Annotated in this window: 52 protein-coding genes and 1 riboswitch (2 of these 53 running past the window's edge); of the genes, 18 read left to right on the top strand and 34 right to left on the bottom strand. The window is 70.2% G+C overall.

The features are described 5' to 3' along the window. A protein-coding gene (locus ABKA17_RS41990; protein WP_353697682.1) for a M28 family metallopeptidase crosses the window boundary here: on the top strand, positions 1-168 show its end. 783 nt of this gene lie to the left of the window's left edge; only the last 168 of its 951 coding nucleotides appear in the window; its start codon lies off the left edge, out of view; its stop codon occupies positions 166-168. On the opposite strand, the gene ABKA17_RS41985 is transcribed toward ABKA17_RS41990, so the two are convergent. Further along, positions 165-1,820: a tetratricopeptide repeat protein gene (locus ABKA17_RS41985; RefSeq protein ID WP_353697681.1), complete on the bottom strand. Its 1,656-nt coding sequence runs from the start codon at positions 1,818-1,820 to the stop codon at positions 165-167. The two genes, ABKA17_RS41990 and ABKA17_RS41985, sit on opposite strands and share 4 nt — an antisense overlap. Before the next feature lie 220 nt (positions 1,821-2,040). Here ABKA17_RS41985 and ABKA17_RS41980 point away from each other — a divergent pair, with 220 nt between their 5' ends. The 3 genes from ABKA17_RS41980 to ABKA17_RS41970 all read left to right on the top strand — a co-directional run bounded on the left by ABKA17_RS41980 (position 2,041) and on the right by ABKA17_RS41970 (position 4,442). After that, the gene (locus ABKA17_RS41980) at positions 2,041-2,544 is read left to right on the top strand and encodes a DUF6668 family protein (RefSeq protein WP_353697680.1); all 504 of its coding nucleotides are present in this window, start codon (positions 2,041-2,043) and stop codon (positions 2,542-2,544) included. A 41-nt stretch (positions 2,545-2,585) separates the two neighbouring features. Then, positions 2,586-3,785, top strand: coding sequence for an amidase (locus ABKA17_RS41975; protein WP_353697679.1), 1,200 nt, complete (start codon positions 2,586-2,588; stop codon positions 3,783-3,785). A 72-nt stretch (positions 3,786-3,857) separates the two neighbouring features. Beyond that, entirely contained in the window at positions 3,858-4,442 is a 585-nt protein-coding gene (locus ABKA17_RS41970) for a flavodoxin family protein (protein WP_353697678.1), read from the top strand. A gap of 23 nt (positions 4,443-4,465) precedes the next feature. Here ABKA17_RS41970 and ABKA17_RS41965 read toward each other — a convergent pair whose 3' ends face one another. From ABKA17_RS41965 to ABKA17_RS41945, 5 genes are all read right to left on the bottom strand, one after another. After that, positions 4,466-5,389 (bottom strand): ABC transporter permease, encoded by a 924-nt coding sequence (locus ABKA17_RS41965; protein WP_353697677.1) that lies wholly within the window; start codon positions 5,387-5,389, stop codon positions 4,466-4,468. Continuing rightward, positions 5,376-6,404 carry an ABC transporter ATP-binding protein gene (locus ABKA17_RS41960; protein WP_353697676.1) on the bottom strand — a complete coding sequence of 343 codons (1,029 nt, stop codon included), beginning with the start codon at positions 6,402-6,404 and terminating at the stop codon, positions 5,376-5,378. Before ABKA17_RS41960 ends, ABKA17_RS41965 begins: the two co-directional genes overlap by 14 nt. 33 nt (positions 6,405-6,437) lie before the next feature. Further along, positions 6,438-7,652, bottom strand: a complete 1,215-nt coding sequence (locus ABKA17_RS41955) for a LolA family protein (protein ID WP_353697675.1) — start codon at positions 7,650-7,652, stop codon at positions 6,438-6,440. A gap of 232 nt (positions 7,653-7,884) precedes the next feature. Then, positions 7,885-8,805, bottom strand: coding sequence for a CHRD domain-containing protein (locus ABKA17_RS41950; RefSeq protein WP_353697674.1), 921 nt, complete (start codon positions 8,803-8,805; stop codon positions 7,885-7,887). 224 nt (positions 8,806-9,029) lie between these two features. Next, a complete protein-coding gene (locus ABKA17_RS41945) occupies positions 9,030-10,040 on the bottom strand; it encodes a polyprenyl synthetase family protein (RefSeq protein WP_353697673.1) in 1,011 nt (336 codons plus the stop codon). A gap of 228 nt (positions 10,041-10,268) precedes the next feature. Here ABKA17_RS41945 and ABKA17_RS41940 point away from each other — a divergent pair, with 228 nt between their 5' ends. The 3 genes from ABKA17_RS41940 (at position 10,269) to ABKA17_RS41930 (ending at position 14,623) form a co-directional block, all read left to right on the top strand. Beyond that, on the top strand, positions 10,269-11,750 hold the full coding sequence (locus tag ABKA17_RS41940; protein ID WP_502994531.1) for a peptide MFS transporter: 1,482 nt from the start codon (positions 10,269-10,271) through the stop codon (positions 11,748-11,750). Between the two features lie 34 nt (positions 11,751-11,784). Next, positions 11,785-13,782, top strand: coding sequence for a CocE/NonD family hydrolase (locus ABKA17_RS41935; RefSeq protein ID WP_353697703.1), 1,998 nt, complete (start codon positions 11,785-11,787; stop codon positions 13,780-13,782). Positions 13,783-13,987: 205 nt separating this feature from the next. Then, positions 13,988-14,173: riboswitch (cyclic di-AMP (ydaO/yuaA leader) on the top strand. A 3-nt stretch (positions 14,174-14,176) separates the two neighbouring features. Further along, the gene (locus ABKA17_RS41930) at positions 14,177-14,623 is read left to right on the top strand and encodes a transglycosylase SLT domain-containing protein (RefSeq protein WP_353697671.1); all 447 of its coding nucleotides are present in this window, start codon (positions 14,177-14,179) and stop codon (positions 14,621-14,623) included. Here the strand turns inward: ABKA17_RS41930 and ABKA17_RS41925 are convergent. Together ABKA17_RS41925 and ABKA17_RS41920 are read right to left on the bottom strand one after the other, a co-directional pair. Beyond that, a complete protein-coding gene (locus ABKA17_RS41925) occupies positions 14,620-14,877 on the bottom strand; it encodes a hypothetical protein (RefSeq protein ID WP_353697670.1) in 258 nt (85 codons plus the stop codon). The two genes, ABKA17_RS41930 and ABKA17_RS41925, sit on opposite strands and share 4 nt — an antisense overlap. Beyond that, positions 14,874-15,707 (bottom strand): HAD family hydrolase, encoded by an 834-nt coding sequence (locus tag ABKA17_RS41920; RefSeq protein ID WP_353697669.1) that lies wholly within the window; start codon positions 15,705-15,707, stop codon positions 14,874-14,876. Before ABKA17_RS41920 ends, ABKA17_RS41925 begins: the two co-directional genes overlap by 4 nt. Positions 15,708-16,045: 338 nt before the next feature. Between ABKA17_RS41920 and ABKA17_RS41915 the strand changes: the two genes are divergently transcribed. Continuing rightward, complete coding sequence (locus ABKA17_RS41915) at positions 16,046-17,197, top strand: glycoside hydrolase family 53 protein (RefSeq protein WP_353697668.1); 1,152 nt, start codon at positions 16,046-16,048, stop codon at positions 17,195-17,197. A gap of 104 nt (positions 17,198-17,301) precedes the next feature. Then, a complete protein-coding gene (locus ABKA17_RS41910) occupies positions 17,302-17,907 on the top strand; it encodes a hypothetical protein (protein WP_353697667.1) in 606 nt (201 codons plus the stop codon). A gap of 7 nt (positions 17,908-17,914) precedes the next feature. Here ABKA17_RS41910 and ABKA17_RS41905 read toward each other — a convergent pair whose 3' ends face one another. Further along, positions 17,915-19,120 (bottom strand): NAD(P)-binding domain-containing protein, encoded by a 1,206-nt coding sequence (locus tag ABKA17_RS41905; protein WP_353697666.1) that lies wholly within the window; start codon positions 19,118-19,120, stop codon positions 17,915-17,917. 79 nt (positions 19,121-19,199) lie between these two features. Next, a complete protein-coding gene (locus ABKA17_RS41900) occupies positions 19,200-20,438 on the bottom strand; it encodes a carboxylate--amine ligase (RefSeq protein ID WP_353697665.1) in 1,239 nt (412 codons plus the stop codon). 248 nt (positions 20,439-20,686) lie between these two features. On the opposite strand from ABKA17_RS41900, the gene fahA reads away from it, so the two are divergent. The 3 genes from fahA (at position 20,687) to ABKA17_RS41885 (ending at position 23,200) form a co-directional block, all read left to right on the top strand. Further along, complete coding sequence (gene fahA, locus ABKA17_RS41895) at positions 20,687-21,907, top strand: fumarylacetoacetase (protein WP_353697664.1); 1,221 nt, start codon at positions 20,687-20,689, stop codon at positions 21,905-21,907. A gap of 112 nt (positions 21,908-22,019) precedes the next feature. Continuing rightward, positions 22,020-22,823 carry a hypothetical protein gene (locus ABKA17_RS41890; protein ID WP_353697663.1) on the top strand — a complete coding sequence of 268 codons (804 nt, stop codon included), beginning with the start codon at positions 22,020-22,022 and terminating at the stop codon, positions 22,821-22,823. Next, entirely contained in the window at positions 22,820-23,200 is a 381-nt protein-coding gene (locus tag ABKA17_RS41885) for a GntR family transcriptional regulator (RefSeq protein ID WP_353697662.1), read from the top strand. Before ABKA17_RS41890 ends, ABKA17_RS41885 begins: the two co-directional genes overlap by 4 nt. Before the next feature lie 23 nt (positions 23,201-23,223). Here ABKA17_RS41885 and ABKA17_RS41880 read toward each other — a convergent pair whose 3' ends face one another. Beyond that, the gene (locus ABKA17_RS41880; RefSeq protein WP_353697661.1) at positions 23,224-24,165 is read right to left on the bottom strand and encodes a M56 family metallopeptidase; all 942 of its coding nucleotides are present in this window, start codon (positions 24,163-24,165) and stop codon (positions 23,224-23,226) included. 213 nt (positions 24,166-24,378) lie between these two features. Next, a complete protein-coding gene (gene recQ / locus ABKA17_RS41875; RefSeq protein ID WP_353697660.1) occupies positions 24,379-26,409 on the bottom strand; it encodes a DNA helicase RecQ in 2,031 nt (676 codons plus the stop codon). 242 nt (positions 26,410-26,651) lie between these two features. Here recQ and ABKA17_RS41870 point away from each other — a divergent pair, with 242 nt between their 5' ends. Then, positions 26,652-27,158, top strand: a complete 507-nt coding sequence (locus tag ABKA17_RS41870; RefSeq protein ID WP_353697659.1) for a hypothetical protein — start codon at positions 26,652-26,654, stop codon at positions 27,156-27,158. Positions 27,159-27,224: 66 nt separating this feature from the next. Here ABKA17_RS41870 and nuoN read toward each other — a convergent pair whose 3' ends face one another. Genes nuoN through ABKA17_RS41800 form a run of 14 tightly spaced genes read right to left on the bottom strand, consistent with a single transcriptional unit; the run spans position 27,225 to position 43,268 of the window. Continuing rightward, positions 27,225-28,874: an NADH-quinone oxidoreductase subunit NuoN gene (gene nuoN, locus ABKA17_RS41865; RefSeq protein WP_353697658.1), complete on the bottom strand. Its 1,650-nt coding sequence runs from the start codon at positions 28,872-28,874 to the stop codon at positions 27,225-27,227. Beyond that, the gene (locus ABKA17_RS41860) at positions 28,871-30,442 is read right to left on the bottom strand and encodes an NADH-quinone oxidoreductase subunit M (protein WP_353697657.1); all 1,572 of its coding nucleotides are present in this window, start codon (positions 30,440-30,442) and stop codon (positions 28,871-28,873) included. The genes nuoN and ABKA17_RS41860 overlap by 4 nt, the downstream gene beginning before the upstream one ends. 5 nt (positions 30,443-30,447) lie before the next feature. After that, positions 30,448-32,412: an NADH-quinone oxidoreductase subunit L gene (gene nuoL / locus ABKA17_RS41855; RefSeq protein ID WP_353697656.1), complete on the bottom strand. Its 1,965-nt coding sequence runs from the start codon at positions 32,410-32,412 to the stop codon at positions 30,448-30,450. Between the two features lie 14 nt (positions 32,413-32,426). Further along, the gene (gene nuoK, locus ABKA17_RS41850; protein WP_004927567.1) at positions 32,427-32,726 is read right to left on the bottom strand and encodes an NADH-quinone oxidoreductase subunit NuoK; all 300 of its coding nucleotides are present in this window, start codon (positions 32,724-32,726) and stop codon (positions 32,427-32,429) included. Then, positions 32,723-33,571, bottom strand: a complete 849-nt coding sequence (locus ABKA17_RS41845; protein WP_353697655.1) for an NADH-quinone oxidoreductase subunit J — start codon at positions 33,569-33,571, stop codon at positions 32,723-32,725. The genes nuoK and ABKA17_RS41845 overlap by 4 nt, the downstream gene beginning before the upstream one ends. Next, a complete protein-coding gene (nuoI, locus tag ABKA17_RS41840; protein WP_353697654.1) occupies positions 33,568-34,209 on the bottom strand; it encodes an NADH-quinone oxidoreductase subunit NuoI in 642 nt (213 codons plus the stop codon). Before nuoI ends, ABKA17_RS41845 begins: the two co-directional genes overlap by 4 nt. Further along, positions 34,202-35,557 (bottom strand): NADH-quinone oxidoreductase subunit NuoH, encoded by a 1,356-nt coding sequence (nuoH, locus tag ABKA17_RS41835; RefSeq protein WP_353697653.1) that lies wholly within the window; start codon positions 35,555-35,557, stop codon positions 34,202-34,204. Before nuoH ends, nuoI begins: the two co-directional genes overlap by 8 nt. After that, on the bottom strand, positions 35,554-38,058 hold the full coding sequence (locus ABKA17_RS41830; RefSeq protein ID WP_353697652.1) for an NADH-quinone oxidoreductase subunit G: 2,505 nt from the start codon (positions 38,056-38,058) through the stop codon (positions 35,554-35,556). The genes nuoH and ABKA17_RS41830 overlap by 4 nt, the downstream gene beginning before the upstream one ends. Beyond that, positions 38,055-39,404, bottom strand: a complete 1,350-nt coding sequence (nuoF, locus tag ABKA17_RS41825; protein ID WP_353697651.1) for an NADH-quinone oxidoreductase subunit NuoF — start codon at positions 39,402-39,404, stop codon at positions 38,055-38,057. The genes ABKA17_RS41830 and nuoF overlap by 4 nt, the downstream gene beginning before the upstream one ends. Then, a complete protein-coding gene (gene nuoE, locus ABKA17_RS41820; protein WP_353697650.1) occupies positions 39,404-40,264 on the bottom strand; it encodes an NADH-quinone oxidoreductase subunit NuoE in 861 nt (286 codons plus the stop codon). Before nuoE ends, nuoF begins: the two co-directional genes overlap by 1 nt. Next, a complete protein-coding gene (locus tag ABKA17_RS41815; RefSeq protein WP_353697649.1) occupies positions 40,261-41,592 on the bottom strand; it encodes an NADH-quinone oxidoreductase subunit D in 1,332 nt (443 codons plus the stop codon). The genes nuoE and ABKA17_RS41815 overlap by 4 nt, the downstream gene beginning before the upstream one ends. Continuing rightward, entirely contained in the window at positions 41,589-42,344 is a 756-nt protein-coding gene (locus ABKA17_RS41810) for an NADH-quinone oxidoreductase subunit C (RefSeq protein WP_353697648.1), read from the bottom strand. Before ABKA17_RS41810 ends, ABKA17_RS41815 begins: the two co-directional genes overlap by 4 nt. Continuing rightward, on the bottom strand, positions 42,341-42,895 hold the full coding sequence (locus ABKA17_RS41805) for a NuoB/complex I 20 kDa subunit family protein (protein ID WP_030494814.1): 555 nt from the start codon (positions 42,893-42,895) through the stop codon (positions 42,341-42,343). The genes ABKA17_RS41810 and ABKA17_RS41805 overlap by 4 nt, the downstream gene beginning before the upstream one ends. A gap of 13 nt (positions 42,896-42,908) precedes the next feature. Next, on the bottom strand, positions 42,909-43,268 hold the full coding sequence (locus ABKA17_RS41800) for an NADH-quinone oxidoreductase subunit A (RefSeq protein ID WP_007383963.1): 360 nt from the start codon (positions 43,266-43,268) through the stop codon (positions 42,909-42,911). A 714-nt stretch (positions 43,269-43,982) separates the two neighbouring features. Between ABKA17_RS41800 and ABKA17_RS41795 the strand changes: the two genes are divergently transcribed. Next, positions 43,983-44,801, top strand: coding sequence for a C40 family peptidase (locus tag ABKA17_RS41795; RefSeq protein ID WP_353697647.1), 819 nt, complete (start codon positions 43,983-43,985; stop codon positions 44,799-44,801). Positions 44,802-44,901: 100 nt separating this feature from the next. On the opposite strand, the gene ABKA17_RS41790 is transcribed toward ABKA17_RS41795, so the two are convergent. Further along, on the bottom strand, positions 44,902-46,704 hold the full coding sequence (locus ABKA17_RS41790) for a hydroxysqualene dehydroxylase (protein WP_353697646.1): 1,803 nt from the start codon (positions 46,702-46,704) through the stop codon (positions 44,902-44,904). Positions 46,705-46,793: 89 nt separating this feature from the next. Between ABKA17_RS41790 and def the strand changes: the two genes are divergently transcribed. After that, a complete protein-coding gene (gene def, locus ABKA17_RS41785) occupies positions 46,794-47,420 on the top strand; it encodes a peptide deformylase (RefSeq protein WP_353697645.1) in 627 nt (208 codons plus the stop codon). 1 nt (position 47,421) lies between these two features. Here the strand turns inward: def and ABKA17_RS41780 are convergent, their stop codons facing one another. Next, positions 47,422-48,711, bottom strand: a complete 1,290-nt coding sequence (locus ABKA17_RS41780) for a geranylgeranyl reductase family protein (protein WP_353697644.1) — start codon at positions 48,709-48,711, stop codon at positions 47,422-47,424. 97 nt (positions 48,712-48,808) lie between these two features. On the opposite strand from ABKA17_RS41780, the gene ABKA17_RS41775 reads away from it, so the two are divergent. Next, positions 48,809-49,315 carry a GNAT family N-acetyltransferase gene (locus tag ABKA17_RS41775; RefSeq protein WP_353697643.1) on the top strand — a complete coding sequence of 169 codons (507 nt, stop codon included), beginning with the start codon at positions 48,809-48,811 and terminating at the stop codon, positions 49,313-49,315. 120 nt (positions 49,316-49,435) lie between these two features. Beyond that, positions 49,436-49,750, top strand: a complete 315-nt coding sequence (locus ABKA17_RS41770) for a PASTA domain-containing protein (RefSeq protein WP_353697642.1) — start codon at positions 49,436-49,438, stop codon at positions 49,748-49,750. A gap of 4 nt (positions 49,751-49,754) precedes the next feature. On the opposite strand, the gene ABKA17_RS41765 is transcribed toward ABKA17_RS41770, so the two are convergent. The 4 genes from ABKA17_RS41765 to ABKA17_RS41750 are packed head-to-tail and all read right to left on the bottom strand — an operon-like array spanning position 49,755 to position 54,311. Further along, on the bottom strand, positions 49,755-50,450 hold the full coding sequence (locus ABKA17_RS41765) for a demethylmenaquinone methyltransferase (RefSeq protein WP_353697641.1): 696 nt from the start codon (positions 50,448-50,450) through the stop codon (positions 49,755-49,757). 46 nt (positions 50,451-50,496) lie between these two features. Next, positions 50,497-51,639, bottom strand: a complete 1,143-nt coding sequence (locus ABKA17_RS41760; protein ID WP_353697640.1) for an acyltransferase family protein — start codon at positions 51,637-51,639, stop codon at positions 50,497-50,499. Position 51,640: 1 nt separating this feature from the next. Further along, on the bottom strand, positions 51,641-53,899 hold the full coding sequence (locus tag ABKA17_RS41755; protein ID WP_353697639.1) for a bifunctional polysaccharide deacetylase/glycosyltransferase family 2 protein: 2,259 nt from the start codon (positions 53,897-53,899) through the stop codon (positions 51,641-51,643). Between the two features lie 19 nt (positions 53,900-53,918). Next, positions 53,919-54,311 (bottom strand): hypothetical protein, encoded by a 393-nt coding sequence (locus tag ABKA17_RS41750; RefSeq protein ID WP_353697638.1) that lies wholly within the window; start codon positions 54,309-54,311, stop codon positions 53,919-53,921. Positions 54,312-54,618: 307 nt separating this feature from the next. On the opposite strand from ABKA17_RS41750, the gene ABKA17_RS41745 reads away from it, so the two are divergent. Further along, the gene (locus ABKA17_RS41745) at positions 54,619-55,626 is read left to right on the top strand and encodes a chitinase (RefSeq protein WP_353697637.1); all 1,008 of its coding nucleotides are present in this window, start codon (positions 54,619-54,621) and stop codon (positions 55,624-55,626) included. A gap of 7 nt (positions 55,627-55,633) precedes the next feature. Here ABKA17_RS41745 and ABKA17_RS41740 read toward each other — a convergent pair whose 3' ends face one another. Both ABKA17_RS41740 and mqnC read right to left on the bottom strand, forming a co-directional pair. Further along, positions 55,634-56,080, bottom strand: a complete 447-nt coding sequence (locus tag ABKA17_RS41740; protein WP_353697636.1) for an imidazolonepropionase-like domain-containing protein — start codon at positions 56,078-56,080, stop codon at positions 55,634-55,636. 7 nt (positions 56,081-56,087) lie between these two features. Then, on the bottom strand, positions 56,088-56,560 hold the 3' portion of the coding sequence (gene mqnC / locus ABKA17_RS41735; RefSeq protein ID WP_353697635.1) for a cyclic dehypoxanthinyl futalosine synthase. Its footprint extends 727 nt past the window's final position; only the last 473 of its 1,200 coding nucleotides appear in the window; its start codon lies beyond the right edge, outside the window; it ends in the stop codon at positions 56,088-56,090.

Raw genomic sequence — 56,560 nt, 5'->3', positions numbered from 1 at the left:
AGCCGTACGAAGACGGCGGCGCAGGTGGCCAAGTGGGGCGGCACGTCGGGGCAGGCCTTCGACCGCTGCTACCACTCCTCCTGCGACACGACGTCGAACATCAACGACACGGCCCTGAACCGGAACAGTGACGCGCTGGCGTACGCGGTCTGGGAGCTCTCCTCCTAGGAGTCGAGTTTCCGGGCCCGCTCGGCGAGGCGGGCCATACGGGCGCGGGCGGAGTCCAGTTCCTCGATGTCCTCGACGGCCGTACCGTCCTGCCTCGTCAGCTCGGTCCACAGACCGATCAGCTCGACTCCCATGCGCAGCCCCTGCTCCGGGTCGCGTACGGCACGCCAGGCGGTCGCCGCGCTCTGGACGTTGCCGTACGCGGCCTCCGTGTTCCTCGCGTGGTGCCGGGTGCGGGCCAGGTCGAGGGAGAGACCGAAGGCACGGACCGGGTCACCGGCCAAGTAGGCGATGTACGCGGTCAGTTCGAGCAGCCGCTGCACCTCGGGGTGTTCCTGGCCGAGCGTGCGGGACGCTTCGGCCACCGTCTGCTCGGCGAGCCGCGCGGCCTCCTCGATCCGCCCCGCCTTCACCGCCTCGTTGATCCGCACCATCGGCCCGGCGAGGAAGGCGGTGCCACCGCCGTCGTACGCCACCACCGGATCGTCCCCGAGCACGGCCTCGGCCACGGCATCGAACCCGCGGGGCGGGGTGGGCTTGGGGTCGGGGTCGTCGAGGGGGGCGGGCGGCAGGCCGAGGATGGACCTGGGGGCGGGGGCGGGGACGGGCGTGGACCCCGGGGCCGGCGTGAGACCGGAGGTCGGCTGGGGGCCGGTCGCGGGACGGGGGTCGGTGGCGGGACGGGCGTCGGTTGTCTGATGGAGGTCGGCTGCCGGCTTGGGCCCGGACGTCGGCTCAGGCTCTGCCGCCGGTTCGGGGCCGGAGGCCGGTTCGGGCCACGGGGTGGGTTCCGGCCTGGCGTCCGCCGGTGGGGCGTCGGTCGGGGTTACGTCCGTGGCGGGCGGTGTGTCCATGACCGGGGGTGGCCCGAACTGGCCGGTCGGGGGCGCGACCGTACCCGGCGCCGCGTCCGCCACCCACTCGGGCACGGCCCGCAACCGGAAGGTCGGCACGGCGTCCCGGGGTTCCCGCGCGTCGGGGTCCGGCAAGGCCCGGATCGGGAAGGTCGGGGGTTCGGGCGTCCGGTGCAGGAGGTGGGTGGGCTTGTCGCGGTGCGGCGGGGCTTCGGGAGTGGCGTGCTCGGCGGGCTCGGGGGACTCAGCGGATGCGGTGCCGGCAGGCTCGGGCGGCGACGCGGGGTGCGCGGCGGAGGCTCCGGACGCGACCTCGGTCGGCGCGGCGGGCGGCGCGGGCGGCGCCGTGGGCCGGGACACCGGCCCCGACTCCCCGGGCAAGCCCACACCCGGCACTCCCGCCGACACCCCACCCGGCGCCGTCCCCAGACCTGTCCCCGGCGCCCCGACCGACTGCCCCGACTCCGCGCCCGGCGTCCCCGGCGTCCTCTCCGCCCCCGTCGACACCGGCTCCGCCGTGAACTGACTGGAGCCGTCCGCGTCGATGCGCAGGGCGACGACGTAGCCGATGCGGTCGTCGTGGACCGTGGCGTGGACGGGGTGGCCGGTGGCGAGGGCGATGCGGTGGAGGTGGTTCAGGACGGTGTGGTGGATCTCCTCGCCGGGGATCGGCGCCACCGGTACGCCTCCCACCGCCGCACCGCCCGCACCGACGACGACGTCGATCGACGGCGCCGCGAGCACCGCCGGCTGTCCGGCGCCCTGCTGTTCCCGCTTCTCGCGGCTGAGTCGCGACATCGTTCCCTCACTCGGATCCGTCGGGGCGTGGCGGACGGCGTGTTCGGATTCCATGGTGCTCCCTCCGCCCGTCGGGCCCGCCCCCGGCGTCAAGAGCCGGTCGTACACATACTGTTGAGTAGTCTCTCCGCTCGCTCCTGGTACTCACGTCACCGTGACGTCACAGGCTCGTCCCAGGCCGACCGGGGGAAACGCCGGCATCTCGGGAAGGAGAGCGTACGTGCAGCAGGGACCGGAGATCTGGGTCCGCGGACCGGTGGCCGTACCGGAGGGACCGCCGGGGCCCGGCGCCCACGCCACCGCCTCGGGGCGCCGTTTCTCCTTCGTCGGCACGCACGGCGGGGCCGGCGTCTCCACGCTCGCCGCGGTCTACGGCGGTCACGACTGCGGGCGGGACTGGCCCGGCCCCGACGCTCCCCCGTCCGTGCTGCTCGTCGCCCGTACGCACGCGACGGGGCTGGCCGCCGTCCTGCGCACCGTGGATGTCTTCCGGCGCGGAACGGCCCCGTACGGTCTCGACCTCGACGCCGTGGTGCTCGTCGCGGATGCCCCGGGCCGGCTGCCGAAGCCGTTGGCCCATCAGGTCAGGGTGATCGAGTCGCTGATCGACGTCTACCGCGTGCCGTGGGTGGCCGACTGGCGCCTCGGCGATCTCAGCGGCCGCCCGCCACGCGAGAGCGAGCCGCTGGCCCGGCTGATGGGCGTGTCCGGACGGTCGCGCTGACGCCGCTGACGCCGCTGACCGCCGAGGAGATCGCCGCGGCGGTGCGGGCCCGGTCCCTGTCCGCCGTCGAGATCGTCGCGCGGGCCCTGGAGCGGATCCGCCGGGCCGAGCCCACGTTGAACGCCTTCGCCGAGGTGTGGGGCGAGGAGGCGCTGCGGTGCGCCGCGGAGGTGGACGCGCGCGTCGCCGCCGGTGCGCGGCTGCCGCTGGCCGGTGTGCCGATCGGGGTGAAGGGGCACAGCGGGCTGCGCCGGGCGGCCCCGCTGCTCGCGGCCGGGTGCGTGGCCGTCGGCGCCACGGCCTTGCCGGGGCCGGGGACCCCCTGGCAGACCTGGGGGCTCGGCGCGGGCGGCCGTACCGTCAACCCGTGGCGCGCCGACCGTACCCCGGGCGGTTCCTCGGCCGGTTCCGCGGCGGCGGTGGCCGCGGGGCTGGTGCCGCTGGCGACCGGGAGCGACGGGGCGGGGTCGGTACGGATCCCGGCGGCCTGGTGCGGGGTCGTCGGGCTGAAGGTGACCAACGGCCGATTGCCGTCGCCGGACCGCACGGGGCTCGCGGCGGACGGGGTGCTCGCGGGCTGCGCGGGAGACGCGGCGGCCTACTGGCGGGTGATGACGGGAAGCGACCCGGACCTCCCCCCGACCGCCCGCCCCTCGACGGACGTCCCACCGACGGACGTCCCACCGACGGACATCCCGCCGACGGCCGTCCCGCCTATGGCTGTCCCGCCGACGGCCGTCCCCTCCGCTCTCTGGTCCCCCGACCTCGGCTACGACACCCCCGACCCCGGCATCGTCGCCGTAGCGCACGCCGCGGCCCTGCGGCTCGCCCGAGCCGGTGCCGTACGGCTCACGCGACCCGGGACCCGGTTCCGCCTCCTCGATCCCGCCCCCGCCTGGATCGCCCTGCGCACCCCCGGCGCCGACCCGGTCGCGGCCACCCGGGTCCGGGACGAGAACGACCGGCTGCTGGCCGCCCTCTTCGCCGGCACGGACCTGCTGCTGACCCCGACGACACCCACCGCCCCGCACGGCCACGACGGCCCCGGCGAGCGCTACTCCACCTCCCTCACCTGGGCGTTCAACCTGAGCGGGAACCCGGCGATCAGCCTCCCGGCGGGCCTCGGTCCGGACGGCTGCCCGGTCGGGCTCCAGCTCGTGGCCCGGCGCGGTGCGGAGGCGCTGCTGCTCCGGGTGGCCCGGGCGGTCGCCCCCTGGACAACTGAATGCATGCGCATATAATCTCCGTGCATACATCGCCTGTCGCCGTTCGTCCATCACCTGTCGCCGTACGTCCAACACCTGGGGGATTCCATGACGCGCCGCTTCCTGTTCGTGCTCGGCAGCAGCCGCACCGACGGCAACACCGAGCTGCTGGCACGCAAGGCGGCAGAGCAGCTGCCCGGTGACGTCGAGCAGCAGTGGATCGACCTGAACGACCATCCGCTGCCCGACTTCGAGGACCTGCGGCACGACAGCGACCATCGGCGCCCCACGGAGGGCAGTGTCGGGCTGCTGTTCGACGCCACGCTCGCGGCGACGGACATCGTGATCGCGTCCCCGCTGTACTGGTACTCGCTGTCGGGCCAGGCCAAGCGCTACCTCGACTACTGGTCCGGCTGGCTGCGCATCCCCGGCGCCGACTTCAAGGGCACCCTCGAAGGCCGCACCCTCTGGGGCGTCACGGCGCTCGCGCACGAGGAGTTCGAGGTCGCCGAGCCGCTGACCGGCACCCTCAACCACTCGGCCGCGTACATGGGGATGCGGTTCGGCGGGGTGCTGCTCGGCAACGGCAGCAAGCCGGGCGACGTCCTGAACGACACGGGGGCTCTGGCCCGCGCGAAGACGTTCTTCGCCCAGGAGCCGCCGCTCGCCCGCTTCCCGTACGACAACGCCTAGGGACGAGGACAAGGCCGGGTCGCCTACGCCGTGATGTCCTTCGTCGTGAACCTCGCCCAGGCCGCCGAGCCGAACACCGCCACGTACAGGGACTGGAGGCCGAGGTTCTTCACCAGGTCGTCCCAGTAGACGGGTTCGCGCATCAGGTCGGCGAAGGACAGCCAGTAGTGGGAGAAGAAGTACGGCTGGAGCGCGTGGAGTTGGGGTATCTGGTCGAGGATCTGGACGGTGATGAGCAGGCCGACCGTGGTCGCCATCGCCGCGATCCCGCTGCCGGTCATGGTCGACACGAACAGGCCGAGCGCGGCCACGCCGGTCAGTGAGGCGGCGACGACCAGGGCGATCAGGAAGGCCCGGCCAAGCCCCTCGGTGAAGCTGATCTGCGTTCCGGAGATCGTCGTCAGGTCTCCCAGCGGGAACAGCAGGGCGCCGACCGTGAGCGCCGAGACCGCCACGACGAGGGTGGCGACCAGACAGAAGGCCATCACCGTCGCGTACTTGGTCAGGAGCAGGCGGGTGCGGCCGGCCGGGGCGACCAGGAGGTAGCGCAGGGTGCCGGCGTTCGCCTCGCCGGCGATGGCGTCGCCCGCGACCACGCCGATGGCCATCGGGAGGAAGAAGGGCAGGGTCGCGGCGAGGGCGGTGAAGACCAGGAACAGGCCGTTGTTGGTGATCTGCGAGATGAACGCGGGACCGCCACCGCCGTCGGGGCCGCCCGGCCCCACGCCGCCGCCGTCACTGGTCTCGATCTTGACCGCGATGCCGACGAGGATCGGCACGGCCGCGAGGACGCCGAGCAGGGCAAGGGTGCGCCAGCGGCGGAAGGTGGTGAGCAGTTCGTTGCGGAGGAGGGTGCCGTAGAAGGTTGTACGGCGGCTTGCGGCCAGTGAGGGCTTGTCGTGCAGTTCCGCGCGCCCCTGAAAGGCGATCTCCTCAGCCTGCGACATCGAAGCCCTCCCCTGTCAGTGCCACGAAGGCGTCCTCCAGGGAGGCCCTCTCCACTCCGAAGCCGCGCACCCTCACCCCCGCCGCCACCAAGGCCGCGTTGATGTCCGCCAGTTCACTGTCGGGCGGGTCGGCGGTGACCCGGTCCTCGGCCACGACCACATCGGCGGCCCCCTGTTCCTTCAGGACCCTCGCCGCCTCCCCCGTGTCCGGCGTCGTCACCACCAACCGGCCCCTCGCCCCCGCCGCAAGGTCGGCCACCGGCCCCTGTGTGATGAGTCGCCCCTGCGCCATCACCGCCGCGTGGGTGCAGACCTGCTCGATCTCGTCGAGGAGGTGGGAGGAAAGGAAGACCGTCGTGCCGTCGGAGGCCAACTCCCGTACCAGGGAACGGATCTCGCGCATGCCCTGCGGGTCGAGGCCGTTGGTCGGTTCGTCGAGGACCAGCAGCTCGCGGGGCTGGAGGAGTGCCGCCGCGAGTCCCAGGCGCTGCTTCATGCCCAGGGAGTACGCCTTGGCCTTCTTGCCGGCGGCGGCCGCCAGGCCCACCCGGTCCAGGGCCGCGGCGACGCGGGTACGCCGGGTGCGGGGGTCGGCGGTCGGGTCGGCGGCGTCGTAGCGCATCAGGTTGTCGCGGCCGGAGAGGAAGCCGTAGAGGGCGGGGCCCTCGATGAGCGCGCCCACGTGCGGGAGTACGGCGCGGGAGGAGCGCGGCATGGGACGGCCCAGCACCCGGGCCGACCCGGAGGTCGGCTCGATGAGGCCCATCAGCATGCGGATGGTGGTGGTCTTGCCGGAGCCGTTCGGACCGAGGAAGCCGAAGACGCTGCCCGCCGGGACGGTCAGGTCGAGACCGTCGACGGCGAGCTGCCCGCCGCGGTAGCGCTTGGTGAGCGCGCGGGTGTGGATGACGCTGTCACCCGCGTCGGCATGATCACTCACGTCGGTGGGGTCACCCACGTCGGCGTGATCGCCGTCGCCCTCCGGATGCGGCTCCGTGGCGGGCGGCTGGTCCATCGGCTCCCTCGATTCGTCGTGCTCCTACGGCGGTTACCTGGCTTCGTCCGCCGCCTTCACCAGCGCGTCCTTGGTCACCGCGCCGACGTAGACCTTGCCGTCGTCGGTGATGAGCGCGTTGATCAGGCGGGTCTTGAAGACCGTGCCCTCGCCGAACTTGCCGCTCGCCTTGTCGCCGAGCGAGCCGAGGAAGCCGCCGAACGCGCCGCCGGCCTCGGAGCCGGACGGGATGCCCTCGCCGCCGGTGTCGAAGGCGGCGATGGAGGTCCAGCCCTCACCGATGACGTTGAGCCCGTCGAGGCCGCCGCCCTGGGCGACGTCCGGGTTGAAGTGCCCGTCGCGACCCTGGGACGAGCGCTCGGGCGCCTTGGTGGCGTCCTCCTCGGTGACCTTCGCGCCCTTGGGAGGCGTGAAGTCGAAGGTGGAGGCGGCCGGCTCGGCGTAGCTGATCTGGGTGAAGCCCGCGTCGACGACTGCGGCGCCGCCGCTCGCCGGGGTCAGGGTGAACTTCAGGGGCAGCCCGGTCTTCGCGTCCACGGCCACGGTGATCTGGCCGACGGTGGACCCGGAGTCCTTGGGCTTGATGACGAGCCGGTAGGCGTCGCGGCCCGCCACCTGCGCGGTGCCCTCGACGGTCACGGAGGTCGTGTCGTCGACCGCCTTGAGGGCGTCCTCGGTGAGGTCCTTGGGCGTGGCCGGGAGTTCCTCCTGCTTGCCCTGCTCACCCTTCTTGCCGTCGCTGTCGTCGGCGGTGGCGTGGAAGACCTCGTTGGACGCGCTGTCGTAGCCCCAGACGTCCTTGCCGTTGTGGATGAGGCTGTATTCGGCGGCGTTCTCCAGCAGCGAGATCTTCTGCTTGTCCTCGCCGTCGGCGGCGACACGCAAGGTGTGGGAGCCGGAGGCGAGTTCGGTGAGCTTGGAGGTCGGGTCGGCCGACGAGCCGTCACCCGAGCCGCCCCGGCCGCCCGTCAGGCTGCTCTCCAGACCGCCGAAGTCCGGCAGCCCCAGGTCGGTGTTGATCTTCACGGTGCCGGTCAGCTGCTCGACGTCCGACGCGGCGATCTTCTCGATGAGTTGCTGCGCGCTGATTTTCGGCAGGTCCGGGTCGCCGGAGTCCGCGAGCGCCGGGACGAGCCCGATGGTCGCCGCGGCCACCCCCACGACCGCGACCGGGACGACGTACCGCGCGGCCTTGCGACGCCGTGACCCCAGGTCCTCGGTGCTGTCGTCGGATTCGTACGGTGCCATGTTGTGCCCTACCTCCGTCATAGGCGGCGGCCAGTTCGTCAAGCACACTCGTCCACCCCGTGCCGCCATTCTCACCCGAATCGGTGAGGAGTGGTGTTTTCCGTGGTGTCCATCTGACCAAATCGGCCGACTCGAAGCGTCAGCCCAAGGGGCCAACTCCGCGTACAACTGGGGTATGACAGGACACGCCGGCGCCCCCTACGACCCGTAGGGGGCGCCGTCTGTCACAGGGTCAGCCGCGCAGGAACACGTAGTCCGCCTGGTAGGGCACTGCGACGATCGCGCCCGGCGTGCAGGAGCCGGTCGGGGCGACGCCGCCGACGGTGTTCAGCCGCAGGATCTCGGTGGCGTCGGCGAGCAGGCCGTGGTGCTTGCCGGACTGCGTGGCCTTCAGGTCCAGCTCCGGGATGTTCCCGGTGCCGTTCGGGGTCCGGGACAGGACGGAGCCGGTGACCGCGCTGCCGTCCCGGGCGATCCACTGCGGGGTACCGGAGTTGGGCTGCACGAAGGAGTGCGCGATGCGGCCCGCCAGTACGGCGCTGACGTCCCGCTGCGCGAAGGCGTACCCGCCGCCCTCGGCCGGCTTGCACTCGTAGATCTGCTCGCCCTTGACGACGGGCGCCTGGAAGTTCCGCAGCGCGTCCCGGAACACGAAGCCGGCGACGGTGACCTTGTGCAGCTGACCGCGGACGGCTCCGCCGGGGAACTCGGTGGTGTGCAGGTTGGCGTAGAACGCGCCCGGGTCGTTCTTCAGGGCGTCGAGCAGCGCGGCGTCCTTCACCTTCACGGTGCCGGTGACACTGTGCCCCTTCGCCTTGCCGAGCAGCTTGCCGAAGTCGACCTTGACGCCACCGTTGGTGCCCTTGGCGCCCTGGTGGATGTGGAGCGCGGTCGGCCTACCGGTACCGCGCCAGGTCACGGCTACGGACACCTTGTCGCCCTTGACCTTGACGAACTCCAGGGCGGCACCGTCCTTGTCACCCACGGCGGGCCCGCCGTCGACAGGCACCTCGTTGGCACCACGCAGGCTGGTCGCGAGAACGACCCCGGGATCCTCGGTGGCGGAAGCCGGAGCCCCCGCACCCCCGACGGCGACCATCGCGACAGCGGCGACCGCCAGACTCGTACGACGCTTGGAGAACAACACGTCCATGCCCATGATTCTTTTGTCTCCCCGTAGAGCAGCCGACACCCCCTGCGCCGACTTCCACGCATGACTACGGTGCCGATCTCAAGCTGGACTCAGTCCAGCTTTGTGATACGGGTCACAGGGGCGCGCCCAGGGGCGCGGGGCTGTATCGATTTGCGGCTCCGCCGCGTGGGCGCGACCAGCCCAAACGGCGCCGCACCCGGCATCAAACAGCAACCAGGCAGTACCTACCCCGCCCGATGCACCACCGCATCGCACAACTCCACAAGCGCCGCCTTCGCATCACACTCCGGCAGCGGAGCAAGCGCAGCCCGCGCATCCTCCGCGTACCGCACGGTGTCCCGCCGAGCCTGCTCGAGAGCCGGATGCACCCGCAGCGCGGCCAACGCCTCCGCAAGCCGCACGTCGTCGTTCAGGTCGGAGTCGAGCAGCTCGCAGAGCGCCCTGTCCTCGGCCAATCCCAACCGCTCCGCCCGCTCCCGCAACCGCAGCACCGGCAGCGTCGGGATGCCTTCGCGCAGATCCGTGCCCGGCGTCTTCCCGGACTCGTGCGAGTCCGAGGCGATGTCCAGGACGTCGTCCGCGAGCTGGAAGGCGACGCCGAGCCGCTCGCCGTACTGCGTCAGCACATCGATGACCGACTCGTCGGCGCCGGACATCATCGAGCCGAACCGGCAGGCGACGGCGATCAGCGAACCGGTCTTGCCGGCGAGCACGTCCAGGTAGTGCTCGACCGGATCCCGACCGTCCACCGGCCCGGCGGTCTCCAGGATCTGTCCGGTCACGAGCCGTTCGAACGCCTCGGCCTGGATCCGGACCGCCTCGGGACCGAGGTCGGCGAGGATCTGTGAGGCGCGGGCGAACAGGAAGTCACCCGTGAGGACGGCGACGGAGTTGCCCCAGCGGGCGTTCGCGGCGTCCACTCCGCGCCGCACGGCCGCCTCGTCCATCACGTCGTCGTGGTACAGCGTCGCCAGGTGGGTCAGCTCCACCACCACGGCCGACGGCACGACCCCCGGCGCATACGGGTCGCCGAACTGGGCAGAGAGCATCACGAGCAGCGGGCGGAAGCGCTTGCCACCCGCCCGTACGAGGTGCTGCGCGGCCTCCGTGATGAAGGGGACCTCGCTCTTGGTGGCTTCGAGCAAACCCTCCTCGACGGCCGCCAACCCGGCCTGGACATCGGCTTCCAGAGCCTGGTCCCGCACGCTCAGCCCGAACGGCCCGACGACGGTCACGAGGGGTCTCCTGTCTGCTGGTGTCTACTGGCGATTACACGGTTTGTCGATAGGTCGCTGCCATCACTCAAGTCAGCGTATCCGGTCACCTTTCGATCACCGATGCCGCCCACCCGCGCAGCACGGGCGGTATCGGATCACGACCGGTATGTTTTTGATCACCTGAAAAGAACGGATATCTGTCGACTTAGACGGAAGTAGTAGAGCGTGTCTCGAACAACCGTTGACGTGGATCCCGGAAAGCAGCCCCCGCCCGAGGACGACACCGCCTTCTTCGGCCAGCCCAAGGGCCTGCTCACCCTCTCCGGGCTGGAGGTCTGGGAGCGCTTCTCGTTCCTGGGCATGCAGGCCATCCTCGTCCTGTACTTCGCCGACACCGTGGCCCACGGAGGCATGGGCATGTCGGCCGGAACGGCCGCTTCCGTGTCGGCGGCCTACGGCACCCTCGTCTACCTCGTCTCGGTCGCCGGCGGCTGGCTCGCCGACCGCATGCTCGGCTCGTACCGCGCGGTGCTGTGGGGCGGCATCCTGATCGCCTGCGGGCACTACTCGATGGCCGTGCCGACCAACGCCATGACCTGGGTGGGACTCGGGCTCATCAGCGCCGGTACCGGACTGCTCAAGCCCAACGTGGCCACCATGGTCGGCAAGCTCTACGCCACCGCCGACGAGCGCCGGGACGCCGGGTTCGCGCTCTACTACATGGCGATCAACATCGGCGCCTTCGCGGGCCCCCTGATCACCGCCTGGCTCGGCGACCACAAGGGCTGGCACTGGGGCTTCTCGGCCGCCGCGATCGGCATGACCTTCGGGCTGGTCCAGTACGTCATGGGCCGCCGTCACCTGGCCGGGCGCAAGCACTCCGCCGAGTTCGCGCTCGCGCCGGAGGCGATGCGCCGGGCGGTGCGCCTGATCGTGGTGGGCCTCGTCGTCACGGCTGTGCTCGCCGGCCTGCTGGGCGCCGTCGGCTGGCTGACCATGGACCGCTTCGTCGACCTGCTCACCCTGATCTCGGTGATCGCCCCGGTCGTCTACTTCACGGTGATGTTCAGGAGCCCGCGGGTCACGGCCGAGGAGCGCGGCCGCCTCAGGCCGTACATCGTCCTCTTCCTGGCCTCGACCGTCTTCAACTTCATCCTCTTCCAGGCCTACTCCACGATGATGCTGCTGGCCTCCACCAACGCCGAGACGACGATCCTCGGCTTCGACTTCCCGGCCGGCTGGTACGCCTCCGCGCTCGGCGCCTTCGAGGTCGGCCTCGCGCCCTTCGTCGCCGCGCTCTGGGTCCGGATGGGCCGCGGCCAGCCGCACGCCTCCAACAAGATCGCGATCGGGGTCGTACTCGGCGGCCTGTCGTTCCTGCTGATGGTCCTGCCGACGTCCGGGCACGACAGCGACGACTACCTGATGTCCGCCTGGTGGATCGTCGGCTCCTACTTCCTGCTGGGCCTCGGCGACATCCTGCTGGAGACCTCCGGCATGTCGGCCACCACCAAGCTCGCCCCGGTGGCCTTCTCCAGCCAGACCATGTCCCTGTGGTTCCTGTCCCTCGCCCTCGCCAACGGCATCCAGGCCCAGACGGTGAAGCTCTACGACGACGTCTCCAAACCGGCCTACTTCGGCGTCAACGGCGCGATCGCGGTGGCCGCGGGCCTGGCCGTGATGGCGGCCGCCCCCTGGTTGCGCCGCACCATGCACCCCGTCCACTGAGGCACGCGAGAGCCCCGAGGTCACAGCGATGAGCATGCGCATCCGTACGTCCTTCCCCTACGAGACGACCCATGAGGACCTCCGCATCCCGCTGCCGGACGGGACGAGGCTCTACGCGCGCGTGTGGCGGCCGCTGACCGACGAGCCCGTACCGGCACTCCTGGAGTACCTCCCGTACCGGCTTTCAGACTGGACCGCGCCCCGCGACTTCCAGCGCCACCCCTGGTACGCGGGCCACGGATACGCCTCGGTGCGGGTCGACGTCCGGGGGCACGGCAACAGCGAGGGCATGCCGACGGACGAGTATTCGGCGACGGAGCTGGCCGACGGGGTCGAGGTGGTGAACTGGCTGGCGGCGCAGCCCTGGTGCAACGGCCGGGTGGGCATGTTCGGCATCTCCTGGGGTGGCTTCAACTCCCTCCAGATCGCGGCCCTCGCCCCCGAGCCGCTCAAGGCGGTCGTCACGGTGTGCTCCACGGACGACCGCTATGACAACGACGTGCACTACATGGGAGGTTCCGTCCTCGCGGTGGACATGCACGCCTGGGCCGCGACCATGCTCGCCTTCGTCTCGCGCCCGCCGGACCCGCTCTACGCCGGCGAGGCGTGGCGGGACATGTGGCTCAAGCGCCTGGAGGCCGTCGATCCCTTCATCCACACCTGGCTGGCCCACCAGACCCGCGACGACTACTGGCGGCACGGCAGCGTCTGCGAGGACTACGGCGCGATCGACGCGGCCGTCCTGGCGGTGGGCGGCTGGCACGACCCGTACCGCGACACGGTCCTGCGCCTGGTCGAGCACCTGCCGCCGGATCGCGTACGCGGGCTCATCGGCCCCTGGTCCCACCAGTACCCCGACCGCGGTCTGCCGCCGGGCCCGGCGATCGGCTTCCTCCAGGAGACCCTGCGCTGGTGGGACCAGCACCTGAAGGGCGTGGACACCGGGATCATGCGCGAGCCGCTGCTGCGGTCCTACGTCAGCGACTCGCACCGCCCGGCCACGGTGTACGACAGCCTCCCCGGCCGCTGGGTCGGCGAGCCGGCCTGGCCCTCCCCCCACGTCACGACGGTCTCCTACGGCCTCCAGGGCGCCCCCGTGCTCGTCCGGTCCCCGCAGCACACCGGCGTCGACGCCGGCCGCTTCTTCCCGTTCGGCAACGACGCCGACCTGCCGCCGGACCAGCGGGAGGAGGACGCGCGCTCGGCCTGCTTCGAGTTCGCAGTGGGAGAGGAGACGTGGGTGCTCGGGCGACCGCGGGTGCGGCTGCGGGTGACCTCGGAGGTGCCGCGCGGGCAGATCGTCGCCCGGCTCTGCGACGTGGCGCCGGACGGCTCGTCGACGCTGGTCACGCGCGGTGTGCTGAACCTGTCGGCGCGGCTGGGGCGGGACCGTGCGGTGCCGTGGGAGCCGGGGGCCACGCAGGAGGTGGCCTTCGAGCTGAACGGCATCGGGCACGTCTTCCCGCCCGGCCACCGCATCCGGCTCGCCGTCTCCTCCGCGTACTGGCCGTGGATCTGGCCGCAGCCCGACTCGGCGGCCGGCTTCTCCCTGGACCCGGCGGGCAGCTTCCTCGACCTGCCGGTACGCGCGCGTGCGGCGTCCTCGGACATCACCTTCGATGAACCCGAGCAGTCCGAGCCGCTCGGTGTGAACTTCCCCGCCACCCTCGACGAACCCCGCCCCGAGCGGCTGGTCGTGCGTGATGTCGCCAAGGGCGAGTGGCGCCTCGAGGTCGACCCGCGGTACGGCGGCACGCGCGTGTACCCCGACGGGCTCGAGTTCACCGAGGACGCGCTGGAGACGTACACGATCCAGGAGGACGATCCCCTGTCGGCGCGCACCCGCTCGGACTGGTCGATCCGGCTGCACCGCCCCGAACTGGCGTGGGACACGACCGTGCGGACGCGCTCGGAGATCGCCTGCGACGGGGCGGACCACTTCCTGACCACCAACGAGGTGATCTGCGCGGAGGGCGGCGAGGTGGTCTTCCACCGGACGTGGGAGAAGCGGATCCCACGGGCCGCCGGTTAACTGCCAGTTGGGCATCATTGCCCGTTTTGCCGTTCTTGCGCTCGCGCGTGAGTTGACTCACGTCGGCCCACCCGTCACCCCCGGAATTCAGGGGCCGACAAAGCACGCACCAAGGTCAACAGGTGCGATCTGTGAATCCGGTACTTGTTTCGGGCATGTGCACTCGCATACGTTCCGGGCCCGGGCGGACGCCGAATCCTGCCGCCGCCCGAGACCGCTCACTCACGAGAACACGTACGGCAGGAGCGGGGGACCCAGGTAAGTCGCCGGACCCGGACGTCTTATGACAGACGAGGACGGCTCGGGGTGAAGTCATGCCTTCTTCCGGCATGGCCGGGCAGCTCCCGCCCGAACCCGACAGCTCACCTCGCAGGCGCCGGAGAGGAACTTCGTCATGCGTCTGCCCCGCAAGCTCGCGATCGCCGGCACCGGCCTCGCCCTGCTCACCCTCCCGCTCGTCGGCGCGACCAGCGCCTCCGCGGCCACCCCGACCGTCGCCACGGCCACCTCGCTCGGCTACTCCGACACCCTCGACGGCTGGATCCGGGCCTCCCTCCAGGTCATGGCCCAGAACGGGATCCCCGGCAGCTACGACGGCATCTACCGCAACATCATCCGCGAGTCCTCGGGCAACCCGTGGGCCATCAACAACTGGGACTCCAACGCGGCCGCGGGCACCCCGTCCAAGGGCCTGCTCCAGGTCATCGACCCGACGTTCCAGGCGTACCACGTGGCCGGCACCTCGTGGAACTCGTACGACCCGGTCGCCAACATCACCGCCGCCTGCAACTACGCGGCGCAGCGGTACGGGTCGATCGACAACGTGTGGGGCGCGTACTAGGACGAGTGACCGCTGGGTGACTCGCCGAAGTCACCCAGCTCGCCGATCAACCGTCGGCGGGCCGCTTCCAGTTGCTCGCCGTACGAGGCATCGAAGATCGACGGCAACTGCGTCTCCAGCGACCCGCTGATACGAAGCAGCGGGGACCAGACGGCCCGGTCGTCGACGACCGCCGAGAACTCCGTCCGGTGCATGACCCGATCGAGCCAGTCGGCCAGGACGAGCGCCTGATCGTCCGTCAGCTCGACCTTCACCGGACCCCGTTCACGAGCAGGTTCCCCTGGAACAGCCTCTCGAGGACGACGGCGATGCCGTCGTCCTCGTTCGAGAGGGTGGTCTCGTCGGCGACCGCCTTGAGTTCGGGGTGGGCGTTCGCCATCGCGACGCCGTGGGCCGCCCAGTCGAACATGGGGATGTCGTTGGGCATGTCCCCGAAGGCGATGGTCTGTTGAGGGCCGAGGCCGAGGTGCTCGGCGGCCAGCGCCAGGCCCGTCGCCTTGGTGATGCCGCATGGCTGGAGTTCGACGGTGCCGGGGCCCGACATCGTCACCGTCGCGAGGGAACCGACGACTCCGCGCGCGGTCGCCGCCAACTCGTCGTCGGACAGCGACGGATGGCGTAGCAGCACCTTGCTGATCGGCTCGCACCACAGGTCGTCACGGCGGTCGACCCGGACCGCGGGCAGGGTCGGGTGCGGCATCAGATAGCCGGGCTCGATGAGGGTGAGCCCGTCGACGCCGTCCTGGTCGACGGCGGCGTACACCTGCCCCACCTCGGCCTCGATCTTGCCGAGCGCGGTCTCGGCCAACTCCCGGTCCAGGGTGACCGACCAGAGCAGACGGTCCGCGCCGGCGTCGTAGACCTGCGCACCCTGTCCGCACACCGCGAGCCCGGTGCTGCCCAGGTCGTCGAGGAGCGGCCGCACTCTCGGGGCGGGCCGGCCTGTCACCACCAGATGCCGGGCCCCGGCCTCCGCCACCCGTGCGAGCGCGGCGAGCGACCGGTCGGAGAGCGTGTCGTCGCCCCGGAGCAGGGTCCCGTCCAGGTCAGTGGCGATGAGTGAATATGCGGTGGGTGCGGCCATGATCAGAGAATACGGATGGAAACCCCCAGCGACTCGACGGGAACCGGACGGGCGCAGCCTTCACATGCGTTGACCACCGCTCCGGTTCCCGGCGTTGACGCTCTCAAGTGCTCTCCAGTGGAGTCCCGCACCACCGGCCCCTGACCACGGGACTGTGCAGCGCTGTGCGCGGAGCTGTGAGCGTGCACAGAAGAGAAGCGTTTCAACCTCTTGTCATTGACGAGAGTGTCGGGTTACCTACATGTTGCTCACGAGATCAGCTGCGGTTCCAACTGTGCACGCTCACAGAATGCCTGGAGCCGATCTTCCTGTGACTGCCAGTTGAAGGGACCCGAGAGATGCGCAGACGCAGTGTTCTCACCGCTGCCGGAGCCGCCGCGCTGGCCGTGCCCGTACTGGGGGCGGCACCCGCGGTCGCCACCCCGTCCGGTGGGCGCCGGCGCCTGGAGATCCGCGCCATGGACATCTCCTCGCTCCCCAAGAACGAGGCCCACGGCGCCGTTTACCGCACCGCCGACGGCCACCGCGAGGACCCGGTCCGGCTCCTGGCCCGGGCGGGAATCACCCACGCCCGGCTGAAGGTGTGGGTGAACCCGGTCGACGGCTACAACGACAAGGCGCGTGTCCTGCCGCTCGCCCGCCGCCTGAGACGAGCCGGCATCGGCATCTGGATCGACTTCCACTACTCCGACACCTGGGCCGACCCGGCGCACCAGACCAAGCCGGCCGCCTGGGCGGACCTGGACGCCACCGGACTCACCCGGGCCGTGTACGACCACACGGCCGATGTGCTCGGCGCCCTGCGGCGACAGGGCACGCCGGCCGACCTCGTCCAGGTCGGCAACGAGATCAACGGCGGCCTGCTCTGGCCCGAGGGCAAGAACTGGGGTGCCGACAGCGGTGGTTGGGGCAACCTCACCGCGCTGCTCAAGGCGGGGCTGAGCGCGGCCCGCGACACCACGCCCCGCGTCCGCACGATGCTGCACATCGCCGCCGGCGGCGACAACGGCACGTCCCGCTGGTGGTTCGACAACGTGGTGTCCTACGGCGTCGACTTCGACATCATCGCCCAGTCGTACTACCCGTTCTGGCACGGCGGCCTGGAGACGGCGGCCGCCAACTTCGCCGATCTCACGGCCCGTTACGGCAAGCCCGTCGTCATCGCCGAGACCGCGTACCCCTTCACGCTGGGCAGCGAGGACGACATCAACGACATCCTCAACAGCCCCTCACAGCTCACCCCCGGCTTCCCCGCCACCCCCGAGGGCCAGGCCGCCTGGCTGCGCGCGGTGGCCGACCTCGCCGCCGCCGTCCCCGACGGACAGGGCCTCGGCTACTGCTACTGGGAAGGCGCGTGGACCTACCGCGCCGGCAGCGGCTGGGACCCGCAGGACCCGGGCTCGGGCAACGCCTGGGAGAACCTGGCGCTGTTCGACTTCGACGACCGCGCGCTGCCGGGTCTGAGGACGCTGGGCCGCTACCGGTCGTAGGGCCCTCTCCAGTCGTAGGGCCCTGTCCGTTCGTAGGGCCCCGTCCGGCCGTAGGCCCTGCCGGCTCGTGACCGTCGGTGGTCGCCGGGTGAGATGCTCGCGGGGTGACGGACGAACCGGAGACCTTCCTGGCCCATCTGCGCGGGGCCGCGGTCGGTGTGCTGGAGCGCGTGCCCGAGGAGTTGAGGGCCGAGATCTACACCCTGGCCTTCAACATCTGGCGCGTCGACGGCGACGACCGTCACCCGTACGTCGACATCGGCTACAACACGGAGAGCCGGTACGAGCTGGAGCTGCGGTCGGAGGACCCCGGCGAGGCCCGCTGGAACTACGCCTGCTGGATCCTGGAGGGCTTCGAGAAGCTCGGGAACGTCCCCGAGGATCCGGCCGGCGGCCCGGTGTACATCGAGGAGGTCAAACGGCTCGGCGCCTGGTACGAGGGCGAGTTCGACCTGGACCGGGTACTGGACGACGAGGACATCCGCGCCAGGGCCCGCCTGCTCCGGCTCCACTTCTACGACGCCGTGATCGACCTCGCCCGGCACCTGCACGCCGACGGCGTCATCGAGAGGACCTTCGGGCGCCCGCTCCCCGTGGTCGTGTTCGACATGGACCGCCCCGGCTGGGAGCTGCACGCCACCGAGGCCGCCAACCCGCCCGAGCTGATCGAGGAGTTCATGGCGTGGCAGGCGCCGGAGGACGAGCGGTAGGGGCGTCCTAGGAGTGCGCGGCGGCCAGGTGCCTCACCAGCCTCGGCGACGCGAACTCCGTGCCGCACACGAAGCGCATCACGGGACCGTACGACGCCGCCGCCGGAAGCCCCGTGAAGTACAGGCCCGGTACCGACGACACATATCCGGCGCCGAGCTTGGGCGCACCGCGGCTCACGGCCAGTCGCGTACGCAGTTCATGGCCGAGGAAGTCCATCGCGGCGAGGTCGACGCGGTAGCCGGTCGCGGCGATGACGTGGTCGGCCGACAGGTGTTCCGTGGCGCCGGCGTGGGTGAGGACGGTCAGGGTCGGGTGGCCGTCGGCGGTGTCCGTGCGCAGGACTCGCTGGACCTCGCTGACCTGGACCTTGCCCTCGAAGCGGTCGCGCAGCCACCAGGCGCCGAGTGGTCCGAGGACGCGGCGGACCAGGTAGTGGCGGGCCTGGGCCGGGAGCCTGCGGTAGGGGTGGGGGTAGTAGGTGAGGGCCCACAGGGACCAGGCGCGGCCGAACGGAGACTCGGGGCGCAGCCGCGGCTGGTTCCAGGGGGGCGAACCGAAGGCGACCCGGCCCCGGCCGCGTGAGACGACCCGTACCTGCGCGCCCGCCTCGGCCGCGAGGACCGCCGTCTCCAGCGCGGACTGGCCCGCGCCGACGACGATCAGTTCCTTGCCGGCGAACCGGGTCAGGTCGTGGTGCTGGGAGCTGTGGGAGACCGGGCCCGTGGGGGTGGGTCCGTCCACCGCGCCCAGCTCGCGGGGCAGATGGGCGAGGCCCGACAGTCCCGTGGCCACGACGACCGCGCGCGCGGTGAACAACTCCCCCGAGTCCAGCTTGAGTTCGAAGCCGCCGCCGGTGCTCCGGTCCACCGACACCACCCGCACCCGCTCCAGTTCGGGCACCAGCTTCTGCTGGAACCACTCGCCGTACGCGATGAAGGTCTCCACCGGGACGATGTCCTCGTCGGTCACCAGCCGCGGTATGCCCGCCGCGTCGCAGTAGTCGACAAGGGTGTGGCCCCGCTGGGGCGCGTCGAGGTCGGAGGCGGCCGGGGTCGACTTGAGGAGCATGCCCGCGGGCATGTGGTCGCGCCAGCTGACCATGGGTGCGCCGAAGACCCGGACGGGAATGCCGCGGGCCCGTAGATGGGCGGCGGTGGACAGACCGAAGGGGCCTGCACCGATGACTGCTACCGGTCGGATCGTTCGGGTCACGAAGTCCCTCCCCAGGAACGTGTCTACTTCGTGTGGTGCGGCTTTCGTGGTGGTGCGGTTTTCGTGGTGACGCCGCCGGCTATCGCACGGCGCCGCCGCGGCGGTTGGCCCGCCACAGCTGGTACAGATGCTTCGCGCCCGGTCGCACGAAGCGGGCGAGCATCGTGAGGAACGGCAGCGGGTCGTCACCCGCCAACCAGGCCAGTTCGGTCCCGCTCGCCCGGGCCGGCGCGTGCGGCGTCGTATAGCCGCTGCGGCGGTAGGCGAGGAGGGCGGCCAGGTCGATGTTCTCCACGATGTACCGGTGGCCGGCCCGCTGCTCGCCCTCCGGGACGCGGCGGCCGGTCAGATCCAGGTGCAGGGCGCGGACGACGTCCACCCCCGACTCGTTCTCGAAGAGCCGGAACTGGGCGCCCATGCGGGGGTTGAAGTCGAGGAGTTTGTACAGCCCGTCGCGCCGGTCGAAGCGCAGATCGAGGTCGATGACTCCGCTGAAGCCGATCTCCTTGATGAAACGCGCGGCGAGGTCCGCGAGTTCCGGGTTGTCGACGACGTAGGCGTTCGCCGTCATGCCCGCGTGCGGCGGCCAGGAGCGGACCTTCACTCCGGTGAACATCGCCAGCGGTGTCGAGTCCGCGTCGAAGTAGGCGTGCACGATCCAGTCCTCGGCCTCCTCCCTCGGCAGGTACTCCTGGAGGATCACCCCGGGCCGTTCGCCCCAGCCGCGGGCGAGGGCGAGCAGCGCCGAGCGGCTGGCAATCCGGGTCGTGCCGTTCACGGCCGGCCGGGTACGCCGTACGAACGCCTCGCGGTTCTTGGCCACCACCGGGAACAGCGCCTTGTCGGCGAAGGCGACGACGTCGTCGTACGACTGCGGGAAGGCGGCCGTGGGGCTCGGGATGCCGTGGGCCACGCAGAGTTGGTGCAGGCCCTGTTTGCTGGCGAGGCGGCGCGGCAGTCCGCGTTCGACGCGCGGGACGAGGAAGCGGCCGCCGAGTTCGTCGCGGTGCTCGGCGATCAGTACGGCGGCCTCCTCGTCCGTGGGGACGAGGACCGTCGGGCGGCCGATGGCCCGTCCGATCCGCAGCAGGCCCTCGACGAGCCGGCCGGGTTCCTCGGTGCCCGTCGTCGGCCAGACGAAGGCCTTCCTCAGGTAACGGGAGGCGGCCGCGGGCGTGTAGCGGTCCTCCGTGATCGCGTACATCGGCACGCCGAGGCGGCCCAGGCTGCGGATCGCGCCGACCCCGCCGTGGTGCAGCGGATAGTCGCCGAACTTCACGATGAGGCCCGGCACCTCACGGTCGGCCTCGAAAGGCACACGTATCTCTGCACTCCTGGCCACGGGTCCCCCCACGTGTCCCGGCTGCGGAACGGCCCCACCCCGCCCGTAGTCCCCAAAGGACGCTAAGCCGGAATGGAAGCCTCCAACATCCCCTTAGCAGAGCATTACGGACTCTTTAGCCCCTCTCGGTCAGCCCTTTAAGCCCTCCCACGACAGGCGACTCGGACGTAACGTGTGGCGCGACCGCATGGCACACGCAGCGATTGAGAGCGAGGCAGTACCCCATGCCCCCCTTCGATCTCCCCGAGGGCGACCCCTTCGGCCCGCACAACCTTCCGTACGGCGTCTTCTCCGTGGGAGAGTCCGCCGACCGGACCGTCGGCGTCCGGCTCGGCGACCACGTCCTCGACGCGGGCGCGGCGGCCCACGCACTGGGTTCGCCGTACGCCACCCTGCTCGCCCGCCCCACGCTCAACCCGCTGCTGGCGGCGGGCCGCACCGCGTGGTCGGACGTACGGCGGGCCCTGACGGCCTGGGTCACGGTGCCCTCGCACCAGTCGACCGTCGAGGAGTTCCTGCACCCGCTCTCGTCGGTGACCCTGCACCTCCCCTTCGAGGTCGCGGACTACGTCGACTTCTACGCCTCCGAGAACCACGCCCGCAACGTCGGCCAGATGTTCCGCCCCGACGCCGCGGACTCCCTCACCCCCAACTGGAAGCACCTGCCGATCGGTTACCACGGCCGCTCGGGCACGGTGGTCGTGTCGGACACGGATGTCGTACGGCCCTCCGGTCAGCGCAAGGCGCCGACGGACGCGGCTCCCGTCTTCGGCCCGTCCGTCCGCCTGGACATCGAGGCGGAGGTCGGCTTCGTCGTCGGAGTGCCCTCGACGATGGGCTCGCCGGTGGCGCTGGGCGACTTCCGCGAGCACGTCTTCGGGCTGTGCCTGCTCAACGACTGGTCCGCGCGCGACATCCAGGCCTGGGAGTACGTCCCGCTCGGCCCGTTCCTCGGCAAGTCCTTCGCCACGTCGGTGTCGGCGTGGATCACCCCGCTGGACGCGCTGGAGGAGGCCCGGGTGGCACCGCCGGAGCGCACGCACCCCCTGCTCCCCTATCTGGACGACTCCGGGCCCGCCGACGAGCCCGGCGGCTACGACCTGCGGATCTCCGTCGCGATCAACGGGCACGTGGTCTCCGAGCCGCCCTTCTCCACCATGTACTGGACCGCCGCGCAGCAACTGGCCCACATGACGGTGAACGGCGCCTCCCTGCGCACCGGCGACCTGTACGGCTCGGGCACGGTGAGCGGACCGTCCGAACGCGAACGCGGCTCACTGCTGGAACTGACCTGGAACGGCCGCGACGCCCTCGAACTCCCCGACGGCAAAAGGACCTTCCTGGAGGACGGGGACGTGGTGACCCTGTCGGCGTGGGCGCCGGGGCCGGACGGGGTCCGGGTGGGACTGGGGGAGGTCACCGGGCGGGTGGTGGCCGGCGAGTGATGCTTGTATCAGGTAGTTGACACAAGTATCCCGGAGGACGCATCTTGTACTCACCGCTTGATACAAGCGGTGAGTAGCCGTGCAGCCGCGTATCCACGGGGGTCCTTCCGTCATGCTCGAACTCGATTCCACCGCGCGGCCCTCGTCCCGCGCACCCCTCGACCGCTACGCCCGCTGGACCGGGCTGGCCGCCGGGTTCCTGGCGGCCCGTCTGTTGTCGCCCCTGACCGGCGTCGACGGCATCCTCTACGCCATCCCGGCGTTCGGCCTGTGCGCGGTGGCCGGGGTACTGGTGGGCGACGCGCTCACCGGTCCCCGGCGGGGCGCAGTCCGCACGGCCGGCCTCACCCCGCGCCGGGTCCGTGACTACGTTCCGCCCCGGATGACGTGGCTGCTGCTCGGGCTCGCCGCGGCGCTCGTCCTCACCCTCGCCGCGGCGACCGCGGTGGCCTCGCGGGACGATCTGGGGCGGGCGGGCCGCGCGCTCACCCTGACCTGCCGGGGCATGACCGAGTCGGCCTCGCCCTGGCCCGGCTTCTACTACGCCGCCCCGATGCTGTCCTGCCTGGCCGTCTCGACCGTCGCCTGCGGCTGGGCCCTGCGGCGGATCGCGACCCGGCCCGGCGACGACCCGGCCCGCCGCGACCGGACGCTGGCGATCGTCGCCGCGTGGGGGTTGGTGGTCTCGTCCTCCCTGTTCGGGGTGGCCTCCACGGCGTCCGGCGCGCTCATGAGCACGGCCTGCGACGGGGCGGTCGGCACGCTCGCGAACTGGGCGCTGTGGCCCCTGGCCCTGGTCTCGCTGCTCGTGGCGCCCTGGTGCCTCTTCACCATCGCCTCCCCCCGGGCACGCCGGACGGGGCAGACTGAGCAGGCGGGGCCTGCTGAGCACGCGGATCGTGGGGAGCTTCGGTGAGCGGCGAGGCCGTACGGGTCGACACGACCAGCCCTGTCCCGCCGTACGAGCAGATCCGCGCCCAGCTCGCCGGCCTGATCACCTCGGGCCGCCTGCCGGAGGGCGGCCGGCTGCCGACGGTACGGCAGCTCGCGGCCGACCTCGGACTCGCGCCGGGCACGGTGGCCCGGGCGTACCGGGAACTGGAGGCCGCCGCCCTGATCCGGACCAGGCGAGGAGCGGGAAGCCGGGTGGCCCCCCTCCCGACGGAACTGCGACAGGGCCCCGACCCCGCCGAACTGGCCGAACTGGCCCGGGGCTTCGTCGCGGCGGCGCGGGCGGCCGGCGCGGGGGACGCAGCGGTGACGGCGGCGGTGGCCGAGGCGCTGCGGGGGTGAGGGGCTGGGGACGGGCGACTCGGTTACGCCAGCGCTGTCAGTCCCGGTCCGAACACGATCAGCAGGGGCAGCAGCGGCACCAGCGCCGCCACCGTCGCGGTGAGGGCCCGGTGTCTGCGCAGGAGGCGCGGGCGGGGCTCCAGGAGACGGTCGACGCGTTCGCCGAGCAGACGGTGGCTGGAGGCGCAGGACAGGACGCCTCGGTGCTGGTTCAGCTCGATCAACGCCAGGGCCGTCGTCAGGTGGCCGCAGCGCCGGGAGGCGGTGTCGTCGGCGGCCAGTTCCACCAGGCGGTGGGTCTGGTCGCAGAAGTGGGCGAAGAGCGGGAGGCGGGGGAAGCCCGTGGCGAGGGCCGTCGACAGGTGGAGCAGCCAGTCGTGGTGGGCGCGGGCGTGGTCCCGCTCGTGGGTGAGGACCGCGTCCAGCTGATGGTCGGTGAGACGGTGCAGGGCGCCCGTCGTCACCACGAGCTGGGGCGGGCTGCCCGGCATCCACCAGGCGTCCGGGTACTCGTCCTCCAGCACCAGCAGCGGTCCGCGCGCGGCCTTCTCGAGGCCGCCCGGCAGCTCGGGGGCGCGCTCGCGCAGGTGCGCCCGCGTCTGGCCGCGGCGCCGGCGCGCCTCCACCAGCTCGCGGCCGAGCATCGCCGTCGTCCAGGCGGCCCCGCAGGCCAGCAGCAGGGTCAGCAGAGCCGCCCAGGCGGGCGCGGCGGACAGGTCGTACGCCGCGGTCACCGCCGGGGGCGCCGGAGCGAAGACATGGTCGCGGACGGTGTGGAAGACGGCGGCCGCACCCAGCACCAGTGCCGTCAGACAGCACATCAGGACGGTGGCGACCAGGCACTGCCACACCCAGAGCGCGACCACCGGTTCCCGTTCGGGCCAGCTCGCCCGGGTCAGCGCCCGGGGCGCCGGCACGGCGGCCGCCAACGCGACGGCACTCAGCAGGAGCAGGCAGAACGTCATCCCACGGGCTCCGGATCCTGGTCGGAAGGGAAGAAAGGGCGGCTGCGGGGCGATGCGCTGTGCCGCGTCGCGGCGAACGGATCGCACCGCGTCCCGTGCGGCGCGTACGCGTCACATCGTCGCCTGCCGCCAGTATGACGGCCCGGACGACCGGAGTCAGGGGACAGAACGGACACCCTGCCCCTCGACGTCCGTCACCTGCCCCCCGGTCGCCTACATCCAGTCGTCGTCCGGCTCCGGCTCCATCTCCGGCCAGTCGTCCGCACCCGGATCCACGTCGCTCACCGCGGCCGGTGCCGTCCCGGTCGGTGCCGTCCCGGAGGGCGCCACCTCGGAGGGCGCCGTGCCCAAGCCGTCGAGCACCTCCAGTACGCCCTCCCCGTACGTCACCAGCTTCTTCTCGCCGACGCCGCTCACGGTCCCGAGCTGGGCGACCGACGTCGGCCAGACCGACACGATCTCCCTGAGCGTGGCGTCGTGGAAGATGACGTACGCCGGAACGCCCTGCTCCCGAGCCTGCTCGGCCCGCCAGGCCCGCAGCGCCTCGAAGGCCGGCAGCAGTGCCTCGGGCAGCTCGACGGCGGCGGCCTTGGCCTTGCCCCGCCCGGAGCCCGACGAGCCGGAGCCCGATCCGGAACCCGCCGCCGATCGCGAGGGCGCCGGCTTCTTCGGCTCCTTGCGCAGCGGCACGTCCCGCTCCCGCCGCAGCACCGCGCCGCTGTCCTCGGTGAGCACCAGCGTGCCGTACTCCCCCTCGACCGCGAGCAGTCCCTGGGCCAGCAACTGTCTGACGACGCCCCGCCATTCGCCCTCGGAGAGCTCCTCGCCGATGCCGAACACGGACAGCTGGTCGTGGTCGAACTGGATGACCTTGCCGGTCCGCTTGCCCAGCAGGATGTCGATGATCTGCACCGCGCCGAACTTCTGCCCGCGCTCCCGCTGGAGCCGCACCACGGTCGACAGCACCTTCTGTGCGGCGACGGTGCCGTCCCAGGTCTCCGGCGGGGTGAGGCAGGTGTCGCAGTTGCCGCAGCCCGCCGGGTCCGGTTCCTGCCCGAAGTAGTTCAGCAGCTGCCCGCGTCGGCACTGGGCCGTCTCGCACAGCGCCAGCATCGAGTCCAGGTGGGATGCGGCCCGGCGGCGGAACGCCTCGTCGCCCTCGCCGGACTGGATCAGCTTGCGCTGCTGTATGACGTCGTTGAGGCCGTAGGCCATCCAGGCCGTCGACGGCATCCCGTCACGTCCCGCGCGGCCCGTCTCCTGGTAGTAGCCCTCCACCGACTTGGGCAGGTCGAGGTGGGCGACGAAGCGGACGTCCGGCTTGTCGATGCCCATGCCGAAGGCGATGGTCGCGCACACGACCAGGCCCTCCTCGCGCAGGAACCGCGACTGGTGCGCCGCGCGCGTCCCCGCGTCGAGGCCCGCGTGGTACGGCACCGCCTCGATGCCGTTCTTGCTGAGGAACTCCGCGGTCTTCTCGACCGAGTTGCGCGAGAGGCAGTACACGATGCCCGCGTCGCCCTCGTGCTCCTGGCGCAGGAAGGTCAGCAGCTGCTTCTTCGGGTCGGCCTTGGGCACGATCCGGTACTGGATGTTGGGCCGGTCGAAGCTCGCCACGAAGTGCCGGGCCGTCGGCATGTGCAGCCGCTGGGTGATCTCCTGGTGCGTCGCGTGTGTGGCCGTGGCCGTCAGCGCGATCCGCGGGACGTCCGGCCAGCGCTCGCCGAGCAGGGAGAGGGAGAGATAGTCGGGGCGGAAGTCGTGGCCCCACTGGGACACACAGTGCGCCTCGTCGATCGCGAAGACCGAGATCTTGCCGCGCGACAGGAGGTCCAGCGAGGAGTCCAGCCGCAGCCGCTCCGGCGCCAGATAGAGCAGGTCCAGCTCCCCCGCCAGGAACTCCGCCTCCACCGCCCGCCGCTCGTCGAAGTCCTGCGTGGAGTTCACGAACCCCGCGCGCACCCCGAGCGCCCGCAGCGCGTCCACCTGGTCCTGCATCAGCGCGATGAGCGGCGAGACGACCACGCCCGTACCGGGTCTGACCAGGGCCGGGATCTGGTAGCAGAGCGACTTGCCACCGCCGGTCGGCATGAGCACCACGGCGTCGCCGCCCGCGACCACATGCTCGATGACGGCTTCCTGCTCACCGCGGAAGGCCTCGTACCCGAAGACCCTGTGGAGCGTGGCCAACGCCTCGCTCTCGGCTACCGCTGTCATTGCACCGATCCCGCCCGTCCCACCCATCGCCGTGTCCCCCGTCCGTCGCACCTCGACCACCTGCGTCCACGATAGGGGCCCGCACCGACAGCGACGGAGTTATCCACAGGCCGCCTCCGTCACCCTCCGCGCTCACCCCAATGGGCCTCGTCACGTGGAAGCCCCTCAGCGGCCGGGACATGCTGCTCGGGCGGGACAGGGGAGGCCCGCCTTTCGGACAGCGCGCCTGACTCGGTGCGCGCGCCTCTTCCGCTTCAAGGAGCCTCACCATGCCTTCTCGGCCCCTCAAGGCCGCCGTCGCCGTGGCGATAGCCGGAGCCTTCTGCCTGACCGCGACGCCCGCGCAGGCGGCACCCGATCCCGAGGACCTGTGGCTGGACCTGACGCCCACGTACACGAGCACCGCCATCTACGCCTACGAGCCGTGGGCACCGGAGGAGGGCGGGTACGCCCGCACCGACGAATGCGTGCCCGAGATGGGCTATCACTACGTCAACCCGGAGTACCTCGGCTCCCTCGATCCGACGACACCGGCGGCCCTGCTGTACGAGGGCGGGGCCGACCGGGGCGCGCGCAGGCTGGTCGCGGTGGAGTGGGTGGTGCCGGACACGGGCCAGGCCACCGCACCTGAGCTGTTCGGCGAGACCTTCTACAAGGACACGACCCTGAAGGCCTACACGCTCCACGCGTGGATCCACAAGGACAACCCCGACGGTCTCTTCACCGCCTTCAACCCCGAAGTGAAGTGCCCCGTCCAGCCGACGCCCACAGGCTGAGGACGACGGACGGCCCCGGCTCCCACCAGGGGAACCGGGGCCGCCGTACGCCCACCGCGCAGCGGATCAGCGCACGAACACTCCCGCCTGGTTGGCCAGGTCCAGGAAGTACTGCGGCGCCACACCGAGCACCAGCGTGACCGCCACCCCGACGCCGATCGCCGTCATCGTCAGCGGCGACGGCACGGCGACCGTCGGGCCCTCGGGCCGCGGCTCGCTGAAGAACATCAGCACGATGACGCGGATGTAGAAGAACGCCGCGATCGCCGACGAGATGACACCGACCACGACCAGGGGTGCCGCCCCGCCCTCCGCCGCCGCCTTGAACACGGCGAACTTCCCGGCGAACCCGGAGGTCAGCGGAATGCCGGCGAAGGCCAGCAGGAACACCGCGAACACGGCGGCCACCAGCGGCGAACGGCGGCCGAGACCGGCCCACTTGGACAGGTGCGTCGCCTCGCCACCGGCGTCCCGCACGAGCGTGACCACGGCGAACGCGCCGATCGTCACGAACGAGTAGGCGGCCAGATAGAAGAGGACGGACGAGACCCCGTCCGGCGTGGTCGCGATGACGCCCGCGAGGATGAAGCCCGCGTGCGCGATCGACGAGTACGCCAGCAGCCGCTTGATGTCGGTCTGCGTGATCGCGACGATCGCACCGCCGAGCATGGTGACGATCGCGACGCCCCACATGACCGGCCGCCAGTCCCAGCGCAGGCCCGGCAGGACGACGTAGAGGATCCGCAGCAGCGCGCCGAACGCGGCCACCTTGGTCGCCGCCGCCATGAAGCCGGTCACCGGTGTCGGAGCGCCCTGGTACACGTCCGGCGTCCACATGTGGAACGGGACCGCGCCGACCTTGAAGAGCAGGCCCATCACGATCATCGCGGCGCCGATCAGCAGCAGCGCGTCGTTGCCCATGGTGTCCGCGAGCGCCGGGTCGACGCTGGTGACCGTGCCGTCGACGACCTGCGCGATCGTCGCGTAGGACACCGAGCCCGCGTAGCCGTAGAGCAGCGCGATGCCGAACAGGGTGAACGCGGAGGCGAAGGCGCCGAGCAGGAAGTACTTGACCGCGGCCTCCTGCGACATGAGCCGCTTGCGGCGGGCCAGGGCGCACATCAGGTACAGCGGCAGCGAGAAGACCTCCAGCGCGATGAAGAGCGTCAGCAGGTCGTTGGCCGCCGGGAAGATCAGCATGCCGGCGACCGCGAACAGCAGCAGCGGGAACACCTCGGTGGTGGTGAACCCGGCCTTCACCGCGGCCTTCTCGCTGTCGCTGCCCGGCACGGAGGCGGCCTGGGCGGCGAAGGAGTCGACCTGTTTCCCGTGTTCCACGGGGTCCAGACGCCGTTCGGCGAAGGTGAAGAGGCCGACCAGGCCGGCCAGCAGGATCGTGCCCTGCAGGAAGAGCGCCGGTCCGTCGACGGCGATCGCGCCCATCGCGACGATGCCCGCCTTGGTGGTGGCGTATCCGTCCGCCGCGAGGGCGACGACCGCGGCGAAGGCCGAGATCAGCGCTACGGCGGACACGAACACCTGGGCGTAGTACCGCTGCTTGCGCGGTACCGCCGCCTCGATCAGCACTCCGATGATCGCCGCACCGACGACGATCAACGTGGGTGACAATTGTCCGTATTCGATCTTCGGCGTATCGATCTTCGAGATCGGGTCGGCCGCGGTTGTCCACAGGCTGTGGACGGCTGTAGCGCTCACTTGGCCGCCTCCACCTCGGGCTGGGGGTCCTTCTTCTGTACGTCGGACATGGTCGCCTTGACGGCCGGGTTGACGATGTCCGTGACGGGCTTCGGGTAGACGCCCAGGAAGATCAGCAGTACGACCAGCGGCGCGACCACCACCAGTTCCCGCACCCTGAGGTCGGGCATGGTCGCGACCTCAGGCTTCACCGGGCCCGTCATCGTCCGCTGGTAGAGGACGAGGGTGTAGAGCGCGGCGAGGACGATGCCGAAGGTGGCGATGATCCCGATCACCGGGTAGCGCGCGAACGTGCCGACCAGGACCAGGAACTCACTCACGAACGGCGCGAGTCCGGGCAGCGACAGCGTCGCCAGACCGCCGATCAGGAAGGTGCCGGCGAGCACCGGCGCGACCTTCTGCACCCCGCCGTAGTCGGCGATGAGCCGCGAGCCGCGCCGCGAGATCAGGAACCCGGCGACCAGCATCAACGCGGCCGTGGAAATACCGTGGTTGACCATGTAGAGCGTCGCGCCGGACTGGCCCTGGCTGGTCATCGCGAAGATGCCCATGATGATGAAGCCGAAGTGCGAGATCGACGCGTACGCCACCAGCCGCTTGATGTCCCGCTGCCCGACCGCGAGCAGCGCCCCGTAGATGATGCTGATCACCGCCAGGACGAGGATCGCGGGCGTCGCCCACTTGCTGGCCTCCGGGAAGAGCTGGAGGCAGAAGCGGAGCATCGCGAAGGTGCCGACCTTGTCGACGACCGCCGTGATGAGGACGGCGACCGGGGCGGTGGCCTCCCCCATCGCGTTGGGCAGCCAGGTGTGCAGCGGCCACAGCGGCGCCTTCACCGCGAAGGCGAAGAAGAAGCCGAGGAACAGCCAGCGTTCGGTGTTCGTCGCCATGTCGAGCGAGCCGTTGGCCCGCGCCTCGGCGATCTCCTGGAGGCTGAAGTTCCCGGCGACCACGTACAGGCCGATCACCGCGGCCAGCATGATCAGGCCGCCGACCAGGTTGTAGAGGAGGAACTTCACCGCGGCGTACGACCGTTGCGTCGACGCCGTCTCCTCACCGTGCTCGTGGGCACGGTCCCCGAAGCCGCCGATGAGGAAGTACATCGGGATCAGCATGGCTTCGAAGAAGATGTAGAAGAGGAAGACGTCGGTGGCCTCGAAGGAGAGGATCACCATCGCCTCGACGCCCAGGATCAGGGCGAAGAAGCCCTGGGTGGGCCGCCACCGCTTGTTGCCGGTCTCCAGCGGGTCGGCGTCGTGCCAGCCCGCGAGGATGATGAACGGGATCAGCAGCGCGGTCAGCGCGATGAGCGCCACCCCGATGCCGTCCACGCCCAGTTCGTACCGGACCCCGAAGTCCTTGATCCACCAGTGGGATTCGGTGAGCTGGTAGCGGTCGCCGTCCGGGTCGAAGCGGACCAGGACGATCGCCGCGAGCACGAGTGTGGCGAGCGAGACGAGCAGCGCGAGCCATTTGGCCGCGGTGCGTCGCGCGGCCGGTACGGCGGCCGTGGCGATCGCGCCGACCGCCGGGAGCACCGCCGTCGCTGTCAGCAGAGGAAAGGACATCGGTATCAGACCGCCCTCATCAGCAGGGTCGCGGCGATGAGCACGGCCGCTCCGCCGAACATCGAGACCGCGTACGACCGCGCGTAGCCGTTCTGCAGCCTGCGCAGCCGTCCGGAGAGCCCGCCGACCGAGGCCGCCGTGCCGTTGACGACTCCGTCGACCAGGGTGTGGTCGACGTACACCAGGGACCGCGTGAGGTGCTCGCCGCCGCGGACCAGGACGACGTGGTTGAAGTCGTCCTGAAGCAGGTCGCGTCGGGCGGCCCGGGTGAGCAGCGATCCGCGCGGGGCGACGACCGGGACCGGGCGGCGGCCGTACTGGAGGTAGGCGGCGGTGACGCCGATGACCATGACGGCCACCGTGCACGCCGTGACCGTGGCCGCGCTGATCGGCGCGTCTCCGTGGTCGTGCCCGGTGATGGGCTCCAGCCAGTGCATGAACCGGTCGCCGACGCTGAACAGGCCGCCCGCGAAGACCGATCCGAAGGCCAGCACGATCATCGGGATCGTCATGGACTTCGGCGACTCGTGCGGGTGCGGTTCCGCGTGCTCGCCGTGGTGCTCGGCGGCGGGCTCCGCGCTCGGCGCCTCCGGGGAGCGGGTGGGCTGGTTGCGCCAGCGCTCCTCGCCGAAGAACGTCATCAGCATCACGCGCGTCATGTAGTACGCCGTGATGGCCGCGCCCAGCAGGGCGCAGGCGCCGAGGATCCAGCCCTCGGTGCCGCCCTTGGCGAACGCCGCCTCGATGATCTTGTCCTTGGAGAAGAAGCCGGACAGGCCCGGGAAGCCGATGATGGCGAGGTAGCCGAGGCCGAACGTCACGAAGGTGACCGGCATGTACTTCCTGAGGCCGCCGTACTTCCTCATGTCGACCTCGTCGTTCATGCCGTGCATGACCGAACCGGCGCCGAGGAACAGCCCGGCCTTGAAGAAGCCGTGTGTCACCAGGTGCATGATCGCGAAGACGTAGCCGATGGGGCCGAGGCCCGCGGCGAGCACCATGTAGCCGATCTGCGACATGGTGGAGCCGGCCAGCGCCTTCTTGATGTCGTCCTTCGCGCAACCGACGATCGCACCGAACAGGAGCGTGACCGCGCCGACGATGGTGACGACGAGCTGGGCGTCCGGGGCGAGGTTGAAGATGTTGGCGGAGCGGACGATCAGGTAGACGCCCGCGGTCACCATCGTCGCGGCGTGGATGAGGGCCGAGACCGGGGTCGGGCCCTCCATCGCGTCCCCGAGCCAGGACTGGAGCGGCACCTGGGCGGACTTGCCGCATGCGGCGAGCAGCAGCATCAGGGCGATGCCGGTGAGCGTGGCCTCGCTCGCTCCACTGACCGCGCCCGGCTCCTCGTGGGTGCCGAGGACCGGGCCGAAGGCGAACGTCCCGAAGGTCGTGAACATCAGCATGATCGCGATCGACAGGCCCACGTCGCCGACGCGGTTGACCAGAAAGGCCTTCTTCGCGGCGGTCGCGGCGCTGGGCTTGTGCTGCCAGAAGCCGATCAGCAGATAGGAGGCGAGACCGACGCCCTCCCAGCCGACGTACAGCAGCAGGTAGTTGTCGGCGAGGACGAGCAGCAGCATCGCCGCGAGGAACAGGTTCAGATAGCCGAAGAAGCGGCGGCGCCGCTCGTCGTGCTCCATGTACCCGATGGAGTACAGGTGGATCAGCGAGCCGACGCCGGTGATCAGCAGCACGAACGTCATCGACAGCTGGTCGAGGCGGAAGGCGATGTCCGCCTGGAAGCCCTCGACCGGGACCCAGCTGAACAGGTGGCTGGTCAGGGTCCGGTGTTCGGTGTCCTTGCCGAGCAGGTCGGCGAAGAGGACCGCGCCGATCACGAACGAGGCGGACGCGAGGACGGTGCCGATCCAGTGGCCGACGGCGTCGAGGCGCCGGCCGCCGCACAGCAGTACGGCCGCTCCGAGCAGAGGCGCCGCCACCAGCAGCGCAATCAGGTTCTCCACGATTCAGCGACCCCTTACAGCTTCATCAGGCTGGCGTCGTCGACCGAGGCCGAGTGGCGGGAACGGAACAGGGACACGATGATCGCGAGCCCGACCACGACCTCCGCGGCGGCGACGACCATCGTGAAGAACGCGATGATCTGGCCGTCGAGATTGCCGTGCATCCGGGAGAAGGCGACGAACGCGAGGTTGCAGGCGTTGAGCATGAGCTCGACGCACATGAACACGACGATCGCGTTGCGCCTGATCAGTACGCCGGTGGCGCCGATCGTGAACAACAGGGCCGCGAGGTAGAGGTAGTTGACGGGGTTCACTTCGATGCCTCCTCGGCCCGCTCGAGGTTCGCCGGGTCCCTTTCGGTCCGCTCCAGGCGGTCCTCGGCGCGCTGTTCCAACGCCCGCAGATCGTTGAGCGCCTCGGTCGAGACGTCGCGGATCTGGCCGCGCTCACGCAGCGTCTGGTTGACCGTGAGCTCGGAGGGGGTGCCGTCGGGCAGCAGACCCGCGATGTCCACGGCGTTGTGCCGGGCGTACACACCGGGCGCGGGCAGCGGCGGAAGGTGCTTGCCCTCGCGGACCCGCTCCTCGGCCAGCTCGCGCTGGGTCTTGGCACGCTCGGTGCGCTCGCGGTGGGTGAGCACCATGGCTCCGACGGTGGCGGTGATCAGCAGAGCGCCGGTGATCTCGAAGGCGAACACGTACTTGGTGAAGATGAGGGCCGCGAGGCCCTCCACGTTGCCGTTCGCGTTGGCCTGCGCCAGGCCGTTGAACTCCGTCAGGGAGGCGTTGCCGATGCCGGCGACCAGCAGGATGCCGAAGCCGAGCCCGCACAGCAGGGCCAGCCAGCGCTGGCCCTTGATGGTCTCCTTCAGCGAGTCCGCGGCCGTGACGCCGACGAGCATCACCACGAACAGGAACAGCATCATGATCGCGCCGGTGTAGACGACGATCTGTACGACGCCCAGGAAGTAGGCGCCGTTGGCGAGGTAGAACACCGCCAGGATGATCATGGTGCCGGCGAGACAGAGCGCGCTGTGCACGGCCCGCTTCATGAAGACGGTGCACAGGGCGCCGATCACCGCGACGGTGCCGAGCACCCAGAACTGGAAGGCCTCGCCGGTGGAGGTGGAGTAGGCGGCGAGCTCTACGGGGGCGGTCATCGGCCGATCACCTTCTCCGACGCCGGTTCGTCCGCCCCGAACGTGGACTCGCCCTCCTGCACGGTCTCGCCCTTGGAGACGGCGACCTGCTGGACCGTGCCGGGCGCGGCCTCGGTCACCAGACCCCGGTAGTAGTCCTGCTCGTCGGTCCCCGGGAAGATCGAGTGGGGCGAGTCGACCATGCCCTCTTCGAGCCCGGCGAGCAGCTGCTCCTTGGTGTAGATGAGGTTGGCGCGGCTGGAGTCGGCGAGCTCGAACTCGTTGGTCATCGTGAGCGCGCGCGTGGGGCACGCCTCGATGCACAGGCCGCACAGGATGCAGCGGGCGTAGTTGATCTGGTAGACGCGGCCGTACCGCTCGCCCGGCGAGTAGCGCTCCTCGTCCGTGTTGTCCGCGCCCTCGACGTAGATGGCGTCGGCGGGGCAGGCCCAGGCGCACAGCTCGCAGCCCACGCACTTCTCCAGGCCGTCCGGATGGCGGTTGAGCTGGTGCCGTCCGTGGAACCGGGGAGCGGTGGTCTTCTGCTGCTCCGGGTACTGCTCGGTCAGCCGCTTCTTGAACATGGCCTTGAAGGTCACGCCGAAGCCGGCGACGGGGTTCATGAAACCGGGCTCGGTCTCCTTGGGTTCCTCAGCCATCGGACGCCTCCTTTCCATCCAGAGATCCGTCACTCTGAGTATCGGGCCCACCACTGACAATCAGCTCCCGCTCCCGGCGCGGACGGCGCCTGGGCACGGGCGGCAACTCCTGTCCGGGCAGCGGCGGTACGGGGAATCCGCCGGCCATCGGGTCGAAGGCGACGACCGGGGCGGGCTCGTCCTTCGGCTTGCCGCGGAACATGTCCGCGACGAAGGACAGCAACAGGAGCGCCACGACGCCGCCACCGACGTAGAGGGCGATGTCGGCGAAGTCGTAGTTCTCGTTGCGCAGGGTCCGCACGGTCGCGACGAGCATCAGCCAGACGACGGAGACCGGGATCAGGACCTTCCAGCCGAGCTTCATCAGCTGGTCGTAGCGGACCCGGGGGAGCGTGCCGCGCAGCCAGATGAAGAAGAACAGCAGCAACTGGACCTTGATGACGAACCAGAGCATCGGCCACCAGCCGTGGTTCGCGCCCTCCCAGAAGGTGCTGACCGGCCAGGGCGCCCGCCAGCCGCCCAGGAAGAGGGTCACGGACACCGCCGAGACCGTCACCATGTTCACGTACTCGGCGAGCATGAACAGCGCGAACTTGATCGACGAGTACTCGGTGTTGAAGCCGCCGACCAGGTCGCCCTCGGACTCCGGCATGTCGAAGGGGGCGCGGTTGGTCTCGCCGATCATCGTGACGATGTAGATGATGAAGGAGACCGGCAGCAGGATGACGAACCAGCGGTCCTGCTGCGCCTCGACGATCGCCGAGGTCGACATCGACCCGGAGTAGAGGAACACCGAGGCGAACGCGGCGCCCATGGCGATCTCGTACGAGATCATCTGCGCGCACGAGCGCAGACCGCCGAGCAGCGGGTACGTCGACCCGGAACTCCATCCCGCGAGCACGATGCCGTAGATGCCGACCGAGGCGACCGCGAGGACGTAGAGCATCGCGATCGGCAGGTCGGTGAGCTGCATCGTGGTGCGCTGACCGAAGATCGAGACCTCGTTGCCGGCCGGGCCGAAGGGGATCACCGCGATCGCCATGAAGGCCGGGACGGCCGCGATGATCGGTGCGAGGACGTAGACCACCTTGTCCGCGCGTTTGACGACGACGTCTTCCTTCAGCATCAGCTTGACGCCGTCGGCGAGCGACTGGAGCATCCCCCAGGGCCCGTGCCGGTTGGGGCCGATGCGCAGCTGCATCCAGGCGACGACCTTGCGCTCCCAGACGATGGAGAACAGCACGGTCACCATCAGGAAGGCGAAGCAGAACACCGCCTTGACGACGACCAGCCACCAGGGGTCGGTGCCGAACATCGAGAGGTCTTCAGCGGCGACGTACGGGCTCATGCCTCCACCTCCTTGGGGGCTTCGGCGGCGAGCGTCGCCGGGCCGATGCGGACGAGCGAGCCGGGTGCCACTCCGGCGTCGGAGGCGACACCGCCGCCCGCGGAGTTCAGCGGGAGCCAGACCACGCGGTCGGGCATCTCGGTGATCTGGAGCGGGAGTTCGACGACTCCGGCGGGGCCGGTCACGGCGAGCACGTCGCCGTCCTTGACCCCGGCCTCGGCGGCGGTGGCGGCCGACACACGCGCGCGGGCCGCGTGTCGCGTCCCGGCGAGCGCCTCGTCGCCCTCCTGGAGACGGCCCTGGTCGAGCAGCAGCCGGTGCCCGGCCAGTACGGCCTCGCCGAGGGCCGGCCGCGGCAACTGGGCCGCGGTCTCGAGCGGTTCGGTGGCCCGGGGCCCGTCCCAGGCACCGAGCCGGTCGATCTCGCCGCGCACGGTGCGCAGGTCCGGCAGACCGAGGTGTACGTCCATGGCGTCGGCCAGCATGTGCAGCACGCGCGCGTCGGTCGGCGCGAGGCGGCGGGTCATCTGGTCGGGCTTGAGCGCGGCCTCGAAGAAACGCACCCGGCCTTCCCAGTTGAGGAAGGTGCCGGCCTTCTCGGCGACCGCGGCGACCGGCAGGACCACGTCCGCGTGCTCGGTGACCTCGCTGGGCCGCAGCTCCAGCGACACCAGGAAGCCGATCTCGCTCAGCGCCTCACGCGCGCGTGCCGGGTCGGGCAGGTCGGCGACCTCGACGCCCGCGACGACCAGCGCCCGCAGCTCGCCGGTGGCGGCGGCCTCGACGATCTGGGTGGTGTCCCGGCCGTAGCGGTGCGGGAGTTCGGCGACGCCCCAGGCGGCCGCGACCTCCTCACGCGCGCGTGGGTCGGTGGCCGGACGTCCGCCCGGCAGCAGCGAGGGCAGCGCGCCCGCCTCGACGGCACCGCGCTCGCCCGCCCGGCGCGGGATCCACACCAGCCGTGCGCCGGTCGCGGAGGCGGCCCGTACGGCGGCGGTGAGTCCGCCCGCCACGGCGGCCAGCCGCTCGCCGACGACGAGCACCGCGCCCTCGGCGCGCAGCGCCTCCGCGGCCCGGGCGCCGTCCGCCTCCAGGCCGACCCCGCCCGCGAGCGCGTCCAGCCACTCGGTCTCGGTGCCGGGAGCCGCCGGCAGCAGCGTGCCGCCCGCCTTCTCCAGACCGCGCGTCGCGTACGTGGCCAGCGAGAACACCTGCTGCCCGTGCCCCCGCCAGGCCTTGCGCAGCCTCAGGAAGACGCCGGGCGCCTCCTCCTCGGCCTCGAACCCGACCAGCAGGACGGCGGGCGCCTTCTCCAGTGCGGTGTACGTGACGCCCGTACCGTCGAGGTCGCGGCCGCGTCCGGCGATCCGCGCGGCGAGGAAGTCGGTCTCCTCGCCGCTGTGCACGCGCGCGCGAAAGTCGATGTCGTTGGTGTCGAGCGCCACGCGCGCGAACTTGCTGTACGCGTAGGCGTCCTCGACGGTGAGCCGGCCACCGGTGAGGACACCGGTCCGGGAGCGGGCCGCGGTGAGTCCCTGAGCCGCCGCCTCCAGGGCCTCGGGCCAGGAGGCGGGCTCCAGGACGCCCTCGGCGTTGCGCACCAGGGGCGTCTGGAGACGGTCCCGCTGCTGCGCGTACCGGAAGCCGAACCGGCCCTTGTCGCAGATCCACTCCTCGTTGACCTCGGGCTCGTTGGCCGCGAGGCGCCGCATGACCTTGCCGCGCCGGTGGTCCGTGCGCGTGGCGCAGCCGCCGGCGCAGTGCTCGCAGACGCTCGGCGAGGACACCAGGTCGAAGGGGCGGGAGCGGAAGCGGTACGCCGCGGAGGTGAGCGCGCCGACGGGGCAGATCTGGATGGTGTTGCCGGAGAAGTACGACTCGAAGGGGTCGCCCTCGCCGGTGCCGACCTGCTGGAGCGCGCCGCGCTCGACCAGCTCGATCATCGGGTCGCCCGCGACCTGGTTGGAGAAGCGGGTGCAGCGGGCGCACAGCACGCACCGCTCACGGTCGAGCAGCACCTGGGTGGAGATCGGTACGGGCTTCTCGTAGGTCCGCTTCTTGCCCTCGAAGCGGGACTCGGCCTGGCCGTGCGACATGGCCTGGTTCTGCAGGGGGCACTCGCCGCCCTTGTCGCAGACCGGGCAGTCCAGCGGGTGGTTGATGAGGAGGAGCTCCATCACACCGTGCTGGGCCTTCTCGGCGGCCGGCGAGGTGAGGTGCGTCTTCACGACCATGCCGTCGGTGCAGGTGATGGTGCAGGAGGCCATCGGCTTGCGCTGGCCCTCGACCTCGACGATGCACTGCCGGCAGGCGCCGGCCGGGTCGAGCAGGGGGTGGTCGCAGAAGCGGGGGATCTCGATGCCGAGCTGCTCGGCGGCGCGGATGACCAGGGTGCCCTTGGGCACGCTGATCTCGGCGCCGTCGATGGTCAGCGAGACGAGATCTTCCGGCGGGACCGCCGCCTCGCCCCCTCCCGAGGGAGCGTTGGTGGTCACCGTCATGCGTTCACCTCCGTGCGGGAGTCGGCCCAGACCGTCGACTTGGCCGGGTCGAAGGGGCAGCCACGGCCCGTGATGTGCTGCTCGTACTCCTCGCGGAAGTACTTGAGCGAGGAGAAGATCGGCGAGGCGGCGCCGTCGCCGAGGGCGCAGAACGACTTGCCGTTGATGTTGTCGGCGATGTCGTTCAGCTTGTCGAGGTCGCTCATGACGCCCTTGCCGGCCTCGATGTCGCGCAGCAACTGCACGAGCCAGTACGTGCCTTCACGGCAGGGCGTGCACTTGCCGCAGGACTCGTGGGCGTAGAACTCGGTCCAGCGGGTGACGGCGCGGACCACGCAGGTCGTCTCGTCGAAGCACTGCAGGGCCTTGGTGCCGAGCATGGAACCGGCGGCGCCGACGCCCTCGTAGTCGAGGGGGACGTCGAGGTGCTCGTCGGTGAACATCGGCGTGGAGGAGCCGCCGGGCGTCCAGAACTTGAGGCGGTGCCCCGGGCGCATTCCGCCGCTCATCTCCAGCAGCTGGCGGAGCGTGATGCCGAGCGGGGCCTCGAACTGGCCGGGATTGGCGACATGGCCGCTGAGCGAGTACAGCGTGAAGCCCGGGGACTTCTCGCTGCCCATCGACCTGAACCAGTCTTTTCCTTTTTGCAGGATCGCGGGAACTGACGCGATCGACTCGACGTTATTTACAACAGTCGGGCAGGCATAGAGGCCTGCGACCGCAGGGAAGGGGGGACGGAGCCGCGGTTGACCCCGGCGGCCTTCGAGCGAGTCGAGCAGTGCGGTCTCCTCACCGCAGATGTACGCGCCTGCGCCCGCGTGCACGGTGAGTTCCAGGTCGAGCCCGCTGCCGAGGATGTTCTCGCCGAGGTAGCCCGCCTCGTAAGCCTCGCGCACGGCCTCGTGCAACCGCCGCAGTACTGGGACGACTTCACCACGCAGATAGATGAAGGCATGCGACGACCTGATGGCATAACACGCGATGACAATGCCCTCGATGAGGCTGTGCGGGTTTGCGAACAGGAGCGGGATGTCCTTACAGGTTCCCGGCTCCGATTCGTCGGCGTTGACAACTAGATAGTGCGGCTTTCCATCACCCTGCGGAATGAACTGCCATTTCATTCCGGTGGGGAATCCCGCGCCGCCGCGGCCGCGCAGACCGGAGTCCTTGACGTACGCGATCAGGTCGTCCGGTGACATCGCGAGCGCCTTGCGGAGCCCCTCGTATCCTTCGTGCCTTCGGTAGACGTCCAGCGACCAGGACTTGTCCTCGTCCCAGAAGGCCGACAGCACGGGTGCGAGCAGCTTCTCGGGGCTGGTGTCTTTCAGCTCGGGTGCCAAGGTCATCACTCCCCCTCCTCGGCGGTGGGCCCTGCCGGGTGGGCCGGGTCGGAGGCCGACGTGTCCTGTGGCGCGTCGTGTGAGCTCAGGTGCTCCGACGGGGACGGCTCGTGCACGTCCCTGTCCCGCGGTGCGCCGTCGCGCGGATGGACCACGCGCGCGGGTGCGGTCTCTCCCCTGGCCAGGCGGAGTCCCACCAGCGACGCGGGTCCCGCACCGCCGCTTGCCTCGACGGCCCCTGGCCGCTCGTCGGGGAAGCCGGCGAGGATCCGCGCGGTCTCCTTGAAGGTGCACAGCGGCGCCCCGCGCGTGGGCTCGACGGTGCGGCCCTCGCGCAGGTCGTCGACGAGGCGCTTGGCGCTCGCCGGGGTCTGGTTGTCGAAGAACTCCCAGTTGACCATCACGACCGGCGCGAAGTCGCAGGCCGCGTTGCACTCGATGTGCTCCAGCGTGACCTTGCCGTCCTCGGTGGTCTCGCCGTTGCCGACGCCGAGGTGCTCCTGGAGCTCCTCGAAGATCGCGTCACCGCCCATCACCGCGCACAGGGTGTTGGTGCAGACGCCCACCTGGTAGTCGCCGCTCGGCCGGCGCCGGTACATGGTGTAGAAGGTGGCGACCGCGGTGACCTCGGCGGTGGTCAGGCCCAGTACGTCCGCGCAGAACCGCATCCCGGTGCGCGTGACATGGCCCTCCTCCGACTGCACGAGATGCAGCAACGGCAGGAGCGCGGAGCGGGAGTCGGGGTAGCGGGCGATGACCTCGCGCGCGTCCGCCTCGAGCCGGGCTCGAACGTCGTCCGGGTATGCGGGCGCGGGCAGTTCGGGCATGCCCAGGCTGACGCCCCGCTCGGAAGAAGAGGTGGTCACCGGTCGACGCCTCCCATCACGGGGTCGATGGACGCGACGGCGACGATGACGTCGGCGACCTGGCCGCCCTCGCACATCGCCGCCATGGCCTGAAGGTTGGTGAAGGACGGGTCGCGGAAGTGGACCCGGAACGGGCGGGTGCCGCCGTCGGACACGGCGTGCACCCCGAGTTCGCCCTTGGGGGACTCGACGGCCGCGTAGGCCTGGCCGGGCGGTACCCGGAAGCCCTCGGTGACCAGCTTGAAGTGGTGGATCAGGGCCTCCATGGAGGTGCCCATGATCTTCTTGATGTGGTCGAGGGAGTTGCCGAGCCCGTCGGGTCCCAGGGCGAGCTGGGCGGGCCAGGCGATCTTCTTGTCGGCGACCATGACCGGGCCGGGCTGGAGCCGGTCCAGGCACTGCTCCACGATCAGCAGCGACTGGCGCATCTCCTCCAGCCGGATCAGGAAGCGGCCGTAGGAGTCGCAGGTGTCGACGGTCGGGACCTCGAAGTCGTAGGTCTCGTAGTCGCAGTACGGCTGTGACTTGCGCAGGTCGAACGGCAGTCCGGTGGAGCGCAGGATGGGGCCGGTGGCGCCGAGGGCCATGCAGCCCGCGAGGTCCAGGTAGCCGACGTCCTGCATACGGGCCTTGAAGATGGGGTTCCCGGTGGCGAGCTTGTCGTACTCCGGGAGGTTCTTCTTCATCTTCTTCACGAACTCGCGGATGTGGTCCACCGCGCCGGGCGGCAGGTCCTGGGCGAGTCCGCCGGGGCGGATGTACGCGTGGTTCATCCTGAGGCCCGTGATGAGCTCGTAGATGTCGAGAATCATTTCACGATCACGGAATCCGTAGATCATGATCGTGGTGGCGCCGAGTTCCATGCCGCCGGTGGCGATGCAGACCAGGTGCGAGGAGAGTCGGTTCAGCTCCATCAGGAGCACCCGGATGATCTTGGCTCGGTCGGTGATCTCGTCCTCGATGCCGAGGAGCTTCTCGACGGCGAGGCAGTAGGCGGTCTCGTTGAAGAAGGACGTCAGGTAGTCCATGCGCGTCACGAACGTGGTGCCCTGCGTCCACGTGCGGTACTCGAGGTTCTTCTCGATGCCGGTGTGGAGATAGCCGATGCCGCAGCGGGCCTCGGTGACCGTCTCGCCCTCGATCTCCAGGATCAGGCGGAGCACTCCGTGGGTGGAGGGGTGCTGCGGGCCCATGTTGACGATGATGCGCTCGTCGTCGGCGCGGGCCGCGGACTGGACGACCTCGTCCCAGTCGCCACCGGTGACCGTGTAGACGGCGCCCTCGGTGGTCTCCCTCGCCGAAGCGGCAGATGCGTGCGATGTGCTCACGAGTACGACCTCCGCTGGTCCGGAGCCGGGATCTGGGCGCCCTTGTACTCGACGGGGATGCCGCCGAGGGAGTAGTCCTTTCGCTGCGGATGGCCCTGCCAGTCGTCCGGCATCATGATCCGCGTCAGGGCCGGGTGACCGTCGAAGACGATCCCGAAGAAGTCGTAGGTCTCGCGCTCGTGCCAGTCGTTGGTCGGATAGACCGGCACCAGGGAGGGGATCTTCGAGTCGGCGTCGGGGGCGCTGACCTCCAGGCGGATCAGCCGGTTGTGGGTGATCGAGCGCAGGTGGTAGACGGCGTGCAGCTCGCGGCCCTTGTCGCTGGGGTAGTGGACCCCGCTCACCCCGATGCAGAGCTCGAAGCGCAGGGCCGGGTCGTCGCGCAGGGTGCGGGCGACGCGCAGCAGGTGCTCGCGCTCGATGTGGAAGGTGAGCTCGCCGCGGTCGACGACCGTCTTCTCGATGGCGTTGTCGGGCAGGAGTCCCTGCTCTTCCAGCGCGCCCTCCAGCTCGTCGGCGACCTCGTCGAACCAGCCGCCGTAGGGGCGGGTGGCCGCCCCCGGGAGCCGGATGGAGCGGACCAGGCCGCCGTAACCGGAGGTGTCGCCGCCGTTGTTGGCGCCGAACATGCCGCGCTGGACGCGGATCTCCTCGCCGCCCTCGCCGCGCTGACCGGGGAGGTTGGAGGCGCCGAGGTCCTTCTCGGGGTTGACCCCGTTGCCGGCGCCCGTGGTGCCGTTGGCGTCGCTCACCGCAGCAGCCCCTTCATCTCGATCGTGGGCAGGGCCTTGAGCGCCGCTTCCTCCGCCTCCCGGGCCGCTTCCTCGGCGTTCACGCCGAGCTTGGAGCCCTGGATCTTCTGGTGGAGCTTGAGGATGGCGTCCATCAGCATCTCGGGCCGTGGCGGGCAGCCGGGGAGATAGATGTCGACCGGGACGATGTGGTCGACGCCCTGCACGATCGCGTAGTTGTTGAACATGCCGCCCGAGGAGGCGCAGACCCCCATGGAGATGACCCACTTGGGGTTCGGCATCTGGTCGTAGACCTGCCTGAGCACCGGGGCCATCTTCTGGCTGACCCGGCCGGCGACGATCATGAGGTCGGCCTGGCGGGGTGAGCCGCGGAAGACCTCCATACCGAAGCGGGCCAGGTCGTAGCGTCCGGCGCCGGTGGTCATCATCTCGATGGCACAGCAGGCCAGCCCGAAGGTGGCCGGGAAGACGGACGCCTTGCGCACCCAGCCCGCGGCCTGCTCGACGGTGGTCAGCAGGAAACCGCTCGGCAGCTTTTCTTCGAGTCCCATGATTAAAGGCCCCTCAGTCCCATTCCAGGCCGCCGCGCCGCCACACGTACGCGTATGCGACGAAGACGGTGAGCACGAAGAGCAGCATCTCCACGAGCCCGAAAACACCCAGGGCGTCGAAGGTGACGGCCCAGGGGTAGAGGAAGACGATCTCGATGTCGAAGACGATGAAGAGCATCGCCGTCAGGTAGTACTTGATGGGGAAGCGCCCGCCGCCGGCCGGCGTGGGGGTCGGCTCGATCCCGCACTCGTAGGCCTCGAGCTTGGCTCGGTTGTACCGCTTTGGTCCGATCAGCGTGGCCATGACCACGGAGAAGATCGCAAAGCCTGCCCCGAGGGCTCCCAGTACGAGGATGGGCGCATACGCGTTCACCGCTCCTCGCTCCTCTCAGTCGGCACTGACTGCTGGCGATGACATCGGGTTCGCTTCCGCCTCACGCGCCCCGCAAGTCCCGCCCGTCCCGGCGAAGATCGCGAACATGTGAAGCAGGTCACAAGCCCAACTGACCCGCATCCTATGCCCGCCGGTCTGTGATCTGCGACACGGGGTATTGCACAAGCTTTGTGATCTCCACCACCTGACGAAGGATCATGAAGTCGGATGAGCGGTGATCTTCGTGCGTGAAGTGTCCGAGCGATCACGAGAGGTGACATTTTGGCTTGTCGGCGCAGCTGGGAGCAGGCGTCTCAATATCAAGAGAGTTCCCTTGCATGCAAATTGGTGCTGGACGCGACCGATTGATAGTGCGCCGCGTTCACACATCAGAAGGAGCCGCGGGGAGCGATGTGGACGCGTGCACGCGTTCACGAGCGGGTGAGGGCGGAGCGCATGCGCGTGACGCAGCCGCCGCTGTAACCGTTGCGTGACCTCCGCCACATTGATGAGAGGCCTCTGAGAACCGGGCTTGGCCACTTGTCCCAACCGGTGGTAGGCGCGGGGCAATTCGGACGTAAACGCGAAAGTGCGTGATCACGTCCATGATGGGGTGCGTCCGCAATGTCCGTTACGGCGTCAATAAAGAACGCCACGCCCGGGATTCGGGCCGCCCGTTGAACAACTGTGGCGCACCACACGTTTCTTGAAGGTATGGAGGAGCCCCTGATACCGGTTGTTCTCATGTCCCACACCGCTCACATACGCAGCCACCGGAAGCCCCGCCGCAGCGCGACGACATCGATCGCCGTGCGCGCCGGAGTTGCCGGTGGCGTCCTCAGCATGGCGGCGGCGGGCGCGTCGGCCTCGGCGAGCGCCGCCGAGACGACGCAGACCCTCGAACTGCCCGCCCTGACGGCCGATCTGGCCGCCCAGGTCGCCCAGTCCGCGGACGCCACGCAGCAGGCGGCCGCGAACTACGAGCTCCAGGCCGAGCGCGACGCGGCGGCCGCCGCGGCCGCCAAGGAGGCCAAGAAGGACCTCGCTGAGGCGAAGAAGAAGGCCGAGGCCAAGAAGAAGGCCGAGGAGGCCCGCAAGGCCGCCGCGGAGGCCGCCGCCTCGCGTTCCTCGGAGCGGACCACCCTGTCCACCACCACGACCGCCTCGGCGCCCGCCAGCGGCTCCGTCGCGACCGTCATCGCCTTCCTCAAGGCACAGGTGGGCGACGCCTACGTCATGGGCGCCACCGGCCCCAACGCGTGGGACTGCTCCAGCCTGGTCCAGGCCGCGTTCAAGCAGGTCGGCGTCGACCTGCCGCGCGTCTCGCAGGACCAGTCGATGCAGGGCACCGACATCCCGCTGTCGCAGATCCAGGTCGGCGACATCCTGTACTGGGGCGGCAAGGGCTCGGCCTACCACGTGGGCGTCTACATCGGTAACGGCCAGTACCTGGACGCGGCCAACCCGTCCAAGGGCGTCGTCATCCAGGATCTGTCGGGCTACCCGGCGTCGGGCGCGGTGCGCGTACTCTGACGAGAACGCACCAAACGCGCACACGCGTACGGAACGTCGGAAGGGCCGCAGCCGCTCGGGGGCAGCGGCCCTTCCGCCTTGCCCGGGACGGCCGTACGCCTTAGCCCAGGTCGAAGGTGTTCGGCAGACCCAGCCGGTAGCGCACCTCGTCGACGCGCTTCAGGGGCTCCATCTCGGGCGGCCGGAACAGCTCCCACACCTCACACCGCTCGGCGTCCGAATTGTCCGCGTCCAGCAGCGCGTTGACCGCCAGCCGCGCGGACTCGTTGGCGCCTTCCATGGTCGCCAGGTCGACGTCGGTACGGACGTAGTCGCCCGCGAGGAAGAGGTTCGGCACCTTCGTGCGGGCCGAAGGACGGTTGTAGAGCGTGCCCGTGGGGTGGATGAGGAGCTGTTCGCGGTTTCGCGGGTCCGGGCCGCCCACGCCCGTCACCGCCGGGTCCATGAACCAGCCGAGCCGGTCCTCGTCCGCGAGGGTCGTCTTTCCGGCGTCGTTGAGACCGTCCTTCAGCTGCGCCCACAGCTCGGCGACGATCTCGTCCTTCGTGCATTCCTTGGCCGTCTTGCCGTACAGGATGCCGGGCTTGTCCCATTCCGAGATGATCGCGGAGAGACAGTCGCGGGCCTGTCCGTCGCCGTAGTCGCGCGGGAAGTCCCGTCCGGGCCAGAACTGGGCCTGGCCGACGGCCGTCACCGACCAGGGTGAGTCGAGGCAGTTGATGTGGCCGTGGACCACCGGCTTGGGCGTGCGGAGGTAGAACATCACCCCGGTCATCCAGTCGGTCCGCAACGCGTCGCAGCGCGCCAGCTGCGGATCCGCCGCGCGCAGGGCCGGGCCCCAGGTCACGCGCGCGTGCTCGACGGGCAGCGCGCAGACGTAGTGGTCGGCGGTGACGGTACGTTCGTCGCCGCCGTCGCGGGCCGAGACGCGGACGCCGGTCACCCGGCCGCCGGCGTACAGGATCTCCCGCACCTGGGTGCCGAGGGCGAACTCGACGCCCAGGGAGCGCAGGTGCCGTTCCCACGGGTCGATCCAGGCCTCGCTGGTGGGGGCGTTCAGGACCCGGTCGACGTCGGCGTCGCCGTCCATGCCGCGACCGAGCAGGCCCCACAGCAGCAGGGCCTCGATGATGACGCGGCCGACGGTCCGGGTCGAGGCGACCTCCGCGCGGGTGGCGACGAGGTTGCGGGTCTGTCCCACGCCGAGGACCGTCCGGTACTCCTCGCTCATCTCCTGCGCGCGGATGAAGTCCCACCACGCGACCTTCTCCCACTGCCCCTCACGACGGGCGTCGCAGCTGGTGAGGTGGACCAGGAGCCGGTCGGCGAAGTAGGCGGCCTCGTGGGCGGGCAGGCGGGTGCCGAGGTCCAGGACGGAGAGGATCTGGTCGCGGATCCAGGACGGGGTGAGGGTGCCGAGCGGGGGCACGGTGGTGGCGCGGCGCAGCGGGAAGTGCAGGTCGGGGCGGCCGCCGGAGCGGGCGAACAGGGCCTCCGTACCGCTGACGAGGTTGTCGTGGACGCCGTGCGCGTTGCCGGGGACGGGGATGCGGCGCATCGTGTCCGGCAGGTTCCGGTAGAAGCCGGGGAAGAAGCGGAAGCCGTGTTCGGCGGGGAGGTCCGCGCGGCCGCCGGCCGCCGTGCCCGGGACCGGCATCGAGCGGGCCTTGCCGCCGAGGGCGTCGTAGTACTCGTGGACGGTGACGGCGTAGCCGCGCTCGGCGAGTTCCTGGGCGGCGCTCAGCCCGGAGACCCCGCCGCCGAGGACCGCGACCCGCTTGCCGGAAGCGGCGTGCGCGCCCCCGGCGGGCCATAACGCGAGCGCGCCCGCCACTCCCCCGGTTCCGGCCAGGAACCGTCTGCGGGTGTGGCCCTCGGGCTGCTGGATGTGTTCTGTTGTCATGGGCAACGGAGGGTAGGCAGGGGCCCCGGAGGCCGGAAGCCCGCCGACCCACCGCCCACAGCATCCACACAACGAGGAGAAACCCACTCATGCCCAGCGTGTTCGTACAAGGCAGGCCCGTTGACTCATATCCGCCCCTCGCCCCCGACGCCCGGCGCGGCCGGGTACGGCGGATCACGGAGGTCGGTGAGGAGGTCCTGCACAAGCCGTGCCGGGACGTGACGGAGTTCGGGCCCGATCTCGCCGCGCTCATCGACGACATGTTCCTGACGATGTACATCGCCGACGGCTGCGGGCTCGCGGCGAACCAAGTCGGCGTGAATCTGCGCCTGTTCGTGTACGACTGCCCGGACGAGGACGGGGTCCGGCATGTCGGGCACATCGTCAATCCGGTCCTCGACCGGCTCGATCCGGCCGGGCGCCGGCTCCTCGACGACGGCGAGGGCTGCCTCTCCGTGCCGGGCGCCGTCATGGACGTACCGCGTCCGGACCGGGCCGTCGTGCGCGGGCTCGACAAGGACGGCGAGCCGGTCGTCATCGAGGGGGCGGGGTACTTCGCGCGCTGCCTCGCCCACGAGACCGACCACGTCAACGGGCAGGTGTACCTGGACCGCCTGTCCAAGCGGGAACGCAAGGACGCGCTGCGGCAGGTGGCGGACCGGCGGGAGGAGGTCCTCGCACGCCGGGCCGCCAACATCAAGGCGCTGAACGGCTAGTTCAGGCTCGCGGAGCCACCTTGCTCAACCCGTTGATGATCCGGTCCATCGCGTCGCCGCCCGTCGGGTCGGTGAGGTTGGCGAGCATCTTCAGGGTGAACCTCATGAGCATCGGGTGGGTGAGGCCGCGCTGGGCCGCGATCTTCATGACCTTCGGGTTGCCGATGAGCTTCACGAAGGCGCGGCCCAGCGTGTAGTAGCCGCCGTAGGTGTCCTTGAGGACCTGCGGGTAGCGCTGGAGCGCGATCTCCCGCTGGGCCGGCGTCGCCCTGGCGTGGGCCTGGACGATGACGTCGGCGGCGATCTGGCCGGACTCCATGGCGTAGGCGATGCCCTCGCCGTTGAAGGGGTTCACCATGCCGCCGGCGTCGCCGACCAGGAGCAGGCCCTTGGTGTAGTGCGGTTGGCGGTTGAAGGCCATCGGCAGGGCGGCGCCGCGGATCGGGCCCGTCATGTGCTCCGGGGTGTAGCCCCACTCCTCCGGCATCGACGCGCACCAGGCCTTGAGCACCTCGCGCCAGTCGAGCTCCTTGAAGGAGTCGGAGGTGTTGAGCACGCCCAGGCCGACGTTGGAGGTGCCGTCGCCCATGCCGAAGATCCAGCCGTAGCCCGGCAGCAACCGGGGTTCGGCGCCGCGGCGGTCCCACAGCTCCAGCCAGGACTCCAGGTAGTCGTCCTCGTGGCGCGGCGACTCGAAGTACGTCCGCACGGCCACGCCCATCGGCCGGTCCTCGCGGCGGTGCAGGCCCATCGCCAGGGACAGCCGGGTCGAGTTGCCGTCGGCGGCCACCACGAGCGGCGCGTGGAAGGCCACCTCGCGCTTCTCGCCGGCGTCGCCGAGCTTGGCGTGCACGCCGGTGATACGGCCGGTGCGGTCGTCGACGATCGGGGCGCCGACGTTGCAGCGCTCGTAGAGCCGCGCGCCCGCCTTCTGGGCCTGGCGGGCGAGCTGCTCGTCGAAGTCGTCGCGCTTGCGGACGAGGCCGTAGTCGGGGAAGGAGGCGAGGTCCGGCCAGTCCAGCTCCAGGCGGACGCCGCCGCCGATGATGCGCAGGCCCTTGTTGCGCAGCCAGCCGGCTTCCTCGGAGATGTCGATGCCCATCGACACCAGCTGTTTGGTGGCGCGCGGCGTGAGGCCGTCGCCGCAGACCTTCTCGCGCGGAAACGCCGTCTTCTCCAGCAGGAGCACGTCGAGTCCGGCCTTGGCGAGGTAGTAGGCGGTGGTGGAGCCCGCTGGCCCCGCGCCGACCACGATCACATCGGCGGTGTTTTCGGAGAGGGGCTCGGTCACGGCGGGATCTCCCCAAGTTCGAAATCTGCGTGCCGACCGGCACTGGACATGGGCAGTCTATTCAGCACGATTGATCACCCGGCTGAAGGGCTGCCCAGTGAACCGAGCTCTCCCCGTAGTACGGCTGCGTGTCCCCACCGACGAGGACGCCGTCGCCTGGCACCGGATCTTCGACGACCCGGAGGTCATGGAGTTCCACGGAGGCAGGTCGGCGGAGTTGTACGTCTACGAGGAACTCACCGCCCGCCAGCGCCGGCACGACGCCGAGCGGGGGTTCTGTCTGTGGACCATGGTCGACGAGAACGAGCAGGTCATCGGGTTCACCGGGGCCCAGCCATGGCCGCAGGACTGGGGGCCGAAGGGCGAGATCGAGATCGGCTGGCGGCTCGCGCGCCCGTACTGGGGCAAGGGGTACGCGACCGCCGCCGCGCAGATGACGCTGGAGCGGCTCCGGGCGGCGGGCGTGAAGAACGTCGTAGCGCTGGTCAGACCCGGGAACGAGCGGTCCGTCGCGGTCACCCGGCGGCTCGGCATGGCACTGGCGGAGACGTTCCCGCATCCGCGGTTGCCGGAGGACGCGCTGTGCTTCCGCCTTGATCTGTGACACAGAGTGATAATCGGCTACAGAAAAATACTCAGCGCTTCCAGGTAGCGCCCCTGTGCGGTTACCCTTCCAGTACCGCTGGGGGTGACATCTGTGCGAATAACACCCAAAACGCCCGAAGTGCGCGTCCCTCGTCTGGTCGGCCTGATGGCCGTCGACGCGCGCGAGACGGCCAGGGCACAGGGCCTGTTCATCAACGCCCCGGACCGGCAGGACTTCCACCTCGCCGTCGTCGACTATGTCGTACGCCAGTACCCGCAGCCCGGCGCCGAGGTGCCGCGGGAGTCGATGGTCTACGTCTGGTTCGACTTCGGTCCGGGTGACGGCGGCGGAGGCATCCGCGAGCCACGCCTGCCGAGGCCGTCGGGCGGAGGAATGCAACGCGAGCTGGACGAACCCGGCGACCCCTGCACCGTCGGGATCGGCCCGCCCTGACCCCTCAGCCGGCCTTGAACCCCCGGTGCAGGGCCACGACCCCGCCGGTCAGGTTCCGCCAGGCCACCTTCGACCAGCCGGCCTTCTGCAGGTGCTCGGCCAGCGCGGGCTGGTCGGGCCAGGCGCGGATGGACTCGGCGAGGTAGACGTAGGCGTCCGGGTTCGAGGAGACCGCGCGGGCGACCGGCGGCAGGGCGCGCATCAGGTACTCGGTGTAGACCGTGCGAAACGGCGCCCAGGTCGGGTGCGAGAACTCGCAGATCACGACCCGGCCGCCGGGCTTGGTCACCCGGTACATCTCGCGCAGCCCGGCGTCGAAGTCCTGCACGTTGCGCAGCCCGAAGGAGATCGTCACCGCGTCGAAGGTGTCGTCCCGGAAGGGCAGCCTCGTCGCGTCGCCCGCCGTCAGCGGCAGCCACGGGTGGTTCTTCTTGCCGACCTTGAGCATGCCCAGCGAGAAGTCGCAGGGGACGACATAGGCGCCGGTCCGCGCGAAGGGCAGGGACGAGGTGGCCGTACCCGCCGCCAGGTCCAGGATCTTCTGCGCGGGCCGGGCGTCGACCGCCTTGGCGACCTCCTTGCGCCACACCCGGTCCTGGCCGAGCGACAGCACGTCGTTGGTCAGGTCGTACCGTTCCGCCACGTCGTCGAACATCGAGGCGACTTCGTGCGGCTGCTTGTTCAGGGAAGCGCGGGTCACGGGCCCATTCTTGCAGCCGCCCCCGGGGAAGCGGCCGAGGCCCCGCTCAGGGAAGGAGCTTCGGCTTCTTCTTCCCCGCCACGTCCTCCACCCAGCCGCACGCCAGGACGAACCCCGCGATCAGCACCCACCCGATCCCGAACATGAACCACTGACTCTCCAGCGGCAGGTACTTCTCGAACGCGGGCACGTTCCAGAACCGGTCGATCAGCGGTACGGCGAGGATCAAGGCGATCTCGTGCCAGAGGTAGATCGTCACCGCGCGCGCGTTGAAGACCGTCACCACCCGGTCCAGCCGCCGGAAGCGGGTGAGCCACCCGAAGTCGATCCGGAAGTACGCCTTGGCCCACATCAGCAGCATCACGTACCCGGCCGACCAGAAGGCCTGCGCCAGCGGGATCTCGTCGAGGTCGTACGTGCCGACCTCGCCCTGGTGCGCGAAGGCGTACCAGCCGCCGTAGCCGAGCGCGGCGAGCGACAGGACGGCTACCAGCGCCGGCTTCATCTTCTGGAGCACGCCGTCGCGGTGCGCGAAGCCGAGGATCCAGCAGAAGAGGTACGTCGAGAAGTCCCACATCTCGTTGCCGAGCCGCCCCTCGGGGCCTGACCACACGAAGTTGAGAACCAGGATCGGCGCGAGGGACAGGAACAGCACCGGGAGGGGGGCGAGCCGGAAGACGCGCAGCAGCAGCGGGGACAGCAGCACGAACCAGAGATACGTCCGCAGGTACCAGAGGATCTCCCAGGCCTGGACGCCCCACTGGTTCCCCGGCGGATCTCCGAACGGCACGATCCAGAAGACGATGTTCCAGTGCGGCATCCAGCCGTGGACCAGCATCGCGAGGACCACGAAGAAGCCCCAGAACCAGAACGGGGGCAGGAGCCGCCGTAGCCGGCTGCGCACCACCTTCAGCGGCGGCCGCTCCAGGGACTTCGCCATCAGGGTGCCGGCCAGGCCGAACATGATCCCCATGGACGGGAAGACCATGCCGCACCAGGCCCACTCGAAGGTGTGATAGGTCACGACCCGGACGAGGGCGACGGCCCGGAGCGTGTCGAAGTAGCGGTCCCGGGCAGAGGGCTTGGGGCGCGAAGGGAGCTCAGGATCCCTGGAGTCGGCTTCCTCGGCACCCGGCACCGTCGGCTGTGCGGCGGTGGCAACCGACCCGCCTCTCCTGTGCGAACCCATCTCAGCTCACCCCCGCCGGTGTGCCGACCTCGCCGGTCCGCTTCAGCTTCTGCCAGCGCAGCCGGCCGCCTGTGAGGGCCGTGATGCAGGAGTGGATGAGGACGAGGTACATCATCTGCCGGTAGGCCAGTTGCTGGAGCGGCATCATCAGCAGATAGCGGTACCTCTCCTTGTCGAGGCGGAAGGCGTACGCCGCGCAGGCCAGTTGCACGCCGAGCACCGCGAGCCAGGCCAGCAGGGCCGCCTGGAAGTCGATGAAGATCATCGAGTACGCGGTGAACACGTCGATGAGAGGGGCGAAGACCGGCGTGACGATCTGGAAGATCACCACCAGCGGCATCCCGACCCGGCCGAAGCGGCCCGAAGGCCCCTTGTCCGTCAGGGACTTGCGGTGCTTCCACAGCGCCTGCATGGTCCCGTACGACCAGCGGTAGCGCTGCGACCACAGCTGCTTGAGCGAACCCGGCGCCTCCGTCCAGGCCTTGGCGTGCTCCTGGTAGACGACCCGCCAGCCCGCGCGGTGCATGGCGATGGTGATGTCGGTGTCCTCGGCGAGGGTGTCCTCGCTCATCCCGCCGACCTGCAACACCGCCTCCCGGCGGAACGCGCCGATCGCGCCCGGGATCGTCGGCATGCAGCGCAGCAGGTCGTACATCCGGCGGTCCAGGTTGAAGCCCATCACGTACTCGATGTGCTGCCAGGCGCCGATGACCGTGTCGCGGTTGCCGACCTTGGCGTTGCCGGCGACCGCGCCGACCTCGGGGTCGGCGAAGGGCTGCACCAGCTGGTGCACGGCGTCCGGCTCGAAGACGGTGTCGCCGTCCATCATGATGACGATGTCGTAACTGGCGTTGCGCACCCCGTTGTTGAGCGCGGCCGGCTTACCCGCGTTCTCCTGTCGGATGACCCGGACGTTGTGCATGCCGAGCTCGTACGCCGCGTCGCGCGCGATCTCCGACGTGCCGTCCGTCGAACCGTCGTCCACGACGATGATCTCGATCGGATGGGTGCTCCGCGCCAGCGACTTGAGCGTGTTGGCGATGCACTCCTTCTCGTTGTACGCCGGGACGATCACGCTCACCGGGCGGGTGACCGTCGGGCCCCAACTGAACCGGCGTTTGTTGCGCTGTCTGTAGTGGCGGCGGGCGAGGATCAGCATCATCCCGAACCGCCCCATCACCGCGACACCGACGACCATGAGACCGACCGACAGCGCGGGTACGGCGTACTCGGCGACGGCGACGGCCGCGAGCAGGGCCTTGCCCTCGTAGAGGGTCGCTTCGGTGGCCTCGCGGTGGGCGGCCTGGAGGTTGCCGCCACTGCCGCCGGCCACGCCGCCCTGCCCCGAAAGCCGCTGTCCGGCCATGGCGTTCGCCGACTGCTCCTTCTCCAGGACCCCGCTGATGGTGGTGAAGGTGTAGCCCTTCGCCCTCATCTTCTCGATGTACGTGGGCAGCGCCTTGATCGTCTGCGAGCGCTCGCCGCCGGCGTCGTGGAAGAGCACGGCCGCGCCGTTCGTCCTGGACGGCGTGGCCCACTTGACGATCTTCGAGACGCCCGGCTTCTTCCAGTCGTCGCTGTCGGTGTCGACGAAGACGCTGGTGTAACCGTCCTCGCCGAGCTTCTGGTAGACGGGCCAGCTGTAGTTGTCGATGGCGTCCGTCTCCGAGGAGTACGGCGCCCGGAACAGCGTGGTGGTGATGCCGGCCGCGCCCGCGAGAGCGAGCTGGGTCTGCTGCATCTCGCGGTCGACGCGGGCGTCGCTCTGGTAGGAGAGGTCGACGTGGGTGAAGGTGTGGATCCCCACCTCGTTGCCCTGCTCGACCATGTTCTTCACGATGTCCGGGTAGCGCGAGACCATCGAGCCGACCACGAAGAAGGTCGCGGGGACGTCGTACTTCTCCAGGATCTCCAACACCTTTGGCGTGTAGGTGGGGTTGGGGCCGTCGTCGAAGGTCAGCGCGATCGTCTTGTCCGGTACGGAGACGGTGGTCGCCTGTCCGCCGCGGAAGGACAGGATCGGCCCGCCGTCGAGGATCTTTTCCGGGACCTCGCTGGAGCTGGCCCCGTCACGGACGCGCTGGTCGCCGCCGACCTCGGCGCGCAGATAGCCGTCGAGCAGCATCACGCTCGTCAGCGCGAGCAGGAGCAGACCGGCGAGCAGGACGCGCGGCTTCTGGAGCGCGGCGGCCTTGCCCGCGGCGCGTCCCAGCCGGGAGGGGGCACGGCGGCGGCCGCGGGAGGGAGTCGTCGTAGTCATGACGGTGGCTGCGCTCCGGTCAGTTCGCGGTCGCGGTCGCGGAGGCGGACGGCGTGGGCACGCCCGAGGGCAGCGCGGGCGGCGAGCCGGTGGGCCGCACGCTGCCGCCGATACCGCCCTGCGGCTGGGTGCCGGGGCCGCCGTTGCCGTTCTGGGCGCCCGGGCCGCCCTGGCCGCCGCCGAAGGGCAGCAGCGAGGACGGGTTCGAGGTGCCGATGCCCATGAAGGCCAGGCCCAGGACGACGGCGTATCCGACACACAGGACGCCGACGAGGAGACCGATCCGGCGCAGCAGCTTGGAGCGGCGTCCGGAGTTGTCGACGAACACGGGTCCCTCGGCTGACTCGTCGCCGCGGCGTTTGCGGCGGCGACCGCGTTCGGCGCGCTTTTCGATGGCAGGCTCGGAATGCATTCCCCGGACGTTAGAGAGTCTTTATGTGTCAAAAACTCAGGGATCCATGTGAGACGCGTATGAGAAACGCCTTAACCTGTCTCTTCTCTGAGAGTTCGCTGGAACGGCTGCGTAACTCCGGTGGAAGGGAAAGGGGTTGATTGCCCTCTTTACGCGGCCGGATCGCCCGTTTTGTTCGCTCGTGCCCATGTGCCCTCTGTGTAAATCCTGTCCTCATGAAGCTCAGTCGCGTGTGAGACATTTCCACTCGGCCGACACAGTTTGTTTCCGTCCTGAGACAGAAATCACGAGAGCTGGTGCATGCGGAATGCGGCGTTTCCTGAGGCCGGCGGCAGGGCTGAGTTGCCTGTTTGCCCTGGCCACGGCGGGTTGTTCCTCGAACACCGACACCACCTCGGAAGCGACCCCGAGCCGGTCCGCCGAGGCGTCCGAGGAGACCGCCTCGAGCACCTCGTACGCCCCCTACGTCAGCGCCACGGAGGCCTCCGGCAACGACTCGGCCGGCTCACCGACGACGTACAACCTGGCCTTCGTGATCGCGGACGGCGGCAGCTGTACGCCGACCTGGAACGACTCGCACGCCATCGGCGACTCCTCGGTGGCGTCCCGGATCTCACGGCTCAAGGAGGACGGCGCGAGCGTGCGGGTGTCCTTCGGCGGCGCGTCGGGCAAGGAGCTGGCGGAGGCCTGCGACAGCGCGTCGGAGCTCGCGCAGGCCTACGGCGAGGCGCTCGACGCGGCCGGCTCCACCCAGGCCGACTTCGACGTCGAGGGCGACGCCCTGACGGACTCCGCGTCGGTGGAGCTGCGGTCGAAGGCGATCGCGCTGCTTCAGAAGGAGCGCGACGACCTGACCGTCTCCTTCACCCTGCCGGTCATGCCGTCGGGGCTGGACTCCGACAGCATCGCGTTGCTGGAGTCCGCCAACGACAGTTCCGTACAGGTCTCGACGGTCAACCTCATGACCATGAACTACGGCGAGACCTACGACGAGGACATGGGCGACTACGCGATCACGGCGGCGAAGGCGGCGCACACCCAGCTGATGGACGTCTTCGGGACGTCCGGGTCGACCGCGTGGCGGGCGATGGCGCTCACCTCGATGCTCGGGGTCAACGACGTCGACAACGAGACGTTCACCCTCTCCGACGCGGCCCAGGTCCGGTCGTTCGCCGAGGAGCAGGAGATCGCCTGGGTGTCGATGTGGTCGACCTTCCGCGACCAGCAGTGCGACGACGAGGGTGACGAGCTGACGAACTGCAGCGGGGTGAAGCAGAGTTCGGGCGCTTTCGCGAAGGCGTTCGCGGAGAACTGAGGGTTGCTCAGCGCCTGCGGTGGACCAGTCGGCCCGAGCAGACGGTTGCGACGCACTCGCCCTTGTCGTCGAAGACGGCCAGGTCGGCGCGGCCCACTTCCTTGATGCCGGTGGGCTGGGAGCGGGGCAGCACGACCACGTCGTTGCGCTCGGCGGCGGCGCGGAGTTCGGGGGTGTCGGCGTACCGCTCCAGGACCGCAACCGCACCCGACTTCAGTACGGCGTGGATACGTTCGCGAGGGCTCGGAGCGTCCGGGAGCGGGCCCTCGTGGATGCGGGCGGGGCCCAGGACGCCGGGCCACCTGCGGACCCGGGCGTTCGGGAACCGCTCGCGCAGCTCCTCCAGGGTCCCCACGGCGCCGACCCGGTCCCGTCCCACCAGGACCGCGCCGCCCTTGATCGGCTCCGAGGTCCAGGTGTACCGGACCTCGTCGGCGGCGTGAATCGTCTCCATCGGCGGGCTAGTTGGACGCGAGGATCTTCAGCTCGGGATGTGCCGTGCCGCCCTCGATCGCCGTCGAGGAGATGTGGGACTGGACGCGCGCGTCGACCGGGTCGTTCGCCGGGTCGTCGTGGACGACGAGGTGTTCGTACGTCGTGGAGCGCTGGGCCGGGACCCGACCCGCCGTGCGGATCATGTCGATCATCTCCTGGAGGTTGGAGCGGTGCTTGGCGCCGGCCGCCGAGACGACGTTCTCCTCCAGCATCACCGAGCCGAGGTCGTCGGCGCCGTAGTGCAGCGTCAGCTGGCCCGCGTCCTGGCCGGTGGTCAGCCAGGAGCCCTGGATGTGGGCGATGTTGTCCATGAAGAGCCGGGAGATCGCGATCATCCGCAGGTACTCGAAGATCGTGGCCTGGGTGCGGCCCTTGAGGTGGTTGTTCATCGGCTGGTACAGGTACGGGATGAAGGCCCGGAAGCCGCCCGTGCGGTCCT

Source organism: Streptomyces sp. RG80, from assembly GCF_040446465.1.
GTDB lineage: Bacteria > Actinomycetota > Actinomycetes > Streptomycetales > Streptomycetaceae > Streptomyces.
This window is presented reverse-complemented; position numbering and strand designations above follow the sequence as displayed.

Excerpts from the sequence above, each read along its gene's own strand:
- ABKA17_RS41985 (WP_353697681.1), bottom strand. The coding sequence starts at position 1,820 with ATGTCGCGACTCAGCCGCGAGAAGCGGGAACAGCAGGGCGCCGGACAG.
- ABKA17_RS41970 (WP_353697678.1), top strand. The coding sequence starts at position 3,858 with ATGACGCGCCGCTTCCTGTTCGTGCTCGGCAGCAGCCGCACCGACGGC.
- ABKA17_RS41965 (WP_353697677.1), bottom strand. The coding sequence starts at position 5,389 with ATGTCGCAGGCTGAGGAGATCGCCTTTCAGGGGCGCGCGGAACTGCAC.
- ABKA17_RS41960 (WP_353697676.1), bottom strand. The coding sequence starts at position 6,404 with ATGGACCAGCCGCCCGCCACGGAGCCGCATCCGGAGGGCGACGGCGAT.
- ABKA17_RS41955 (WP_353697675.1), bottom strand. The coding sequence starts at position 7,652 with ATGGCACCGTACGAATCCGACGACAGCACCGAGGACCTGGGGTCACGG.
- ABKA17_RS41950 (WP_353697674.1), bottom strand. The coding sequence starts at position 8,805 with ATGGACGTGTTGTTCTCCAAGCGTCGTACGAGTCTGGCGGTCGCCGCT.
- ABKA17_RS41935 (WP_353697703.1), top strand. The coding sequence starts at position 11,785 with ATGCGCATCCGTACGTCCTTCCCCTACGAGACGACCCATGAGGACCTC.
- ABKA17_RS41930 (WP_353697671.1), top strand. The coding sequence starts at position 14,177 with ATGCGTCTGCCCCGCAAGCTCGCGATCGCCGGCACCGGCCTCGCCCTG.
- ABKA17_RS41920 (WP_353697669.1), bottom strand. The coding sequence starts at position 15,707 with ATGGCCGCACCCACCGCATATTCACTCATCGCCACTGACCTGGACGGG.
- ABKA17_RS41915 (WP_353697668.1), top strand. The coding sequence starts at position 16,046 with ATGCGCAGACGCAGTGTTCTCACCGCTGCCGGAGCCGCCGCGCTGGCC.
- fahA (WP_353697664.1), top strand. The coding sequence starts at position 20,687 with ATGCCCCCCTTCGATCTCCCCGAGGGCGACCCCTTCGGCCCGCACAAC.
- ABKA17_RS41890 (WP_353697663.1), top strand. The coding sequence starts at position 22,020 with ATGCTCGAACTCGATTCCACCGCGCGGCCCTCGTCCCGCGCACCCCTC.
- ABKA17_RS41880 (WP_353697661.1), bottom strand. The coding sequence starts at position 24,165 with ATGACGTTCTGCCTGCTCCTGCTGAGTGCCGTCGCGTTGGCGGCCGCC.
- recQ (WP_353697660.1), bottom strand. The coding sequence starts at position 26,409 with ATGGGTGGGACGGGCGGGATCGGTGCAATGACAGCGGTAGCCGAGAGC.
- ABKA17_RS41870 (WP_353697659.1), top strand. The coding sequence starts at position 26,652 with ATGCCTTCTCGGCCCCTCAAGGCCGCCGTCGCCGTGGCGATAGCCGGA.
- ABKA17_RS41860 (WP_353697657.1), bottom strand. The coding sequence starts at position 30,442 with ATGTCCTTTCCTCTGCTGACAGCGACGGCGGTGCTCCCGGCGGTCGGC.
- ABKA17_RS41845 (WP_353697655.1), bottom strand. The coding sequence starts at position 33,571 with ATGACCGCCCCCGTAGAGCTCGCCGCCTACTCCACCTCCACCGGCGAG.
- nuoI (WP_353697654.1), bottom strand. The coding sequence starts at position 34,209 with ATGGCTGAGGAACCCAAGGAGACCGAGCCCGGTTTCATGAACCCCGTC.
- nuoH (WP_353697653.1), bottom strand. The coding sequence starts at position 35,557 with ATGAGCCCGTACGTCGCCGCTGAAGACCTCTCGATGTTCGGCACCGAC.
- ABKA17_RS41830 (WP_353697652.1), bottom strand. The coding sequence starts at position 38,058 with ATGACGGTGACCACCAACGCTCCCTCGGGAGGGGGCGAGGCGGCGGTC.
- nuoF (WP_353697651.1), bottom strand. The coding sequence starts at position 39,404 with ATGACCTTGGCACCCGAGCTGAAAGACACCAGCCCCGAGAAGCTGCTC.
- ABKA17_RS41805 (WP_030494814.1), bottom strand. The coding sequence starts at position 42,895 with ATGGGACTCGAAGAAAAGCTGCCGAGCGGTTTCCTGCTGACCACCGTC.
- ABKA17_RS41795 (WP_353697647.1), top strand. The coding sequence starts at position 43,983 with ATGGAGGAGCCCCTGATACCGGTTGTTCTCATGTCCCACACCGCTCAC.
- ABKA17_RS41790 (WP_353697646.1), bottom strand. The coding sequence starts at position 46,704 with ATGACAACAGAACACATCCAGCAGCCCGAGGGCCACACCCGCAGACGG.
- def (WP_353697645.1), top strand. The coding sequence starts at position 46,794 with ATGCCCAGCGTGTTCGTACAAGGCAGGCCCGTTGACTCATATCCGCCC.
- ABKA17_RS41760 (WP_353697640.1), bottom strand. The coding sequence starts at position 51,639 with ATGGGTTCGCACAGGAGAGGCGGGTCGGTTGCCACCGCCGCACAGCCG.
- ABKA17_RS41755 (WP_353697639.1), bottom strand. The coding sequence starts at position 53,899 with ATGACTACGACGACTCCCTCCCGCGGCCGCCGCCGTGCCCCCTCCCGG.
- ABKA17_RS41750 (WP_353697638.1), bottom strand. The coding sequence starts at position 54,311 with ATGCATTCCGAGCCTGCCATCGAAAAGCGCGCCGAACGCGGTCGCCGC.
- ABKA17_RS41745 (WP_353697637.1), top strand. The coding sequence starts at position 54,619 with ATGCGGCGTTTCCTGAGGCCGGCGGCAGGGCTGAGTTGCCTGTTTGCC.
- ABKA17_RS41740 (WP_353697636.1), bottom strand. The coding sequence starts at position 56,080 with ATGGAGACGATTCACGCCGCCGACGAGGTCCGGTACACCTGGACCTCG.